The organism is Bacillus sp. mrc49, assembly GCF_002803435.1.
The window spans coordinates 1-57,671 of the sequence record NZ_PHNG01000694.1 but is presented as its reverse complement, the minus strand read 5'-3'; the positions used below and the strand labels follow the sequence as shown (position 1 = coordinate 57,671).

Here is a 57,671-nt window from a genome sequence, read left to right as displayed (position 1 = left end):
CTGTCGTATATCGTTCGATTTTCTTTTGTTCGTCAGGTGTTAAGGTTTCGGTCCGTTTGAATGTATTCATCGTCACAAGCAGGGCTGCAATGAGAATAACAGGTATGACCCAGCTCGTAATTTTTTTTGCGATATTCATTATCTCGTCCCCTTATATTGTATTCAAACTGCACGTTTATTGATGTGCTTTCCAACTTCCGTTTCTTCGCTTATCCCCAGCTCCGGATAACCGTCCGTTGTGCTCGTTTCTTACGAGAACTTGAACTCCGCCATAAAACATGGGATTTGTATCGTGAATGACTTCATATCCTGAATCTTCCAGGTCTGATATCGTTTCTTTCGACAGTCTTGTCTCTGTGTGAATGTTCTTTCCATCAAAGACGAACCGTTTTCGGTCGATGATATCCTGGAAAGAGCCTTCTTTCTCGGAATATGAGTAAAGAACCTGCATCAATACTTGGGGAATCCTATCGCCGCCGGGTAAACCGATCCCAATCGATTCCTGCCCAGTTTTTTTGAGGATGGTCGGTGATGTGAACGTTCTGGATCGTTTATAAGCCTCTTGATCATTCAAGTCTGAACCGAAGTTTTTCAGTTGATCATTAAGGAAGAATCCATTCGTATAGTCACCCGATCCAAAAAAGTTACTAAGCGTATTTGTTGCAGAAACGATCGTGCCATACTTATCCATGATCACAAAATGTGTGGTGCTTTCATGTTCTTCCGATTCATGCGATTGTTTATATTCCCAGCCATCATTTTTGATTTTTTGGTTAAGATTGGTTAAGTGGATGGGGGAGAGCAGCTGTTCCGCTTTAGCTGGACTGGTTCCGTCCCCGATATGGTCGATTCGATCTTCGTAAGCGGTATGGGTGATGGCCCCCAGTACTTTCATATAAGCTGATTTGCTTTTTGCATCACCAAGGTTCGCTTCCTCGGCAAGCTTTAACATCTCAAGAACTGTTACTCCTGAAAAGGGGGGAGGGGCCGTCCAAACGTCGTAACCTGCAAATGTTCCCTGAACCGGTTCCCGTTCCTTCACTTCATAGCGCTTTAAATCCATCAAGTCGACGTCTGTTTCTTTTTTTATATCCCGGGCGATTTCCCCTTTATAGAAACCATCAGGGCCTTCTTGTTGAATTCCCTTCAATGTATCGGCAAGCTTTTCCTGTCTTAGCGTCTCACCTGGTTCAAGAGCCTCGCCATCCGGGTAGAACAGTGAAGTTTCATCGGATGAAAGCCTTGGTTCGGCTTCGGCCAAGCGTGCGGATAACATTTCGTTCACTTTAAACCCGTCTTGTGCCAAATCGACTGCCGGCTGGATGAGATCTTCCATCGGTACGCTTCCATATTTATCGTGGATAACCTGCATGCCGGCCACTAAACCGGGTATCCCCGTTTGGTGTCTTGAACTTGGGTCTTCCGGAGAGGATTCCCGATAATCGATGAAATTCGGTTTGCCGGATTTAGGGGCAATCAGCATGCCGCCGCCACCGCCTATACCAGATCCATAAGGCTCGGTTACCCCCAATGCATAGGATACGGCAATGGCGGCATCTGCCGCCGTGCCTCCGTTATTCAATATCTTCATTCCCACATCTATTGCGATCGGGTTGGAAGAACTGACTCCATAAGATTTATCATCAATTGGGTCATTCGTGTCAGAATTAGGGGGTGACTTCGAGCATCCTGCAATATATATGAGCATGCAAAGGGATAGGAGCACTTTTCTCGTCATATGGTTAATCATCGTTGGATCCCCCTTTTTCGGTGAGTATCTAAGTTGTGTGTCTCTCTTGTTCACGTAGTAGTCAATCGTTCCTTATTGAGTGGGCTGTATGTCCTTTTGCTTCGCTTGGGCAGCTTTTTTTTCTTCCGCTGCTTTTTCCGCTTGTTCCCGCTCTGTTTTATGGTCGATTACCTTTTTGTGGTTGATGTTGATTTCGATATGATCCGCTTTTTTCGACCATTGCACGTTCTTACCCGTTTCCTTCGTCAGCTGTCGGTAAACCCGGGATCGGTCCGCTTTCGAGGTGGCTGGCCTTGGTGTGGCCTCTTCTATTTGCAGGGGAACGACATCGATTGATGCTTTTCCGTCCTCCGCCAAATGATATTGGACCATGGCGGAATCCTTTGTCCGAGTCCAGCCTTGATCGAATATGAAGTTACCTAAACTATAGAAAATGATACCGTCCTTATAAACGTCAAACGACTGAAGGACATGGGGATGATGCCCGATGATGATGTCAGCACCCGCGTCGATGACCGCTTTAGCCAAGTCTTTTTGGCGCAAGGTTGCGGATGTGGAATATTCCTGACCCCAATGCATATTCACGACAACCAAGTCTGCATTGCCTTGCTTGGCATCCTTTGCTTTTCCGATCATTTCAAATAATAAATCAGGATTTGAATTCAAAATCCCGGCTTGAGTATCGGTCGGTACGGCATCCTTGCCATACACATCGGTGAAGCCAAGAGTTGCCACCCGCACGCCGTTAACATCCGCATAGTCGATGCTAGCTTTAGCCTCGGCGGTGTTTTTTCCAACACCTACAAAGTCCATATCGGTCCGTTTGAATTGATCAATCGTATCCAGCAGCCCTTGCTCCTCAAAGTCCATCATATGGTTATTGGCGAGGGTCATGACAGAAAAGCCTGCATCCTTGACCGCTTTGACTCCGCTTTTATTGGAGTTTAACCTGATGGCTGTATCGGCTTCCTTGTAGCTGGATGCCTCTTCTTTTAAAGCTGGGTGTTCATAATTGCCGCTGACATAGTCCGAATCGGCAAAATAGGGTTTCATGTAACGGAACAGGTAATCATACCCGTGTTTTTCCGTTACTTCCTCCACATAACGCCCCATCATCACATCACCGACCATTGTCATCGTCGATGGATGATCGGATTTGGGAGCGACCGTTTTCACTTCCTCAGCCCGTCCCATCCACGTGGTGATGACTAAGGCGATCAGTAAGATCGGTAAGATGATACCAGCGTATTTAAGATTATTTTTCTTCGTCCGTTTAATAAAAATAAGTGTTTTTTCTTTTGCGTTTAAAGTCCGTTTCATCTTATGCACCTCAGAATAGGTAATACACGTTCATTAAACCGAAAGTTAAGCCGGATAATAAAAGCGTGCTGCCAAGTGTTAATGGCATTCCTTGTCTTTGAATGGTATTCGCGATCAAGCCAGGTACGATTATCCCGATTCCCCGAAACTCGAATATTTCAAATGGCATGACGGGATAGACGAAGTCCAATAGTAGCTTCAGGCAAATTCCTGTCACCATCATCGCTGCAAATTTTCTTCTTCCATATAAAATCACCCATCTTGAAAGGCCGTGGGTGACGATTAAATAAGTGACGACACTGATGATCATGATGACCAGCATGATTTCCCATTGGTCAAATACGAGTGCCAAATAACCTGGCACGATAAGTCCTGCGGGCACGACACCCGTTTTTTCTGAAAAAATAAGGCTAAGTGTTACTCCCAATACTAGGGCTACATATAAATCCGATCCAAACATTAAGGTTCCTCCTACTTAACTCGCTTTTTGCTTTGTTTTAGATTTCATGAATGCTTCAATTAATGGTTCCGCTGCACCATGTATGTTACCGACACCGTATACGACGCGGTTTTTCATGGCTGGGCTGAGACGGGCGACGATTTCTTCCGTCGTCCAGTTTTCCAGATCCCAATACTCATTGGTATCCAATTTCCCTTGTTCGAATGCCCGGGTGATCGGTGATGTCGTTTCACCAATGGCAATGACGATGGTGGATTTTATGTAAGGCAATACATCTCTTGCAAACTGCTCGGTACGGTCCACGCGGTCGGGCCGGCAGTTCATGATGACGATAGGAGGTTCTGTGCTGTATCCAAACGTATTCACACGGTCCCAAATATTCAAAGTCGATGATGCGTCATTTGCAGCAAAACCATTTACAAAGTATGTAGGCTGGCCTGGATTCCCGAATTTGGTGATCCGCATGGCGCCTGGATCGGGATGTGCATTCAACATGCCGCGAAAGGCTGTTTTTTCATCGATGCCCAAAGCTTCCGCAACGGCCAAAGCGAGTGAGGCGTTATCCGGAAATACCATATAGTCGAATTCTCGCAGGAACTCTTCCGAGATTCTGGAATTATCAGCGACAATCACCTTTGTGTTGCGTTCCCTGGCAATATTTTTGAAAAAATCCAGATACTCACTTTCGATGGTTATTAAGTGACCATTATAGGGGATGGTAGCAGTGAATGCTTCGGCAACCTCATCCAAAGTCGGACCCATGACATCCATATGGTCTTCCAATACATTCACGATGACCCCGATATTGGCTTGAATCATTTTATTTTGGAAGATTAGTTGATAATCAGGCTGAACGGCCATACATTCACAAACTAGTGCTTCAGTGCCTAAATCAGCCACCTCCTTGACGACACGCCTTTGTTCGCCAATGTTCGGTCCCTCCGGGCGCCGTATGATCGGTTTTTCTTTGTCCGTAAACCAATAAATCATCCTTGCTGAGGTTCCGGTCGTTTTTCCTACTGTTTTATACTTGGCTTCTTGAATTACACCTGTTATCAGTCGCGTTACAGTCGATTTTCCGCGAATCCCATTCACATTCACTCTTACCGGAATGGAGTCGAGACGTTTCTGATGGCGCTTTTGTTCAACTAGGCCATAGCCAAGCAAAAAGATCGCACATATAAGTATTGGTGCCATTTTTTTACCCTCTCTTTTTTCACATATTTGATTTACTGAATACACACTACATGATTTTAAACTTAATAGGCAAGGGTCAATTATTCTATCGTAATATAGTTATTCTCATTTTTTGCAAATAAATGTATATAGAAGTGTAATAATATCTAATGGAAGGAATTGTTTTATGAGTCTAAAGATAGGGGAGTGAACTGGGGAATGCCTCGAATTTTTTACACTAAAATATGGTAGTTGTAATAGAAACACTATATTAAGAGAACAAATGTCAATAAATGAGTATTTGAACCCGATTCTTAATGACTATATTTATATAATAAATAGTCTTTAGGTGTGACCTTTATTACAGGTAGATAATTGTTTTTACCCATGTATTTGCTGCTTGTGTAACATTAATTATTCATTTGTCATTCAATGTAAGATATTGCGTCCATCGACTCAATTATTTAGACTGTTTTGAATATGTTTAAAGATGAGTAAAAGAACACAGCTCTTTTTTTACGGTTCTTCGGGTTTTTACACAATAAATACCGATTTGCATATTTTGTGAACCATTACCTGAAACATGAAAAATGCTAAAGTTAACCCATTTTTTAAAAAAATACCTAGTTTCTTCTATTAATATAGTGTTAATAGAAGAATCGAAAAATCAAAAAAGCCCAGAACTGAATCCTGAGCTTTTCGTTAAAATATTTTATTTAAATGGATTGTGGCTTGCGGATGAGATTATGATCTTATCGGAAAACTATGGAACAAATGTGGTTAACTGGATTTTTTTCTATCAGAAAACGCATGATGGGCGCCTTTTTTACCACCATCAATAACATATAGTTTAGGAGCTAATCTCTTTTTTGCTCCGTTTTCAGGATGGAGCTTCATATAATTTTCGTATTCTTTGCGAAAGAATTCGTCGGTTTCCCGTTCGAGTGCTTTCCTTTCGTTAAACTCTGCTACGAATCTGAATAGATGCTTCATATGAATTCCTCCTTGTGGGGTTAAAAGGTCTTAGTTTAATAGTAACATAAAACGGGTAGATATTAACCTTTTTTTACAATTTTGGAGAGAATAATGGATATTTATGATAGTAAAGTCTTTAAAAAGATAATGTGTGAGAGAACCTTGCATTTTCCCTAGTGGTTAGATATGCCTAGGTTTCGAAAAAAGGAAACGAAGGCATGGTTTCCTTTCTTTAATAGTAAAAAAATTCCTTTGGGTAAATATATTATACACTAAATATTCTGATAATGGAGCAAAATATTGATTCTTCCTTTCTATTGATAGAGAGTGCCACTAAATTTTTATTGTCTATAATGATTCATTCCCCGAAACGACGAAAGTAAAACAACCCCGCGATAGGGGAAAACGCCAATTCCCGCCTGCAAGTGACGGGAGTCGGCAATGTCATATCCTGAAATTCTTGACTTGTTCAATCAGTTGCGCCGCTGAAGATTCGAGCTCACCGGCATGGCTGGTGATTTCATCCATAGCCGAGCTGGATTGTTGAGCGGAGGCGGACACTTGCTCGATCCCTGCTGCGGACTGTTCTGAAACGGCTGCGATGTCTTCAATGGCCAGATTGATATTTTTACTATTAGTAGAGATATAGTTCAATTCATCTGTAATATGTTGGATTTTCGTACTCATGTCATCGACAGAATGATTGATCGTCTCAAAGGTTTGACCGGTACGGGTAATTTGTTTCGTTCCCTCATCGACCTGGGAATAACCATCTTCCAGGGAGCGGACGACGTTTTTTGAACCAGACTGTATAGTGCCTACGATTTCGGTAATATCCCCTACGGAATGGGTTACCTCTTCTGCAAGTTTTCGCACTTCATCCGCGACGACGGCAAAGCCTTTGCCATGTTCGCCAGCTCGGGCAGCTTCTATGGCAGCATTCAGGGCCAAGAGGTTGGTTTGATTGGATATATCCTTGATGACCTGAACGAGCTGCGAGATTTCCTGTGAACGAGAATCGAGCCCTTTCACCTGCTCGACGGCATCCTTGACGATGCTATCGACCGTTTTCATTTGCTGGACTGAACTGCGCATCAAAATGGTTCCTTCCTTTGTTAAGGTAAGGATTTCACTTGAACTCATGAATACAGCTGCCCCGTCAAGATGGGCCTGTTCGATCTTACCGGTGAAATCCTCCATCATGCGGACCATTTCCGTTGCCCGGTTGGCTTGTGACTCCGAACCTTCCGAAAGTTCATACATCGTGGTGGCGATCTGCTTACTGCCCTGCTGCCCTTCAAATGCTGATTGTGTCAGGCTTTGGCTTTGGGTGGAAACGGATTCGGATACAGCCAGTGTTTTTTCGATCGTATCACGGAGGTTTTTCTGCATTTGATTGGCAGATGCCGTTAATTCGCCGATTTCATCATTTGACTTATGTTCCAGCGGATCATGATCCAGCTCTCCGGCTGCCACTGATTTCATCCGATCCCTGATTTTAAGGAGGGGAGCGGTAATGAGCTGGGCAGTGACGATTGCGAGCAGAGTGCCAATGATGACGGAGGCAATGGAGATGATGATGCTAGTCATCTTGACCGATTTTCCGCTTGCCATGACGGTTTCGCCTGAAGCTTGAATCAATTCCTCCTGTTCCGAAGCGAGCCCCTTGAAGCCTTCCATTATATCGTTACTGATGGGTGACACTTCGTTTTTGAGGATCTCTTTAGCTCGTTCCGGATTTCCTTTTTCATATTGGGTGAATACCCGCTCGATAATCATCGTCCTCCAATCCACACTTTTTTCAATCAAATCCTTCGCTTCCTCCGAATCGCTCAAAGACAAAAGCTTCTCCTGGATTTTTTTGCTATCATCGGTATACTGTAAGAATTTTTCTTTATAACTTTCGTCGCCGTATAAAATGTAGGCTCTAGCGAATGCCGTTCGTTGGGAAAGATTATATAACAGTTTTTCGCTCTCGATCAGAAGCGGCAGTTCCTCTTCAATAATATTTTGCGAATGTTTCAGTGACTTGTTGCTGCTATAAATACTGAATGCTCCTAAGATGATACATAAAGATATGATGAGTGAAAATGCCGCCAATATCTTTCCTTTAATGCTTTTCAAATGAATGGACCCCTTTATCAATAAGTTTGTTCACTTATTTATCGGAAAAATGATGGAATATGTTAATTGGTTTGTCCGGAATACCAAGTTTCCCGTTAGGTCTGGTCACTCTATACAAACAACTTGATTTCTTCTCGTTTTCAAGTTACGATTGGGTTGGAAAATAGTATATTCCGCGTTAAGGCGGAAGAGGTTCTAGCTACCCTCTCAAAAAAACTAAGGAGAAACAGTACTCTATTCTTAGGGTGCTGTTTTTTTCCGTAAAAAGGAGTTTTATAGAAATGAAGAAGAAAGAAAAGGCAGTGGTAGTGTTTAGCGGAGGTCAGGACAGTACGACATGTTTGTTTTGGGCAATGGAGAGATTCGAGGAAGTCGAGGCAGTGACCTTCGATTATAATCAACGGCACAGCTTGGAAATCGAATGCGCCCAACAGATAGCGAAGGAGCTGGGCATCAACCATCATATCCTTGATATGTCGCTGCTGAACCAGCTGGCGCCCAATGCGCTGACGAGAAGTGACATTGCAGTGGAAGACGGGGAAGACGGCGAATTGCCATCAACATTCGTGCCGGGAAGGAATTTGCTGTTTCTTTCGTTTGCCGGGGTTCTGGCCAGCCAGATCGGGGCTAAACATATTGTCACAGGCGTCTGTGAAACGGATTTCAGCGGATATCCTGACTGTCGCGATGTTTTCATTAAATCGTTGAACGTAACCTTGAACTTGTCGATGGACCAGTCATTCGTAATCGATACGCCGCTTATGTGGCTGAATAAAGAAGAAACATGGGAGCTTGCCGATCAGCTTGGCGCGTTCGAATTTGTCCGCGAAAAGACGCTGACTTGCTATAATGGCGTCATATCTGACGGCTGTGGGGAATGTCCGGCATGTAAGCTGCGCAAAAAAGGGCTGGATGACTATGTAAGCAGACGGGAGGTCACTCATGATGTATGGTTTTAAAATCGTCGATAAGCTTCAAAAAATAGATGAAGATATACAGCGCAGCCAGCTGAACTATACAAAGAAGAGGGTCCTGGTCAGCAAGGAATTCACTTTTGACGCAGCACACCATTTGCACGACTATGAGGGAAAATGCAAGAATCTTCACGGTCACACCTACAAGGTCATCTTTGGATTGAGCGGATATACCGATTCTCGCGGTTTGATGATAGATTTCGGGGACATGAAGGAAATATGGAAAAATGAAATTGAAATCCACCTCGATCATCGTTATTTGAATGAAACGCTGCCGCCCATGAATACAACAGCCGAAAACATGGTTGTCTGGATCTATGAAAAAATGGCCGAAGCCCTCTCATTAAAGGATTATCAAGGTGCCAGAGTGGAATTTGTCCGTCTCTATGAAACACCGACAAGTTATGCTGAGGCGAGACGGGAGTGGATGGAAAGTGAGTAAACTCCCGGTTATGGAAATTTTCGGCCCGACCATCCAAGGTGAGGGAATGGTCATTGGCCAAAAGACGATGTTCGTTCGTACTGCTGGCTGCGATTATTCCTGTTCGTGGTGTGATTCGGCTTTTACCTGGGATGGATCAGGGAAGGAAGATACCGTCCAGATGACTGCAGAAGAAATTTGGGGCGAGCTGAAGCGAATTGGAGGCTCGGGTTTTTCCTTCGTGACCATATCTGGGGGGAATCCGGCACTTCTGAAAAATCTGAATGGCTTGATCGCCTTGCTGCACGAACACAAAATCAAAATCGGTGTCGAAACACAAGGAAGCCGTTGGCAGGACTGGTTTCTCGATATCGATGAACTGACGCTATCACCTAAGCCGCCGAGCTCGGGAATGAACACGGACTTTACGGTGCTCGATCAAATATTGGAGAAGCTTGCCGGCCGAAATCCCAACAACCATGTCTCATTGAAGATTGTCGTCTTTAATGAAGAAGATTATCAATATGCCAAACATGTACATGGGCGGTATCCTGGCATTCCTTTTTATCTGCAGGTCGGCAATGATGACAGCAGGACGGCGGATGATCAGCATCTGATCAGCGGATTATTGAAGAAATATGAAGAGCTAATCGATAAAGTGATAGCCGATGATGAATTGAATGACGTGAAAGTTCTCCCGCAGCTGCATACCTATATATGGGGCAACAAGCGGGGCGTGTAAAGAAGAGGAGGCAGTGTGAAGCATATTCACACTGCCTTTTTTCTTTAAACTCTTTGGATATGTGTAGCTTTGAATGAAGTGGCGTATTTAAGCTCATAGCCAAAAAAACGATCCATTTGCTTTATGGTATAGGCAGGAAAGACTTCATAAACCTTTGACCCTATATGTCCACCGAAACGCCAGGGGACAAGATCAGCTGAAATCGTATTGAGTAAGAAAAGATTATGAGCCAACATTACCTGCCATATTCGTTAATTGACCATTGATCAGCAATTTCAAGCATTTTTCACGGTGGTTAATAAAAAGGGTAGATCACTTATAAAAAACCGGGCCATTTTTATGAAACGAAACCTCGTCCACTTCGTCTAACATAGTAAATCATGAGCTGTGGAAGGAGACCTATGAAAGCAAAAAAGGCTGTTTTATTCATGCTGCTGACCGGTTTGACAATGCCCAACGAGGCCGATGCTGAATGGAATATAGCGGACGATGGAATCACTTACGATCATGTAAATGCGGCACCAACATTCACGATAACTGAAAAAGTAAAAGATGTGATGATGCTGCATGTGGTAAGGGGGGAGGAGCGAAAATTCGGATTTATTGATAAACCTTTAGTGGTGGATAAGGAAGCTGTATTGGAATGGCTCTTTTGGAGAAAGGGTGAAGACATTCCTTTAGGCGAACTTAAGGTAACGGCCGCTCAAGCTGGCAGTGGAATGAGCCATACAGTTAAAGGGGAAGTGATCAATGGTAAAACGCCGATCGAAGAATTACCTAAAACGTATACGCCGCAGCCAGTCAGCTTTAAAAGCGGGGGCAATGATGTTCCTGCCTCCATGGCGACCACGATTTTGACCTTTACGGAAACCGGCATCTGGGATTTACAGATTTTTATTAATGATGAATTCATCGGCAATATGAAGGTATCAGTAACCGAAAAAGGGGAATCCGTTATCGATTTGTAATATACAACCATACCCATTTGTATTAAAATAAGGATGGTTAAATATGGATGGAAGGGACGAATGAATGAAAAAGAAAGTAGGCATATTATCTTCAATAATCATCGCATTGACCGGTTGTTTTGTATTCGCTCTCCTTTTTTTTAAAAAAACTGATCCTCTAGAAGACATGTTTATCGTTCATCCAGCAAATCGAGTAATCAAAAATGAATTCATACTCAATGGTGATGAAGCGGATAAGGGCAACCTAGAAGATATTGATTTGAACGATGAGGAACAGATAAGGGAATTGACAAGAAAACAATATAAGCAAGGGGAGAGTGGGGAAATAATTTTCGTGAAGGAACCCGATCACAATCTAGACTAATGAAGAGGGAGTGCAGTGAATCTTGATCGTTTCGGATAGTATCTATGGACAGTGCGTTGTAGAGGGGGTTCTTGAAGAGCTGATGTTAAGTAAACCGGTCCAAAGGTTGAAGGGGGTGCATCAGGGAGGAGCCAGTTATTTAGTGAATGAGAAGTGGAATGTGACACGATTTGACCATTCCGTTGGCGTGATGTTATTGATCATGAAGCTTGGCGGATCATTGGAGGAACAGATTGCTGGGCTGCTGCATGACGTATCCCACACGGCCTTCTCGCACGTCATCGATTTCGTTCTCGATTGTGAAGAGGAAGATTATCATGAAAAAATATATGAACAGATCATCATGGATTCCGAAATCCCCTTTATCCTGAAGCGATATGGATTTCAGTTGGAAGCTATTTTCGATTCGGAATGGAAAGTATTGGAACGATCCGCACCTGAGCTATGCGCCGATCGAGTAGATTATACCCTCCGCGACATGTATCACTATGGAAACATCACGCTGGAATCCGTAACAGACTTTCTGGAGCATATAATCATTGTGGACGGAAGCATGTACCTCGATGATCTTAAAGCTGCTGAATGGTTCGTGGAGACGTATTATGGCGAAGTGATCGATTTTTTCATGGATCCGCTTAATATTTATGGCTATGATGTCTTGGCCAGGACCTTGAAATGGGCTTTGGATAAAAAGCTGATCGGCCTTGATGACCTGCTTGGCGAAGATGAAGAAGTCATGCTCTTGCTACAGGCCATTGAAGACGATGACTTGAAAAACTTGCTGAAACGGATACATGGGAACGTTAACTTGTATGAGGTTCAAACGGACTACGATCTCCATCGGAAAACGAAAGTGCGACTGATCGACCCCTCCGTCATGCATGGAAACCAATTGGTGAGGGCCTCGAATCTATCGGAAAAAGTGAAAGCCATGGGAACCAGGGCTTACCAAAAAGCTACAAAAGGAATGTATGTAAAAGTGATGGGCCCAAGGATGAACAGCCATCCTTGAGTCCATATGTTAAAAAAGGATGGACGCTCTTAAAGTATGAACGCCATTTTCCAGATAGCCCTTTAAACAGGTTAATGTATATACCCAGCCTTCTTTTTGGCCGATCATTTTGTTAATGATCTCGGGGTCATCCGCTTTCAAACCTTTTTCGTTCACTTCGATGATCGTATTTGTATCATCCACTTTTTCTAAAAGGATGGTAACAATCGTTTCTTCATCATTCCTACCCCAGGAAAATACGATTTTCCTATTTTCAACAATTTCTAGTACAGTGATCATAACCTCGGCCGCGTATTCCTCATATTTCAATGTAATCGTTTTGCCTTGATCCCATCTTTCAGAACTTGTCGAGAACCAAAAATTCCCGATTTTATCAGGACTTACGATAGCTTCGAACACATCATTGCTAGGTTTGACAATTTTGAATTTCGTTGTTACCTGGGTATCCATACAAAAACGACTTCCTTTCGAGTCATGATTTTCCATGCAGACGTACACAAGCTTCATTTCTTTTCTTCCCGATTGTACCATATCTTTTTTTTGATAAAAGTTTTAACCGCGGGAAACTGCTTGATTTCCAACCATTTTCAAGCTACGATAAAAAAGGAAAATAATAATCCGCTCGGGCGGAAGAGGTTCTAGCTACCCTCTCAAAAAAACTAAGGAGAACAGTGCTCTTTCTTGGGGTGCTGTTTTTTCTGTAAGAGGAGATTGTAAGAAATGTTAAGAATTTTATTGTATTTAGTATCCATCGTCACGGCAAATGTTGTGACAGCAGCTTTTATGCCATTACACTTTGGTATGTTCATCATACCGATGGGGACGTTGCTGATTGGAGGAACATTCATCTTTCGAGATCTGGTCCAAAATAAATTCGGCCGGGCGAAAACCTATTTTTGCATCATCATCGCACTCATATTATCTGCCTGTGTATCCTTTCTATTAGGGGATACTTTATTGATCGTATTCGCTTCCGCACTATCGTTCGTAGTTGCTGAAACGGCCGACACGGAAATTTATACCCGGCTAAAGTTGCCCATGAGCTGGAGGGTGCTGTACAGCGGAATCGTGGGAGGCTTTTTCGATTCGGTGCTTTTTGTCGTGATCGGCCTAAGCCCACTCGGTGCCAACATCCTGCCATGGGAAGCCGTACCAGCAGCGATCATCGGTCAAATCATCGTAAAAACGATCATTCAGTCGATCGGTGCCGTACTGCTCGGTCAAATCCATATCAGGCTGGAGAAGCGCGTAGTCTCCGGTTAAATGGGAGGAGTGAAACGCTTGATGGATGGATCCAAAAAGAAAGAAGACAGATGCTATTGCCTCGAAGCCTTTCGTGAAAAATACGGTCCGCATGTCCAAGGCGAATGCATGAAGCTCTCCTGCGCCAATTATCGCAAGCATAAAGAAATAGATGAAAAAGGGCCAAATTAGGCCCTTTTTTATATGGCGGATTTACTTATTCTTATGGTGCTTAAACTCATGTGAACAGCCTGAACACTCGACAAAAAGCCATCATCCATAAGGACACGCCTGATTTGCGAGTACTCGCGAGTCAAGCGCCAGTTCGGTGATTTTTTATTGTTCAAAATTTCTCTGAAGTTTTTCGAATGAGGGATTCCAGGAGGGAAAAGCATTGTCGTTTCCGTTCGAGTTCAAGTTGGCCCATTTCGGTGACGGAATAATATTTCCTGCGGCCGGATTCGGACTCTTTCCAGTGGCCTTTTATGAATTGTTTTGTTTCCATCCGTTTGAGGGCGGGGTAGAGGGTACCTTCGCCGATCTCATATTTTCCCATGCTCATTTCCTTCAAGATCTTTGTCATTTCATAGCCGTAGAGCTTTTTTTGTTGTAGGAGTGATAGTAAAAGGAGGTCGATGCTTCCTTTCATTAATTCCTTATCCAAAGCAACCAGCCTCCTGATTTTCTTAGTAAAGTGCAATGCGTTGTACATCGTATCACAAGGTTCATTTTACTTTTCTTTTAAAAAATGGTTAAATGACGATTGCTAAATAAATTCAATCATAGTAAAATGTGCTTCGGAACGAATGAGTTGTATGCAGTGTGTAAGGTTACTATATCCAATTATGAATTGTTCTATGAGATTACGGATTGGGATAGGGGAAAACCTTACTCAAGGGGTATTGATTGATTTTTTGTTAAAAATCATTTAGATTCTATTTATCAACAAGAGCAGAAAGAAGGTCCTAGTTAGATGAAAGTGAAAGCACCTGAGTCATTCACATACAGAGGTGGAAATAGAGCCGTCCTTTTACTTCACGGGTTTACCGGAAGTACGGGGGATATGAAAAAATTGGGGAAATACTTACATGATCGCGATTATACTTGCCACGGACCTCTTTATAGAGGACATGGATTGCCTGCGGAGGAACTTGTTCAAACGAGTCCAAAGCAGTGGTGGGAAGATGTAGAGAATGCGTATCAATACTTGAAGGATGAAGGCTACGAAGAAATTGCCGTTATAGGCATTTCCCTTGGCGGTGTCTTTTCATTAAAAGTCGGAATTGAATTGCCTGTAACAGGTGTCGTTTCCATGTGTGCCCCTACAATAGGGAATGATGTAGACCGATTAAATAATCGGATGCTCAGTTATGCACAAGCTTATAAGAAGTTTGAGGGCAAAGATGCAGAACAAGTTGCCGCTGAAATGGATAAGCTTAAAGAGGAGCCAATGTCATCCTTACAAGAAGCACTTGATATGATTAATGATACAGCCGATAAACTGGATTTGATCACTTCACCTACACTTGTGTTACAAGGAAGTCTTGATGACCCGGATTACAGAAATAGTGCATCTATTATATATAATGAAGTGGATACACAGCATAAATCATTGATATGGTATGAGAAATCTGGCCATATCATTACATTGGGCAAAGAGCGTGAACAGGTGTATGAGGATGTATACCGGTTCTTGAATACACTGCCTTGGTAATTGGCGATTCGGTTTATCTTTATGTATAACAGGGCACCCCTGTCAAATGAAGCCACCAATTTGGTGGTTTTTTTTGCTTTGGGCTAAGTAGCGGTGAAAGAATCGACCAAGGGCAGAAGAAGGCATAAATCTTTTCGAAATATTTATATTAGTATAACAATTTAAAAACGTATTGTAATAAAAAATAAAGTGATTTAAAATGATATCTTTCCTAAGAATTCATTAAAAAAATATCCTTGTATAATATCAGTGACGATGGTCTGATAGTTTCTACCTGGCAGCCGTAATGCCGGACTACAAGGAAGTATGAAAAATGGTGAGATGAACGGGTATAGGTTTGTTGGCTTTTGACCAGCACACCGCCCTGTTTTGATGCTGGCCCTTACCCTTTCACACTTTCTTCCTGCGGCTGAAAGTGTGAAAGGGTAAGGGCTTTTTTATAGTGAATGGGAAATGATAAAACAAAGGGGATGAAAGCATGTATTTCTTATTGAATATACTAGGTGTTTTAGTTGTAATGGGCATCGTTTACCTTTGTTCACCCAATAAAAGGAGAGTTAATTGGAAACCCATCCTTACTTTGCTGGTGTTTGAATTGCTTATCACTTGGTTCATGTTATCGACTAAAATTGGGGCATGGGTCATTAATCTGATTGCTTCCTTCTTCACTTGGTTAATTGAATGTGCAAATGAAGGGATTTCTTTCGTGTTTCCTTCACTTATGGCAAATGAACAAGTGGATTTCTTTTTTAGTGCCTTGATGCCAATCATTTTCATTATTACGTTTTTTGATGTTTTATCGTATTTTGGCATACTTACTTGGATCATTGATAAAGTGGGTTGGCTCATTTCGAAAGTTTCCGGTTTGCCTAAGCTTGAGAGTTTCTTTTCCATCCAGATGATGTTCCTTGGGAATACGGAGGCACTGGCCGTCATCCGGACTCAGCTCAGTGCGATTAAGGACCAGCGATTATTGACATTTGGCATCATGGGCATGAGCAGCATAAGCGGCTCGATCATTGGTGCCTACTTATCCATGGTTCCGGCAACCTATGTTTTTGTAGCGATTCCTTTGAACTGCCTGAATGCCTTGCTGATTGCCAACATGCTTAATCCTGTCGAGGTCAGCAAGGAAGAAGATGTCGTATATGTTCCTTCCAAAGAGGAAAAGAAGGATTTCTTTTCCACCATATCGAACAGCATGCTGGTTGGAGCCAAGATGGTTTTCGTCATCATGGCAATGGTTATCGGTTATGTTGCGTTAACGGCAGCTTTAAATGGCATTTTCGGATTCTTTATTGACGGCTTGACGATCCAAAAGATTTTTTCCGTAATTTTTAGTCCCTTTGCATTCCTGCTGGGACTATCTGGACATGATGCCATGTATGTGGCGCAATTGATGGGAATCAAGCTGGCCACGAATGAGTTCGTCGCCTTGCTCGATTTAAAAGATAAAATCAGCAGCCTGCCACCTCATACAGTCGCTGTTGCTGTCACCTATTTGACGTCATTTGCGAACTTCAGTACAGTCGGGATGATATATGGAACCTTCAATTCGATCCTCAGTGATGAGAAATCGAACATCATCGGAAGGAACGTTTGGAAACTGTTGGTCAGCGGAATGGCCGTTTCCTTGCTGAGTGCCATGATGGTAGGGTTATTTGTTTGGTAATGTACTGGTAAATAAAGGAGTGCGCCCATTCGATAAAGGGCGCACTCCTTTTTCCGTTTCCGTTCATTTCCTTAAATAGTTTTCTGTATAATAGGGTTTCTGCTCTTGATCGAAAGCGACTCCGACACCGAGTGATTGGAAATCCTTCTGTAGTTTGTTTTCCCTGTGCCCGATGGAATTCATCAATCCTTCGTGGGCGAAGATGCTGCTGTTCTGCCCGGCAGCCAGGTTCTCGCCGGCCATTCGAAACTTGATATTGTCATCCTCCATCCGGTCGAAGGGAGATTCCCCTTCAAGATTGGTATGGTTGAAATATTGATTCACGGCCATATCCTTACTATGGTCCTGGGCAGTGACTTTGACTCGTTTATCCCATGTAAGCACGGAAAGATCATGATTGACCCGGGCTGCATTGGTCAAATCGAATAACTGGTATTCAAAGCCCTGCTTTAGCTCGGGGCTGGCCGCTGCAAAATAACCGCTCTTTTGCTTTTCGAGATCAGCGTTGATGATTTGGATGGATGTGACGGTATTTTTTTCGTGTTTGTCATAAAAGATGGTCACATAGCTCTGATCCATTTCAAACATCTCGTATTCGCCATCGCTTTTGATCTGGTAATAGACGTTTCCTTTAAGCAGCTTGGTGATGGGCTTCCCCAGTTTTTCAGCGACGTCTGCTTTAGGTGTGCCCCGCTTGATGCCTTGCTTCGAGGAAATCAAATCCTGGTTCGTATATAAACCGACGACTTGATTGTTCGTATCGTAGGCAACCATGAAGAAGTTTTGGTAATGTTCGTGATAGGCATACCATTCCACACCATATTCGTTCCGTGTATGGCGCTTCGCCCCGCCAGCTAGTTTTTCAACCTTGTCCTTCGAGTCGCCCAACTCGATATTACGGACCGAGAAGGAGGCCTCAGCTGGCGCTTCCAGTGCTGGTTTTTTCACTTTTTCCGTTTCCTGCCGCTCCTTATCGGTAGCGGTATCCAATGTATCGGTCAGCGATCCCATCAGGTTGTTGACGCCTGTGTTTAGCTTTTCCAGGGCGTTCGAAACCTCTGGCCCGGTTATGAGGGAATGAAAATCGGATGCAAAGGATTGAACCCCCGCCTTGACCCCAGACTCCTGAATGTCTTTGCCATATCCATGCCAAAATGCACCGAGCAGGAGGATGAGGACAACGATATTAAATAATCTTTGCAAATAGTTCACTCCGCTCTATTTAAAATAGACTTAAAGAATGGGTGGAGCACATAACAGCAATAGTGAGCAGATGATCAGTACGTTCGAGGCCGTTTTAGGCAGCCTTTCCTTCCCCTTGCCAGCGTACCAACCACTGAATTGGAGTTTATTTCGATACCAGACAAACAATAAAATCAGGATGGCGACCGTACCCAACCAGCCATACTGCCCCGTGTTCACGCCTATGCTATTATAAATTGCATATACAATCGCAGAAAAAACCGAACCGGCAATGCCGAATATCAAGATGATGCGAATCAATTCCAATAAAACTCTCATAGGTCACTCCTTAGTTTCCCCAATTATACTCATTCGTTTACGAAATAAAAAATTTAAAGAATCAGCATGATCCTGTTTCATGCAAAAAAGCGTATGAATGGTATTACATATTATACCAAAAGATGGCGAGTATTAAAACAGGGCAGGATGTTTCGGATTGAACTTAATTTAGCGGTTGATGGATATGTGGTAGAAAAAAAAGATTAGCCGACTAGGCTAATCTTTTTATTGTTTACAATAGCTGCTTGTCTCCCTACTCATTCAAAATACTTTCCTCCAGAACGGAAGATTTATCTCCATACACTCTGGTTATATGATTGTCTCCCCATGTACACAGGGCGGTAAGGATGCTTTCCAGACTATGTCCATACTCACTAAGTTCATATTCCACTTTTGGAGGAACCTGGTTGTAAACGATCCGGTCGATGACCCCGTCCTTTTCCAGCTCACGCAATTGTTGTGTCAGCATTTTCTGGGTGATGTTCGGCATCAAACGCTTCAACTCACTTGTCCTTTTTTTTCCGTGGGTCAGGTGGCAAAGAATGACGCATTTCCATTTGCCGCCCAGTACCTCGAGGGTCGCTTCAACCGAGATATTGTACTTCTTTCTTTGCATGATGGCCTACTCTCCTTGTCTTATAGGAACTAAAAGGTACCTATATCACTTTAAAGTACGTACTGTTTTTAATTTCTATTATATCTCATAATAACATTTGCACACCGAATCCACTGTACCATTTATTTAAAAATTGCTTTAGGCAATTTTCATGATAGTACAAAAAGACGAAAAGGAGAAGAGAATATGATTTCAAGTAAAAATAGAAGTACTTGGGCATTGCTGGCTTTAGCGATCAGTGCCTTTGCGATTGGAACGACGGAATTCATCAGCGTGGGGTTATTGCCGCTCATTTCAAGGGACTTGCACATTACAGTCACGACGGCAGGTTTGACAGTATCCTTGTATGCCTTGGGAGTCATGTTCGGGGCACCGATCCTGACATCCCTGACATCGAATATGTCGCGTAAAACCTTGCTGCTTTGGATCATGGTCGTGTTCGTAGCTGGAAATGCATTGGCGGCTTCTGCTACCACGATCAGTGTATTATTGATTGCACGTGTCATTTCGGCACTTGCCCACGGTATTTTCATGTCGATTGGTGCGACGATTGCTGCTGATTTGGTTCCTGAAGATCGGAGGGCGAGCGCCATCGCCATCATGTTTACAGGTCTTACGGTGGCAACGGTGACAGGCGTTCCCTTCGGAACCTTCATCGGCCAGCAGTTCGGCTGGAGATTTGCCTTCATCATCATCGTGGCGATCGGCCTCATTGCTTTCGTCGCGAATAGCTTCCTTGTCCCATCCGATTTAAGGAAGGCTGCACGCACGACATTTCGGGATCAAATCAAATTAATCACTAATGGCCGCTTACTGCTGGTATTCATCATTACAGCACTTGGGTATGGCGGAACATTCGTTGTCTTCACATACTTGTCGCCCCTGCTTCAGGAAGTGACGGGGTTTAAAGAAGGAACTGTCGCCTTGATTTTGTTAATATATGGAGTAGCTATAGCGATAGGGAATACTCTTGGCGGGAAATTAGCTAATCGCAACCCTATTAATGCCTTATTCTATATGTTCCTCATCCAGGCTATCGTATTGGTGGTCTTGACTTTCACCGCACCGTTCAAGCTGGCTGGGTTAATCACGATCATATTAATGGGGTTATTTGCCTTCATGAATGTTCCCGGACTTCAGGTCTATGTTGTCATGTTAGCGGAGCGCTTCGTGCCAAGTGCAGTTGATGTGGCATCTGCGATCAATATCGCAGCCTTTAATGCAGGCATCGCTCTAGGTGCCTATCTAGGCGGCGTGATCACGGATTCAATCGGACTCATCCATACAGCATGGATAGGCGGAGTGATGGTGTTCGCTGCAGTGATTTTAACTGGATGGAGCCGTGCCTTGGAACGTAGAGACCTACAAGGGAAAGGGAAGGACTAAAATCAGGATAGGCGAAGTGATGCAAGGTAGTTAAAGCAGGTCATTCCCTGTATGCATATAGAGTATCCCTTAACATCAAGTATCATTACATCCCTTCAGCGAATGGGGAAGATTCCTTGAAGGGATGTAATGATACAGATACGCTAACGCATTACAGTCTATGAAATATTGAATGAAAAAAATGGAGGTAGATCGATAATGGTGAAAAATTTACAAGATACAACAACATTGCATAACGGGGTTAAAATGCCTTGGTTCGGTTTGGGCGTATTTAAGGTGGAGGAAGGTCCTGAACTGGTAAATGCGGTTAAAGCAGCAATCAAACACGGTTATCGCAGCATTGATACGGCTGCCATTTATCAAAATGAAGAAGGGGTCGGACAAGGAATCCGCGAAGGCCTCGAAGAAGCTGGAATCACCCGGGAAGAGATATTCGTTACATCCAAGGTATGGAATGCGGATTTAGGCTATGAATCGACATTGGCGGCTTACGAAAAAAGCTTAACGAAGCTTGGCTTGGAGTACCTGGACTTATATCTTATCCATTGGCCAGTGGAAGGGAAGTACAAAGAAGCTTGGAGAGCACTGGAAACCCTTTATAAAGAAGGAAAGGTAAAAGCGATCGGTGTGAGCAACTTCCAGATTCACCATTTGGAAGATGTAATCGAAGCTGCGGATGTGAAGCCGATGGTCAATCAAGTCGAATGTCATCCCCGTCTGACGCAAAAAGAATTGCAAGCATTTTGTAAGGAGCAGGGCATTCAGCTGGAAGCTTGGTCACCTTTGATGCAGGGGGAATTACTGGATAATGAAACATTACAGGCCATTGCGACTAAGCATGGCAAATCCGTTGCCCAGATCATTTTACGTTGGGATCTGCAAAACGGGATCGTAACGATTCCAAAGTCGACGAAAGAGCATCGCATTGTGGAAAACTCATCTGTATTCGATTTTGAGTTGACTGACGAAGAAATGACCCAAATTGATGGGTTGAATCAGAATCATCGTGTTGGTCCGGATCCTGATAATTTTGATTTTTAATCGTGGATGAGGATAGGAAAACGTCCTTAAGCTGCAGACAAACATGAAGTTTGTCTGCAGTTTTTTTTGGATTTGATGAAGATGGCATCCAATGCGCTCATACTGGGGAGTTTATACAATGAACGTTCCATTGCACTGCAGGCGCTCCCTTATCCAGAGGCGGTACGTGAGCCACCTTGGCTTTTCAGCCTGCGATGTCTCACGTAGACGCGCATTTCCCGCAGGAGTGTCGCCCCTTCCGTTGCACGCCACTCTGGATTAATACGAAGAGAGGATTTCCTATGGCGATCGTTTTGGAGGGCTTGGACATTGACTGTTTCATTCCACTGCAGGCGCTCCCTTATCCAGAGGCGGTCGGGTCTCTTCGGGGACCGGTCCTGGGGTTTCTGTCCCTAGATTGTATTTCCGGCAGAGGTCTCTCACTTTCCGTTCCGATAAGTCAGGAACGGCAAAAAATGCCCCAATATGGAATGGGGCACGGAAATGCATGGCTATTTCTTGGTTCATTGTTCAGAGAGCCCGTCTTTAGCATGTGCGAATAATTTGAGTGCTGTGTCGATCTCGCTTTTTTTAAAAGTCTTTTCGAGTGTTTCATTAACGGTGGCAAGGATTTCCTGAAGCCTTATCTCACCACGGTCGGTTATGATCGCACATACACCGCGGCGATCGTCTTCATATCCAATTCTTTGGATGACACCGCAGCTTTTATTTTCCATCCTGACGGAAAGCCTGGACATGGCACTTTGGCTTAGGCCGACCAACTGTTGCAATTCCAGCAGCCGCAGTTTTTTTTCTGGGGTCTCCGATAGAAATAATAGAACATAAAATTCATTTAGGGTCATTTGATGTCTCGCCTGGAGCATGCGATCTAGCTCATTGGAGAGCTCGGCATGAATACGTGTAAACGCTAGCCATGTTGTTATAAGGTTTTGTTCGCTGGACATATTTATTCGCCTTCCTCTGCTTACTTCCTTTAAATATAACACATCTTAAACGTAGTATACCAAGAAGCTAGCGGGGCAGGAGCCGTTTCTTGCCGTTCGGGGGAATCGGATTGGTTGACACACCATGGACGAAATGATATAAATGCATGTGCATGCATTAAAAATAAAGGGGACATAAAATATGAAAGATTTATTCTCATCCTATCGTATAAAAGAGCTTGAACTTAAGAACAGGATCGTCATGCCGCCAATGTGCCAATACTCCGTTGAAGCAAAAGACGGCATACCGAACAGTTGGCATCAGCACCATTATGTAAGCAGGGCAATTGGCGGTACGGGCCTGGTCATCGTGGAAATGACCGATGTGGAACCGGATGGACGAATTTCGGATCACGATCTTGGATTATGGTCGGACGATCAAATTGATGCATTCTCCAAAATCGTTAAGGAAGTGCACCGATACGGAGCGAAGATCGGGATCCAAATTGCCCATGCAGGCCGTAAAGCGGAGGATGCAAAAACTCCTGTGGCCCCATCGGCCATTGCCTTTGATGAAACGTATAAAACACCGAGGGCATTAGAAACGGAAGAAGTGAAGGGAATCGTCGATAAATTCCGTGCTTCAGTGAGAAGGGCCGTCCAGGCAGGATTCGATGTCATTGAATTACATGGCGCACACGGGTACCTCATTCACCAATTTTTATCACCGATCACGAATCAACGTGATGATGAATACGGCAAGGATCTGACCAAGTTTGGTGTGGAGGTCATTCAAGCTGCAAAAAGCGAAATGCCTGCAAGCATGCCTTTAATCATGCGCATCTCGGCAAGAGAATATGTAGAAGGCGGATATGGCTTGGAGGAAAGCATCGCTTTTTCAAAAGTGTTTAAAGAAGCGGGCGTCGATATGTTCCATGTGAGCTCAGGCGGCGAGGGCCCGATTGGAGCAGGGGGAAGACCTGGCACGCATGCAAGCTATCAAACGCCATTGGCTAGGGAAATCAAGAAAGCATTGGATATCCCGGTGATTGCCGTTGGACGTTTGGATGATCCGAACCTGGCAAATTCAATCATTGGCAATGAAGAAGCGGATTTGGTCGCTGTGGGCAGAGGAATGCTGCGCAACCCATATTGGGCTTTGGAAGCGTCCCAGGCATTGAATAAAAAGGTGGCAGTTCCTGTACAATACGAACGGGGATTCAGGCACTGACATAGGCACTTCAATCGAAGGAAAAGTCAGCGAATACTAGATTCGCTGACTTTTTTTATTGCGACTATAGTAGGGATTATTCGACAGTGAAAAGAATCAGTGTGTTCCCGTAATAATGGGAAATGAAGAGGAAATTGATTAGTTCGTTCCATTTTTTTAGGTTGATCTTCCTGTAATTGGCAATAAAGCCCTATGAAATGTGAAGCGATGATGTTTTGTCGACCGAAATGCTGTAAGCCTTTTCATATGAAACGAAGCATATTATCCATTATGGTTAAGGGTGGGCATTATCCCAATCAATGGATATCATGCCGGGCTGGCTCTGGTTTTTGGATGAGAACGATTGCAGGATCAGGTGGGGTCTAGCCAACTCTAACGGATGGAAGGGGAGCAATTAACATGTATACAGAGAGATTTAACCATGCTACGGAGTCCAGGGAAGCTATAGGGGCAAAAGCGGATAATTTAATCAAAATGAAAAAGTTGGGCCTGCCCGTGCCGGATGGCTTTGTGATAAGCCGTCATTCATTCTTGCACTTTGTGAAAGTGAATGAACTCGACTTACAGAGTGGGTCCATTCAAACCGAAATAACGCAAGCGAGCATACCCGAAGATTTATTAATTAATCTGACCAGCGCTTTTTTGGAGCTGCGTGAAAAATATACGGCATTGGCGGTACGCTCTTCGTCTGGTGCCGAAGACTTGGAGCAGGCATCCTTTGCCGGTCAGTATGAAACCTACTTGAATGTCAGGACGGAAGAAGAATTCCTGTCTAGGGTAAAGGAGTGCTGGGCTTCGTGCTTCGAGGCCCGCGTCTTGCAATATAGCAAAACGATCGAGGAACAGGTCGATACATTGAATATGGGCATTGTGGTCCAAGGCTTGATTCATTCTGACGTTTCAGGAGTGATATTCAGCCAGGATCCCGTTACATGCAATTCGGATCATATTTTGATCAATGCCAGTTATGGGCTTGGAGAGGCTGTCGTTTCAGGAATCGTTACACCGGATGCCTTCGTGGTCAAACGTGATGGCAGGAAAATCGAGAAAATCATCGGCAGCAAAGAGCTGAAAATCATACCGGGCGCAGTAGGGACCGAGGAATTGGAAACGACTAAAGCGGAACGGGATGCGTACTGCCTGGATGATGCGATGATTTCACGATTGCTCGAATTGACCCTTGAGGTGGAAAGGCATTATCAGCATCCGGTCGATTTGGAATTTGGCATTCAAAATCAAGTAATATACCTCTTGCAAGCCCGGCCGATCACGACTGTAATCCAAGCGGAAGAAGCCATTCCCGATGCAAGGAAAGAATTCATGTTGGAACGGGAAGATGAAGAGGAATTCTGGTTCTTGATGGATTCCAGATTTCCCGATCCCATTTCGCCATTATTCGCTTCGATCGTCACACAGCCATTTTATCAAGGGATGGCCAAAGCGTCAGAGGAGCTGAAGGAACCGATGGGATCTACCCAAATGAAAGTCCATAATGGATACTACTATGGAAAGCAAATCCGCTTCAAACAGGAACCGGAGCAGTTATTCATGGAAAACGAAAAGCTTATGGAGGAATTGTATCCCGAGCTGACTAATAGGATGTATGATATCGTCCATGATCATTTAATGCCCATTTATCGCCATCTCGATGAGGAAACATCACAGCCATTTACAGCAGCGAAAGCCAAAAGAGGCTTGGAGGAGTTGGCGGGGTTTTTCAAAGAGGTTTATTATTGGCATTTCATCATCGTCCTGCCTCATGCCAGTATGAATATTAAGCTTGAGAAGATGTTCCAAAGACTGCTTGGAAGTGAGCCATCCCGTGATCTCTATCAATCCATGGCGGGAATCATGAATAAGTCACTGGAATCCGATCGTCTCTTATGGCAATTATCGATGAAGGCGAGAAAAGAACCGCAATTACTGCATGTTATCATGAATTCGGATGAAGGGAACGTATCCGAGGCCCTGAGCACTTTTGGGAAAGGGAAGGATTTTCTTGACCGTGTTGAAAAATTCGTCCATGAGTACGGATACAGATGCCTTAAGTCCCATGATTTCATGGGGGAGACTTGGGTGGAAAATCATGGGCATGCACTTGGAATCATCAAGAATTTCATCAAGAATGGGTATGATTTTGATAAAGAATTCGAAGCGGCAGTGATGGCCAGGAATCGGATTCATCAAAATTTCCTAACGTCAATTGAGGATCCAAGTGAACGGGAGGAGTTTGAAAAATGTTACCAAATGACCTTGGATGCGGCTGTCATCACCGATGATCATCACTTTTACATCGATGCCATGTTCGATGCCAAGGCCCGCCTATACCTGTTGAAGGTAGGGGAGCTCCTGGTCCAACAGGGCGTTCTCGATGATGCAGAGGATATTTGGTTTTTATATAAAGATGAAATCATTTCAATTTTGGATGCACCGCGCTCGTTGATGGCCACGGTATTGGAACGGAAACGGCAATATGATCTCCAGGGGAAAATCAAAACACCAGCCTACTTTGGCAAACCTACGGAAGAAGAACAGGCTTTTGTGGAAATGGTGTTTGGTTCATTGGCAGAAGACAAGGAAAATACGGCGAATACAATGAAAGGCATATCCGCTTCAGCGGGTGTATGTGAAGGGAAGGTCAAGGTGATTTCCGGCATGCATGAGGCATCGAAGTTTAAAAAAGGAGATATATTGGTTTGTAAAAGCACGACACCTGTTTGGACGTCCTTTTTCCAGGATGCCATAGCGATCATTGCCGATACAGGCGGGATGCTGTCCCATTCGGCCATCATCGCCAGGGAGTATCGCATTCCCGCAGTATTGGGGACAAAAATAGGCACGGAACGATTGAAGGATGGAGATCAAGTCATTGTCGATGGAAATACGGGAACAGTCACGATTATCGATGCATGATTCCATTCGATTCGAACGACTCCTTTCAATGGAATAGTCTTTCGTTTAAGGATTGAGGTGTAAGGATGAGCAGACAGAAAGAATTCCTGATGATTGTTTTTATATTGATGGCAGCGTTCCTTGTACCGGTCAACTCAACGATGATTTCGATAGCACTCGGTTCAATTACGGACTTTTACGGTTTGGATATACACAGTGTGACGTGGGTGGTCACAATCTATCTCATAGTCATGGCCGTAACCCAGCCGATCGCAGGGAAGCTTGGAGATCTTTATGGCAATCGGAAAATCTATATCATTGGCATACTATTATTTCTCACTGCCTCGATTGGCTGTGGCCTTGCTCCAAATATAGGTGTGCTCGTCGCTTTTCGGTCACTCCAAGCCATAGGGGGAGGCTTACTGATCCCGAATGTCGTTGCCCTTATCCGTCATGCCGTTTCCAGAGAGCGGCTGCCGGGGGTATTGGGTTTTTTCGGCTTAGGCATGGGGCTGGGAGCGGCCGTCGGTCCATTGATCGGCTCATTATTGATTGCCATAGCCAGCTGGAAAGCGATATTCTGGGTCAACGTCCCTTTATTATTAGGTGCGCTTGCTGGAGGGATGTTGCTTATTCCCAAGCTTGGGAATAAGCGTCCCCAACAGCCCCTGGATGTGGTTGGTGCCATTTATTTGGCCATTGCCATCACTTTATTGATTGCCTTGACACATGCAACATCGCCGGCGGCATACATCACACTTGGATTGGGGACGCTTTTATTTACGGGATTGTTCATAAGGAAAGAGCAATCCGTTGCCTCGCCGGTTATAGATTTCGCCTTATTCAAAAATCCTATATTCGTGAATGCCAATCTATCGGTGTTGATCAATAATTTCACGATGTATGCCATCTTGTTGGTCATGCCGTTGATCATGACCACAAAAATGGATATATCCACCTCGATGAGCGGCGTGATGTTATCCTTGTTCTCCATTTCCATGGCTTTTGGCAATATGGTCGGCGGACAGCTTAATGGAAAATGGACATCGCAAAAGGTCATTTTCCTTTCATTCGCCTTCACCGTGTTAACGAATCTATTATTATTGTTCGTCATCCAAAACCAGTCGCTTCTTTATTTAGCGATAACGCTTATCGTGAACGGTTTGGCGATCGGTTTAGGTCTTACCAGCATGCAGGTCGCTTCCCTGGAGGCGGTCGATGAATCTGCATCGGGCTCTGCATCGGGGATCTTTTCGACATTCCGCTATTTTGGCAGCATCATCTCATCTACTTTGATCGGGATCATCACGAATTATTCGGTCCTATTTGCAATTTTGATGGCGGCAGCCTTGACTGGAGCGCTTTTATCGAGAATGGTGCATAGAAGTAATAAGCTATCGGCGCCATGAAGAGGGGCTTGTTTCTTGGACCGGTTGAATGGCTTCCTTAAAAGTAAGGAATTTTGTTATAATGAGAGAGATAATACAAACGATAATTCGAGGTGCTAATTATGGAAGAAATCAAAATCGTTACAACCGAAGAAGTGGAAGCTAAGTTAGAGGCCGGCGAAGCGCTGGAACTTGTCGATGTTCGTGAGGACGAAGAAGTGCAGGAAGGGATGATCGAAGGCGCCAAGCATATCCGCATGAATGATATCCCGGCGAACCTTGATTACTTCGATAAAGAAAAGGAATATATTTTCATTTGCCGGTCAGGACGCCGCAGTGAAAATGTCTGCCATTATCTGCAGGAACAAGGCTATAAAGTGGCAAACATGGTTGGCGGAATGCTGGAATGGGACGGCGAAGTCATCGTTAAGTGAATATGCCCTTGAAATACGAGGCCTGCGAATATTCGCAGGTCCTTTTTATGATTGAACAGGGGATGCAGATGTAATATGTTAAAATGAATGATGATAAATCAGAAAATTTCGATAAAAAGGAGCGAAGGAAATGAGTGTTCATAAGATAGCGGTCATTGCAGGAGACGGAATAGGGCCCGAAGTGATTGAGGAGGGCGTGAAGGTCCTTGAAGCGGTGGCTCGGATTGCAGGGGATTTTTCCTTCGAGTTTACTTATTTCCCTTGGGGGTGTGAGTATTATCTGGAGCACGGTACAATGATGCCGGATGATGGCCTGGAACAATTGAAGAAATTTGATGCCGTGTACCTTGGGGCGGTCGGGTATCCCGGGGTGCCGGATCATATTTCATTACGTGAGCTGCTGCTGAAAATCAGGAAGCAATTCGATCAGTACGTGAACGTTCGCCCCGTCAGACTGCTTCAAGGTGCGCCATGTCCGTTAAAGGACGTGACTCGTGACCAAATCGATATGGTCGTCATCCGTGAAAATAGCGAAGGGGAATATTCCGGGGCCGGGGATTGGCTTTTTAGAGGCAAGCCGGAGGAAGTCGTCCTGCAAACGGGAGTTTTTTCACGAAAAGGAACGGAGCGGATCATTCGCTATGCCTATGAGCTGGCACGCAAAATGGGGAAAAGCCTAACAAGTATAAGCAAAGCCAATGCCTTGAACTATTCCATGGTTTTTTGGGATCAGGTATTCGAAGAGGTTGGAAGAGAGTATCCTGATGTGGAAACGAATTCTTATTTGGTCGATGCGGCGAGCATGTATTTTGTCAAACAGCCTGAGCGATTCCAAATCGTCGTCACCTCCAATTTATTTGGTGACATCATCACGGATCTGGGGGCTGCCATTGCAGGCGGGATGGGCCTTGCGGCAGGCGCCAATTTAAATCCGGAGCGGATTTATCCCTCGATGTTCGAACCGATTCACGGCTCCGCTCCGGACATTGCCCATAAAGGCATCGCCAACCCTCTTGCCGCCATATGGTCCGCTAGCCAAATACTTGATTTCTTTGGGCATGAAGGTTGGGGTGCGAACGTGTTGGACGTGATCGAACAGGTGATGGTCGATAAGAAAACACTGACTCCGGATATGGGCGGGACAGCTACAACGGTAGATGTTGGGACTGAAGTGGTTGCGCTGTTATCGACTATACACATTAAGCATGTATAAATTTCTTGGGAAATGGGCATCCTGCACAATATCTATCATTATAGTAAAAAGGGCGGGGAGAGCCGATGATCCAAGTTAAATTATTCGATTATGAGCATGAGAAGGACCTAGAGGATGAAATGAATGTTTTCCTGGAAGACATCCGGGAAAATCAAATCGTCGACATTAAATACAATGTTGCCACTACTGGGGAAGATGAAGAAGAGCAAATCTACTGCTTCAGCGCGATGATCATTTATAAGAAAAAATAACGCGGTCGGACATATACCGATATGGCAGACTACCTTTTGCTGGATAGTGGCAAACCAAGGTAGTCTTTTTTTCGTACCCATTAAGCGGATGTCAGGATGATGTCGCTTCCCCGCCGTTGACATGAAGTGTTTGTCCTGTCACAAAACGGGAATCATCGGAAGCCAGGTAGACAAAGGTTGGGGCCAGTTCAAATGGCTGGCCTTGACGCTCCATCGGGTTCTGGACTTGTGTGACTTCGTCGGCAGAGAAACTTGCCGGGATGAGAGGCGTCCAAAACCTTCCAGGCGCAATGGCATTCACCCGGATCCCTTGGGCGACGAGGCTGTTTGCCAATGCCCGGGTAAAGCCGATATTGGCTCCCTTGGTCGCTGTGTAATCAATCAATTGCTTGTTTCCATTGAACGTCACGACGGAAGAGGTATTAATGATGGAGGCTCCTGCCCGTAAATGCGGCAGGGCTGCCCGGGTCGTATAGAAGTGGGAATAAATATTCACTTTAAAGGTGTCATCGAATTGCTCATCGGTAATATCAAGCAAGCTTAATTGCTGGAATTGAATGCCCACGTGGTTGCAAAGAATATCCAGCTTTCCAAATGCATCAATGGTGTCTTCCACGATATCGATGCATTGCTGCTTATCCCTTAAGTCTCCAGGAAGCAACAGGCAACGCTGTCCTAGCTCTTCGATCCTCGACTTGGTTCGTTCTGCATCTTCATGCTCATCCAAATAAGCGATGGAAACATCTGCACCTTCTTTAGCAAAAGCAATCGCAGCTGCAGCACCGATCCCGCTGTCACCGCCCGTTATCAATGCAACCTTGCCCGTCAATTTCCCGCTGCCTTTATAATCGGGATTTTCGATGATGGGCCGTGGCACCATGAACTTTTCTACACCAGGCTGGCGAAATTGGCGTTGCTCCGGAACGGTAATCGGCACATCTTGATAACGAGTGATTTTTCCATAATTCGGCTGAAGGGGATAGCCTTTTTGGGATGGTTTCTTTTTCTTACCTTCTGTCATGAAGAGTCCTCCTAAAAAAGAAATTAGTCGGTTTACTGTATGTTGACTAGGCAAATGCCGTGCATGTTGATATGGAACTAAACGAGTGGGTACGGGCTCGTTGCCGTTTCGTTCGAATATGCTGAAGGGAAGAAAAAAAGTTTTTGGAGGCCTCGATATGCCGTATTATTACAGTGAACAAGTGAAATTGTTATTGGTCGAGCACTCGGATGAAAAAGTGGAGGTATTATATGATTCCAATCCCTATGCCTTTGTATTGCCGCTCATCGGCTCAAGGCCCCCTTATTATTACAATCCGCGCTATGAGCCATATTACCCGGTGATATGAAATGGGAGGCTGCCTTTTGCCATGAAAGAATCAAGCTTAAGGCAGCCTCACCCTTCCGTTTTTATCAGGGGGGGAACTGATCACACCCTTCTATGAATTTTACAAAACGGCCATTAATGATAAAGTTATCGGTAATACATAATGCGGACGGGTGTATGTAAAAAGAAGAATCCATTGGGACACCTGCTGAAAAACGCCGAACCTTGGACTGCTATATTGAATATGAGGAAGTATTCATTAAACCAGGAATTGAACAGGAGGACCATATTCTAATCGAAAATGACCGTATCATTGGCTGCTTCATGTAAATGCAAGCGCATCTTAGTAGTAATTTTGATATTGCTTGGACGTTTGTTTGAAAACCTTGTTTAAGCACTTCTTGGAAAGGTTTAAACGGATTACGGCTACTCTGCCTGGGGAATGTTGAGTGGAGCCATGACGATCAGGTCAGTGAGAAAAAAGGAAACCATCAATTAATGGATGAACGGAAAATGGATTTCTGTTTGTGCCTACGATGATTGCAGGGGGACTTACGCGTTACCCAGCCTGATCAAGCAGCATCGAGTTCTCATATCCGATGGGAAAATGACGAATTTGTCTAATTGATGGAACAAAGGGGCGAGTAATTTGGAAAGTTTTACGGAACAGGTAATTAAGATCATTCAACAAATCCCTCCAGGTAAGGTGATGACATATGGTCAGATTGGACAGCTTGCTGGAAGCGCCCGCGGTGCAAGACAGGTCGTAAGGATCCTGCATTCGAGCAGTAAAAAACATCATCTTCCTTGGCATCGGGTAATCAACTCAAAAGGAGAAATCGGCATAAAAGCAGAAGGCGCAGCCGAACACCAGAAAATCATGCTGGAAAGCGAAGGTATCACATTCACAAACCGGAATGCGATCGACCTCGAAGCTTATCGCCATCATCCAGAACTAAACGAATGAAAGTGAATGAAGGCAGTCGGCCGTAAAAAGTGCGGAGTCGGCCGGAAAAGTGCGGGGTCGGCCGGAAAAGTGCGGAGTCGGCCGGAAAAGTGCGGGGTCGGCCGGAAAAGTGCGGAGTCGGCCGGAAAAGTGCGGAGTCGGCCGGAAAAGTGCGGAGTCGGCCGGAAAAAGTGTGAAGTAGGCCGGAAAACAGTCGGGGTCGGCCGGAAAAGTGTGGAGCCGGCCGGAAAAGTGTCGGAGTCGGCCGGAAAACAGTCGGGGTCGGCCGTAAAAAGTGCGGAGTCGGCCGGAAAAGTGCGGAGCCGGCCGGAAAAGTGAGGAGTCGGCCGGAAAACAGGCGGAGTCGGCCGGAAAACAGTCGGGGTCGGCCGGAAAAAGTGCGGGGTCGGCCGGAAAAAGTGCGGAGTCGGCCGGAAAAAGTGTGGGGTCGGCCGGAAAACAGGCGGGGCCGGCCGGAAAAAGTGAGGAGTCGGCCGAATTATTCTCCGGACAAACGCTGAATGAGTGGCCAATAAAGAAATCATCCATAAAGAAAGGCTGATCCGATTGGATCAGCCTGGTTATTATGTCATGAACGGGCATGTATCGCGGCATTCATTCCGGCTAGTCTTCCGGTAACTAAGGCCGAGGTGATGTTGTAGCCTCCAGTGTATCCGTGTATGTCCAGGATTTCACCGCAGAAGTACAGTCCAGCCATTAGCTTGGAGGACATTTCTTTCGGATGGATTTCCTTGACGGATACGCCTCCGCCGGTGACGAAGGCCTTTTCCAGTGGCTGGGTGCCGTGCACGCCAAATTGGAAGTCCTTGCAAAGCTCGGCAAAGCGGCGGATTTTCTCATTTGAAATCGTCGCTCCTTGCTCTTGAAGGTCGATGCCGCTGCGTTCAAGCAGGAAGTGGAGGTATCGTTCCGGGACGATACCTTTTAACGTATTTTTGATCGCTTTTTTCGGTTCTGCCTTGATTTCCTTCATGATGTCTTGAAAGACTTCTTCTTTGTTTCGATCGGGAAGGGCATCGAGTTTCATGGTCACTTCCGAGAGGTTCCATTTTTTCATCGCTTTCACGACGAATTGGCTGCATCTTAAGACAGCTGGGCCGGATACGCCAAAATGGGTGAAGAGCATATCCATTTGGTGTGTAATCAGGGCCTTGCCTTTTGGGTTGAGCACGCTCAGCGAAACATCTCGAAGTGCCAGGCCTTGCAGCGCTCGCGCCTTAATGAAGGGTTCGTCGCTTAAGATGGGAACTTCCGTCGGGAACAGCTCGGTAATCGTATGCCCCGCCTTTTTGGCCCAAGCATAGCCATCACCGGTTGATCCGGTGTGGGGAACCGATTTACCGCCAACGGCAATCACGACCGCATCTGTGTCAACGGTTTGGCCATCTTTCAGCCGGACCCCGCTTGTTTTTCCATTTTCATAGAGAACCTCGGCAACTGGGGAGTTCTTGTAAATCGTTACCTTCAGGTTCGATAGGCGCGTCAGCAGGGCATCCACGACGCTTTGCGCTTTATCGTTGACCGGGAACATCCGGCCATGGTCCTCTTCTTTAAGGGCGACGCCCAATTTTTCAAAGAATTGAATGATGTCCTCATTGTTGAATTCCGAGAAAGCACTATATAAGAATCGCCCGTTACCAGGGATGTGCTGAATGATTTCATCGATTGAGAGCCTGTTCGTCACGTTGCAGCGTCCGCCGCCCGAGATGGCAAGTTTCCTGCCAAGCTTCTCGCCTTTATCCACTAACAAGACTTGGGCACCTTTTTCCCCGGCCGCAATTGCTGCCATCAAACCGGAGGGGCCTCCGCCAATTACCACTACATCATATTTCAAATTGATCACCACTTTATCATTTTCAGTCCCTTCATTATATAGCAAGAGCCCTAAGAATTGCGAATGTAGAAAAAAAGGAATTATTTGTTTGTGTATTATCTTCGAAAACGATAAACTTGAGTGTAGTTTTCTATAGAAAAAATACTTTAATATGATAAGATAAAGAGCGTGTAAAACGTAACTGACAGAGGCAGGAAGGGATTAGATGTCATCTAAGTTTTTAAAAGGGGCTTTTATATTAACGCTGGGAGCGATCATTTCCAAGGTTCTTGGTTTATTTTACGTGATCCCATTTGAACATATGGTCGGGAATAAAGGGGCTACCCTCTATCAATATGGATACGTTCCATATACCATTTTCATCAGCTTTGCAACGGCGGGCATGCCGCTTGCCGTTTCTAAATTCATTTCGAAGTATAATGCACTCGAGGAATACGCCGTCGGTGAGAAGCTATTCAAATCGAGCCTGAAATTGATGGCTGTCACCGGTTTTCTCGCTTTTTTGGTTCTCTATACGATGGCCCCGCTGTTTACTGAAGTATTTGGTGTAAAGAAGGAAGATGTCAGGGATGTCACGGAAATCATACGGGCAGTCAGCTTCGCCTTGATCTTTGTACCGTTCATGAGCATCATCCGCGGTTTCTTCCAAGGTCATGAAGCGATGGAGCCAACGGCCATATCTCAGGTAATTGAACAAATTGTCCGCATCGTGTTCCTTTTGGCCGGTGTGTATGTTGTTTTGAATGTCCTCGATGGGGAGTTGGTAAGGGCCATCCAAGTAGCCACATTCGCGGCGACGGTCGGGGCAATCGGCGGATTAGTGGTGTTATTTTGGTACTGGAAAAAACAAAAACCTTATTTGGACAGCCTGATGGAGAAAGACCGGGGGACGATGGAGATTTCCCTGAAGGAAATCTATAAAGAAATATTTCTATCGTCGATTCCTTTCATATTTGTCGGTATCGCGATGCCAATGTTTCAGTTTGCGGATTTGTTGTCTTTCAATAAGGCGATGTCGTCGATCGGGTTGCAGCATGTCGCAGAAGATGCCCTTGGGGTTTTGAATGTGTATGCTCAGAAGCTTGTCTTGATTCCGATGACGCTTGCAACCGGGTTTTCCATGGCGCTGCTTCCTTCGGTGACGAAGGCATATGTCAGCGAGGATTCGGAAGAGTTGAACCGCCAGTTGAACCAAGCCTTCCAAATTTTATTGTTCATTACGATTCCGGCGGTCGTGGGCATGTCAGTGCTGGCCGATCCAATTTATAGTGCCTTCTACAGCCATGATCCACTTGGAATCAGTGTCCTGAAGGCTTATGCGCCCGTTTCCATCTTGTTTGCGCTTTTTTCCGTTTCGGCGGCGATTCTGCAAGGAATTAATCAGCAAAAATATACGGTGCTCAGCCTGCTTGTAGGCTTTTTGATCAAATTGAGCTTGAATATCCCGATGATCAAGTTGCTTGAAACGGAAGGATCCGTTTATGCCACGGCATTCGGCTACTTGGCTGCTGTCGTTCTGAACTTGTATGTCATCACCTACTTTACTGGATATCGTTACAGCCTTACTATTAGAAGATCGGTATTGATTACTGTATTTTCCATGATAATGGGACTGGCAGTATGGGGCATGAACAGTTTATTATCGCTGTGGCTAACAACCGAAGGGCGGTTCCAGGCGATATTGATCGTGGCCGTTTGTGCCATTTTCGGAGCGCTCATTTATGCGGCGCTTTCCTTGAAAAGCAAACTGGCGCATCGCTTGTTCGGAAGCCGAATCGATCGATTGAAGACTAAGTTAGGTTTATGAACGTTTGATGTGTAAAAAAAAGGGTATTGGTAAGTGAATCCCCAAAATATCATATATTGGCCTTGCCTGTCATGAAAATGGGCAAGGCTTTTTACTGAAAAGGCTCTAGGAGGAAACGATGAGAATTGATAAGATATTATCCAATATTGGTTATGGCAGCAGGAAAGAAGTGAAGAAGCTCCTGAAATCAGGTGCCGTGAAGGTCAATGAACGGGTGCTGAAGGACCCGAAGGAACAAGTGGATCCTTATGCGGAAATCGTGACGGTCCATGGTGACCGGGTAGAATACAGGGAATTCATCTATTTAATGATGAATAAACCGCCTGGCGTCTTGTCGGCGACCGAAGACAATCACCAAGAGACGGTCATCGACATCTTGGAGCCTGAGGACTCGGTATTCGAGCCCTTTCCTGTGGGCCGTTTGGATAAAGATACAGAAGGGTTATTGCTGATCACGAATGACGGTAAGCTGGCTCATCAACTGCTTTCCCCGAAGAAACACGTCCCGAAAACGTATTTTGCGGTCATTGAAGGCGAAGTAACGGAACGGGATATTGAGGCATTCCGCAACGGCGTCACCTTGGATGACGGGTACGAAACAAAACCGGGTGAATTGAATATCCTTAAATCAGGTTTGACCTCGGATATCGAGCTGACGATCATGGAAGGGAAGTTCCATCAGGTCAAGCGGATGTTCGAGGCTGTGGGTAAACGTGTCGTTTACCTAAAGCGGCTCTCCATGGGAAGCCTGCAGCTCGATGAGGAGCTTGAGCTTGGTGAATACCGTGAGTTGACCGCTGAAGAGCTTGAACAACTGAAAGCCGGTCAGCCTGATTGAAAAATAAGCAAGAAAAAATGAGGCGGACATATATTGTCCGCCTCAAAGTATTTTACATATCGATTTCGTTCGGGTGGTCGTTCTCTTTACGATGACATCTTCACCTTTTTACTTGTTGTCGTCCAAAGGCCTCGGCTTGGGCTTTGAACAAGGTCATTGTATGCTAAGACATTTAAATCGCGCTGCACAGTTCGAGGAGTGATGCCAAATTCTTCTACAAGCTCTTGAGTAGAAACCGTACCGTTATTGCTAATGAACATATAAACGGATTTAATACGGGTTAACATGCGATTTGTTGAAGGTTTCAAAAAATCACTCCTTATTCTTTTCATTGTTAGTGTAAAACAAATGAAAACAACCGATATGTCGGACAGCGTTTCAGCTGTCGCTATGTACTTGCTATACCCACCCTATAACTCCTCGGAAACATTTAGAGAAAAAACAAGATGTCATTAGCTTCATTCTACTCCTTTGCAAATGCAAATTCTAGAACAAAATGATAATTGACTAAATATTACATTTATTATATCAAATTTTAACAAATTTATTCCGTTTACATATATAAAAATTAACAAACATGGAGGTGACTTCTTTTGCTTATTAGCATTTTGCCAATAAATTGTGTGAAATATGCATGGTCCCGAAGATATTGACTAGCACGCCGATACATGTTATTTTACTAAAAACGAATACCAATCGTAATTATTACGGTTTAGGCCTTGCAAATATACTTGATGGCTTGCTGCTGCGATGTCATAATGAGGTGTTGAGCAGTATAGCGTTTTCGTAGATGAGCTAAAAGGAATGTAACTATAAATAAATCCGAGGTATAACGATATGAATGAAAGATTAATGGAGTTTTTATTGCGTCATGAAGTGACCAGGCTCTCTGGCGTGAAAAAACAAGTGTATGAATTCATCGTGAATGAAGAGGATTTTCTTGCTTCAAAGGCAGACACGGTCGATCAATTCATGCGATTGCTGGTGAAGCATTCCCCGCCTAGGCTTGCAGCCCGTCATTTCAATATGCCGTATGGGGAGATCATTCGCTTCATGAATGAAATAGAAGCCGAGTTGAATGAGCGGCTGGAGGAAAGGTGCAAGAAAGTGAAGTGGCTGGACTGTACGGAAAAGGACCAACAGGCATTTGTGGAATATCATAGAAAGTTATTTTTGTTCGTTAACTGAATGGGAAATCATGAAAATGTCCTGGTGTGAACGGGCATTTTTTTTCGTTCGGAACCGTTAAACCTTGTTTGAATGGACCATAAGAGCAAGAATGAGGACGATTTGGAGATGGTTTGTTTGTTAAAATGAGGACAAATAAATGATCCTACAGTAATCAGGATTCAAGCGATTGGAACGACAAGGTGGGAAATTGCCAACTCCCTTGGTCATCCGGATGGCGAATGGATTGATTTTGACAGACATTTATGTATCATTAAACTTATTGCGGATACTGTGAAAATGTCCGACACCGTGCCCCCCCTCATGTATTTTCGCTGCCTGAATTAACAATTGGTAAAGAGCTTCGAGATTTAGGGGTGAAACGCCTCGGTTTTGGGAACGCCCTATCAGATAAAGTCATTGCATTGTTGGAAAGAGGTGCAGCACGGATAGTGGAGTTAAATGATACCTCACATTGATATGGAACTAAAACCTGAAAGGATGCGGAGTATAATGGATCTTGCTATAAAGCTTTCTTTTGAAGAAATGTGGGAGAAAATCATTGCCTGCGACCCTACATATGACGGCTTATTCTATACGGCAGTAAAGACAACCAACATATACTGCCGCCCTTCATGCAGGTCAAGGAAGCCCAAAAAAATAAATGTGAAATTCTATCATGACATCGATGAAGTTGAAAGGGCTGGTTTCCGTGCTTGCAAAAGGTGCCAACCGGAAGTCGAGGATTCCCCGCAGATGCGCCTTGTCAGGGATGTCATCGCTTTCTTGGTGAATCAGTATAACCAAAAGGTGGAGTTAAAAGATATTGCCAGCCATGTTGGTGTAAGTTCCTATTATCTGGAGCGGCTATTTAAAAAAGAAACATTGCAAACTCCCCGTTCCTATCTGGAAAAAATAAGAGTCGATAAAGCGGCATTTCTTCTAGCAAGCACAAGTCTAACGAATCTTGAGATTTCCCTTGAAGTGGGGTTTCAAAGCCCTTCGAACTTTTATAAGGTATTTCGCCGTTTGAAGAACTGTTCCCCCGGTGAATATCGAAACATGCAGGAAAATGGGAATTGAAAAAAATGAGGGGGGGCAGGCCGTCTGCTACCTTTAATCTGGGAGGTTTTTATATGAGTGAATTACATAAATTAGATTATGAATCGCCAATAGGAATGATCGAGATATCAGGAACCAATGAGGCGATCTGTTCGATAATGTTTGCTGAAAGGGATATAAAGGTGAATGGTAGGCAAGACCGAACGCCCAAGGTTTTGGTGGAGTGCTATGATCAGCTTGATGAGTATTTCAAAGGTGAACGCATGGAATTTACGTTTCCCTTTTTACTTGAAGGGACGATCTTCCAGAAAAACGTATGGAATGCACTAACGGGAATCGTGTACGCCAATACGGGTACCTATAAAGACATCGCCGTTACAATCGGTAACGAAAAAGCCATTAGGGCAGTAGGGAGTGCTAATGGCAGGAATAAGTTGAGCATCGTGATTCCTTGTCATCGGATCATAGGTTCAAACGGGAAATTAACCGGTTATGCAGGTGGCTTATGGAGAAAGGAATGGCTCCTTCAGCATGAAAGGAATGTTAAGCAAAATACTCGCCCAACATTAAGGATACCCGGGACGCAAACTGTGGAAAAACGGTGATGCAAGTTTGGGTTTCTTGTCTCGCCCCCTTTCCCTCTCATGATTTAAGCGAGTATAGTAAACTCCATGGATGGAAGAAGTTTGGAACTCTCCTGCCCATTAACAGGCTAGACGTGTCGGGGAAAGCCGAGTATTGAACGAAAAAACGGGAGCTATACTACTGTATAGCTCCGTTTTTTCGTTCTTTTAGGCTCTTTTCGTAAAGATTGTTGTTGTTAAAACGAAACGTTTTAAGGTTGATTGGGCTGCGGGCCCTCTTCATTGGCGAGCATTTGGAGGGGAAATCGACCAAAGCAACAAAGTATGTGAAAACAGCCCCTCATTTAAGAAAGTATCAAATGTGTGCCGGTACCTTGAAACGAAGAGATGAAATCTTGATGTAAATGATCGTCCGTAATGATGTAATCGATTTTATCCAATGGTGCAATCCCGATGGTCACGTCTTTGCCGAACTTCGTGCTGTCGGCGGCAACATAGACCTGTTGTGATAATTCGATGATTTTCTTCCGCGTGTTCGCCTCCTCTAAATTATAGTCGGAAATTCCTTTTTCAATCGTGATGCCACTCGCACAAATGAAGGCCTTCGCTATATTCAATTCGCTAAAGTTGAATAGATAGTCAAATGCGACGATGGATTGTTCATTTTGCCGAACCTTTCCCCCTATGATCAATATCTCGATTTCGCTATGAAGGAGCTCGTTCACGACCGGTATGGAATTGGTTATCACCGTCAGTTTCTTTTTCTGTTTTATATATTTTGCGAGTTGATAGGTTGTCGAACCGCTATCGATATAAATGCAGTCACCATCATGAATATATTCACTGCATTTTTGGGCGATTTCTTCCTTTTCTCGTAATTGGCTGAACATCCTTTCCTCTATCATCGATTCCCCAAATTTAGATTGAGCCAGCTTTACGCCTCCATAAATCTTTTCTATTTTTCCTTGTCTAGTGAGAAGGTTCATATCTCTCCTTAGCGTTTCAATGGAAACTTGCAGTTCTTCAGTAAGCTCGGTAAGCTTCATGACTTTTCTTACCGTCAATAACTCAATGATTTTCTTTTGCCTTTCAAGTGGAAGCATGTTTTCACCCGCCATTCTTCAATTCTCATTTTCGGATATTCCTCATAAGTGTACGATGTATGCGAAACATATTCAATAAACAGCTAGTGACTGTATCATAATATGGTCAAAAGTTAGTATGAATTTAGTATAAAGATGTTCAATATTTACAGAGTATTTACAAAAATCGCAAATTCGATTTACAAACGGCTTTTATACTAAGGGTGTACTTAAGGAGGTGAACGGTTTGCTGAAATTACAAAATATTAGCAAGCAATTCGAAGATAAATTCGTTTTGGAAAATATAAATCTTGAAATAGAAACAGGAGAGATCGTTTCACTGTTAGGCCCAAGCGGGAGTGGAAAAACTACGATGTTGAATATCATCTTGGGGCTAACGAGTGTCGAGCGAGGAAAAATCATTTTTAACGATACCGATTTGAGCAACGTGCGGATGAAGGATCGGGGTTTTAATATAGTCTTCCAAGATTATGCGCTCTTCCCTCATTTGAATGCATACGAAAATATTGTTTATGGACTAAGGAATAAAAAGGGATTGGTAACCGAGGAAGAAGTACAGGAATATATTGATTTCTTGGAGCTTAAACCTCATTTAAAAAAGAAAATGGCTGAATTATCAGGTGGGCAGAAACAGCGGGTAGCACTCGCAAGGACGCTCGTAATGAAACCGAAAATTTTATTGCTTGATGAACCATTAAGTGCATTGGATGGAGTCATCAAGGAATCGATAAAGCAGCGCATTAAATCGATTGCAAGACAATTCAAGCTCACGACGATCATCGTAACGCATGACCCGGAAGAGGCGTTGACGATGTCCGATAAAATTTTGATCATCAATCAAGGGAATATTTCTCAATTTGGATCACCTAAAGAAATCATCAATCAGCCGGCCAATGATTTTGTCAGGGAATTCATCCTTAAACAACTGGAGATCAAGAAAGAAAACATTTATAACTTATTCGGTGAAAAGTATGCCTGATGTAAAACCGGCAATGCAAGCCATTTATATACCTATCTTACTGCTATTTGCCGCTTTTCTTATCTTGCCTTTGGGCATCTTGTTCGTCCGTTCTTTCGAAACGGCTGATGGCATCAATCTCTCGAATTATGTAACGGTCCTTTCAAATGAAGAGCTGATGAAGGCCTTTGGAAACAGCTTGAAAATTTCGGGGATCACGGCCGTCATAACGACCATTATCGCCTTTTGTCTCGCCTATTCAATCCACTGCACCCGAATATATGGACCATTAAAAAGTGTCATCAAAACGGGGATCCTTATTCCGATGCTGCTTCCGACCATCACATTCGGGTTTGCGATCATCTACTCTTTCGGCAATCAAGGAATCATGACGAAAATTGTGGGAAGCAATGTATTCGATATATACGGCTTTAAGGGATTATTGATAGGTTATGTGATTTATACATTGCCATCGGCCTTTCTTCTCATAAACAATTCCTTTAAATATATGGATAAAAGATTCATTGTCGTTTCAAAACTGATGGGGGATGGAACGATAAGAAGTTTCATGAATACGATCATACGGCCATTGTCGGGAACTCTCGGTGGAGCCTTTGTACTTTCTTTCATCTTGAGCTTCACCGATTTCGGGATACCGGCTTCAGTCGGCGGTACCTACTCCGTTGTTGCGACGCAGTTGTATCAAGTTATGCTGGGATCCATTCCTGATTTCAATAATGGTGCCGTGATTGCCATTCTCATGCTCATCCCGGCAGTATTCAGTGTTTTTCTATTAAACTATCTCGAGAAGCGTAATGTTCATTATGACAAGTTCAGCGATATCGAGATTTCGCAGCATAAAGCGAGGGATTTATGTTTTGGGGGTATCTCGCTGCTCGTCTTGCTAGGGCTGGTTTCCGTATTTGCGGTCATGTTCATTGCACCATTTTTAACTAGTGTCCCTTACGATCTTTCATTCACATTCAAGCACTTTATCGCGACCATCGAATCAAGCGATTTAACGGCTGTTTATAAAAACTCCTTATTCGTTTCCTTGATGACGGCCATTCTGGGAACATTCATTGCCTTTAGCTCAGCGGTTTTGAATGTACGGACCCCGCTTAGGGGGAAAGCTTCCATCGATGTCATTTCGATGCTGACGAATACCGTTCCGGGGATGGTGCTCGGCTTATCGTATTTGCTGCTCTTCAGCGGCAGCAGCTGGAAGGGGACCTTCGCCATCATCATTGTTTGTAATATAGTTCATTTTTTTACGACACCTTACTTAATGGCGAAGAACTCATTGGCGAAAATGAACCCCTCATGGGAAACGACCGGCGAACTATTGGGGGATAGCTGGATCAAGACAATCCATCGTGTCATCCTGCCAAACTCGGCATCGACAGTGATCGAGATGTTCAGCTACTATTTCATCAATAGTATGGTGACGATCAGCGGAATCATCTTTTTGGTCACGGCCCAAACGACATTAGTGGCCAGCAAAATTAAAGAGCTTCAGCATTTTGCCAAGTTCAATGAAATATTCATCTTGTCTTTGCTTATCTTTTTTACAAATCTAATCGTGAAGCTGCTTTGTGATCATTATCAAAAAAGACAATCGAAACATAAATGAGGGGGATATTATGGTTAAAAAGTGGAAGATAGCCTTACTTTCTTTAGTTGCTTTAAGTTTGGTATTTGTATGGGCAGGCCGTAACAGCGGCAAAGCGGATGAGGAAAGGGTGGTCATCTATACGAATGGCGATGAAGAAGCGACAACAGCAATGGAGACATCCTTGAAAAATGCCGGTTACGAAGGGAAATATGTCCTTCAATCGTTGGGCACATCCGAATTAGGGGGAAAGTTGCTGGCAGAAGGCGCTGAAATCGAGGCCGATCTAGTTACAATGAGTTCCTATTTCATCGAAAGTGCCCAAAAACAGCACCCCATGTTCAAGGACCTTACATTTGAAACAAAAGCGTTGGAACCCAATCCAGCCTATTACACGCCGATCTTGGCCAATACCGGCTCCGTTTTTGTGAATACGGAAGTGCTCAAACAAAAGGACCTGCCGATGCCGAGCTCGATTAAGGACCTAACAAAGCCGGAATATAAAGGGCTCGTTTCCATTCCTAATATTCTGGATTCCTCAACAGGGTGGCTATTAGTTCAAGCGATTATCAGTCAATACGGTGATGCAGAAGGGAAAAAGGTCCTCCATGATTTAATAGCGAATAGCGGTCCGCATTTGGAGAGCTCAGGGTCAGGTCCGATCAATAAAGTGCAATCCGGGGAAGTGGCTGTCGGTTTTGGTTTACGCTATCAAGCCGTTATGGCTAAAGAGTCGGGCTTGCCGATCAAATATGTCGATCCAATCGAGGGGGATTTCTCCTACACGGAATCCGTCGCTGTCGTGAATAAAGGCGATGAAGCTAAAACACGTTTGGCGATGAAAATGGCAGAGACGATCAGCAAAGACGCTAGAGAAGACCTGTTGAAGCATTATCCTGTCGCCCTATACGAAGGTGAAAAGGTAACGGAAAAAAATAAACCGGCCCACCCGATGAAATTCAAACAGCCTCTTACGGTCGAATTATTAAAACAACATCAACAGTTCTTTAAATCAGCACAATGATCATTACAGTGAGGAGTGAAGGAAAATGAATACCTATAAATTATTAACGCCTGGACCGCTGACAACGACAAGTACGGTGAAGCAAGAAATGCTCGTTGACCGCTGCACGTGGGAAACTGATTATAAGGAAATCACCCAAAAAATCAGAAACCAGCTTCTCGACTTGGCATATGCTGCGAACGGAGAATATACGTCAGTACTTATGCAGGGAAGCGGCTCATTTGTTGTAGAATCTGTGCTGACGACTGCACTTTCAGAATCCGATAAGGTGCTGATCATTACGAATGGTGCATATGGAAAGCGGATGGTGAAAATGGCAGCGTGCATCGGCTTGAATTATAGGGAATATGGTGTTGAGTACAACGAATTTCCAAAGGAAGCTGAGATTCGCCGCATATTGGTTGAAGATCGGGACATCACCCATATTGCCATGGTCCATTGTGAAACGACGACCGGAATCTTAAATCCGATCGAGATGGTCTCGAAGGTATCAAAGGAACAGGGGAAAATCTTGATCATCGATGCGATGAGCAGCTTTGGCGGAATTGACATGAATGTAGCTGAACTCGGAATCGATTATTTGATCAGCAGTGCAAATAAATGCATTCAAGGGATTCCTGGTTTTGGTTTTGTCATTGCTAAGCTGGATGAATTATTGGCTTGTGAGGGCAATGCCCGCAGTTTGTCACTGGATTTATATGATCAATGGAAGGAGATGGACAAGGATGGGAAATGGCGTTTCACCTCTCCGACTCATGTAGTGGCCGCGTTTGCCAAAGCGCTGGAGGAATTAGCTGAAGAGGGCGGCATTTCTGCCAGGTTCGCTCGTTATAAGGCCAATAATGATAGGTTGAGGAAGCTGATGAGTCAATGGGGGATTCATGCATATATCGCACCCGATAAACAATCGCCTATCATCACGACATTCCTTTTTCCCACTGAAACCTTTGATTTCGAGGACTTTTACAAGTTTATCAAAATGAACGGTTACGTAATCTATCCCGGAAAGCTGACGGACATAAATACATTCCGCATGGGCAATATCGGGGAAATCCATGGAGAAGATATCGAGAAGCTTGGCAGGATCGTAGAAAATTATATGAAAGTGGTGACAGGATGAATAAGGTAGAGGGAATCATTTTGGATTGGGCTGGAACAGCGGTGGATTTTGGCTGTTTTGCGCCAGTGAACGTTTTTGTGGATATTTTTAAGAATGCCGGCATCGATGTGACGATGGCGGAAGCGAGAGCACCGATGGGGATGCTGAAAATCGATCATATCCGGGCAATGCTGGCGATGCCGAGGATATCCGCTTTATGGGAAGAGGCATATGGACGAGGATTCAATGAGGCGGATGTCGAAAAATTGTACGCTGAGTTCGAACCGGCATTAATGGTTTCCTTGGCAGATTATACAGATCCGATTCCAGGTGTCATCGAGACGGTGGAAGTATTGAGAAAGCGCGGGCTGAAGATTGGTTCGACAACGGGGTATACGGATGCCATGATGGAAGTCGTCGTCTCCCATGCGTTGAAAAAAGGCTACGGCCCTGATTTCCATGTAACCCCTGATGCAACCGATTCGGTTGGAAGACCTTATCCATACATGATTTATCGCAACATCGAAGAATTGAGGATATCCGCATCATGGAAAACAGTGAAGATAGGGGATACCGCTTCGGATATGAAGGAGGGAGTCAATGCTGGGGTCTGGTCGGTCGGAGTCATTGTCGGTAGCTCTGAGATGGGATTGAGTTTGGAGGAGTATACTAGTCTATCAGAATGGGATAAAGAAAATGTAATCTCCGAAACTGCCCATTCCTTTATGCAAAATGGGGCTGATTTTACGATTAAAACGATGAAGGAATTGCCTGAGCTCATAGATCGGATCAATGATCTCATAGCTGATGGGAAGAGACCTCGTACGAACTAAACATTAATTATAGTAAAAAACTGTAGCATATACTCTATTTTTGATTGAGAAAGCATAGAGTATATGCTGCATCTTTTTTATTTGTAGGCTGTGTAAAGAGGGGTGTAGGGGACTTCAGCGATCTAGAGTTTTCCATCATTCCAAGTGACAATTATTGTATCTAAGATGGTTTTCAGCTTTCGTATAAACTTAGTGATTTTATTTTAAATCTACACCATGATTTTCTTCGATTTTCAGTACTGGCGGCTGTTTTTTTAGTCCATTTGTCAATACAAGTAAATAAATCAAGCCGATTATTAACCAGCTTACTCCAAGTACTTTTGAGTGAGCATCAAGATTCAAGAGTAGTAAAATATCAAGAGCAGCTCCAATAATGGGAACAAATAAATATAAGAGAGTTCCTTTTACCGAACGCTCTCTATTTCTAATATAATAATGAGCAATTACTGATACATTAACACAAGTGTACGCAAGAAACGCCCCGAAATTAATAAATGATGCTACAAGATCTAAACTTAAAAATAGAGCAAGCAAAGAGACTAAACTAATGATTAGTATATTATTTACGGGTGTTCTATATCTCGGATGCAGGGTGCCAAAGAACTTTTCAGGAAACTGTCCGTCCCGTCCCATCGTATAGAGAACTCGTGAGGCACTTGCCTGGGAAGACATGGCACTACCCAGTACAGCTAGTGCGTAAAGAGCAAGATATATTGAGTACATTACCTTTCCACCAACAAGTTTAATAATTTCGTAGGCAGCCGAATCTGGATTATTAAATGTGCTATACTCTGGCCAAACAAGATACGAGAAATATGAAACACTTGTAAAGATTAAACCACCACCAAGCGTAATTAAAATAACAGCTCGGGGAATTGTTTTCTTAGGGTTCACTGTCTCTTCTGAAAACGCTGTAACTGATTCAAACCCAAGGAAACAAAAGCATAATAATGCTGCTCCAGCTATTGTATAAGAAAAGGGTTCTTTCGAATTATAGAATGGTTCAAGAGATAAAAGAGTTGCAGTGCTTTCTCCCATGAAAATTTCCTTAATAGAAAAACTGATAAAGATAAGGATAAAAAGAAAAGCAAAAATCGTTATGAATGCGTTTACATTCGTGGCAATCTTCAATCCTTTAATATTGATAAAAGTGACGAGAATCAGCATACCTGCAATCCAGATATAACTTGGAATTATAGGAAAGGCAGCTGAGAAAAAAATACCAAATACTAAATAATTCACCATTGGCATGAATAGATAATCCATTAAGATCACCCATCCGACAAGAAATCCAACAGAGGGATTGAGCGATTTTTGCGTATAAACATACGCAGAACCGGAAGATGGAAACGCAATTGCCATTTTCCCATAACTGTAAGCAGTAAACATCATTACCACTAGGGCAACTATCATTGCCCCTGGAACTGTGCCGTGGGAAATATTGGCTGCTATTCCATACGTAGTAAAAGCTGTGGTTAAACCCATAAATGAAAAACCAAACAATACAACTGGAATGAGTGTCAGTGTTCTATCCGTTTTCCTTATATTTGACATGTGAAATACTCTCCTCCTTTACCTGATTTAACCTTTTGTAAGAAATAGGAACAATATTACTACTTCCATGGTTTTTTTATCCGGTGGGTTTCTAGAAATCATAAAAAAGTCAGAAAGATGCTAGGGAGCGTGCTTTGAATTACCCGTCAATTCGTTGTCTTATTTCCCCATTCCTCGTAAGGAATTCCGTCTGCAGACTAACGAAGAAAATTCCTGTGAAAGTTTTCTCGCTAGCATCTTTACTGACTCTAGGAATTTCTTCAGTAACAACTTTTTCAATATTTCTGATCAATAGAAATGAAACGTCAGGGTATGAGTATTCTATAGACGCGACAATAGTAACTCATTTTTTATATCTGTATAAGGCATGTCATGATTGATCCCAACTTCGTGATGAACAATTTCACCGTTCAAGGTGCTGATACAATTTCTTACTATGACATCATTTTCTACAACCTCTTTCAAACCATTATTCGCAATGTCGATAATATATGGGCCGGTTGTCATTAACATCATGTTTGTCGAGGTTTGTGGACATAGTGCCGGCATATTCGGGACACAGTAATGTAGGACATCTTGTTCGTAGTAAACCGGATTCTCTAAAGTCGTATAACGTGAGGTTTCAATGATACCCGTTCCTGCAATATCAATAATAATGGAATGGGGTTTCATCTTACTGACCATCTCTCGTGTTATGATGGATTCGGTCACCCCTGGCATCGGATAAATTGTATTAATTAAGACATCACTTTCAATAAGTTCTTCGAACATCATATCCTTATCCCAACACAAAATATCCACCTGTGGCAACTGATTGTTCAAATAATCGATGCGTTTCATTGATGCTTCCATGATTGTTACATTCAATCCAAGGCCCATCGCAACTTGCGCAGCATTGAGCCCAGCATTGCCACCACCAAGTATGAATACTTTGCTCGACGGTAAACCTGCCAGTTTCCGGAGAAGGATTCCCTTTCCACCATAACCATATTGAGCATATTTGACTGCTTCAAGCATGGCTAATGTTCCTGCAATTTCACTCATTGGCTTAATCGTAGGTCTTGTCCCATCAGGTAAAACGATTAATTCCATTGATATGGAAATAGCTTTTTTATCTAGTAAGGCCTGTGTCATCTCATGATTCACATCTTCTGCCAAATGAAACCATGCCATTATCATTTGATTTTCTTTAAGAAGGTCGTATTCATAGGGTTGAAGTTCCTTCACCTTAACAACAAATTCTGCCTTCTCATAAATTTCGTCAATCGTGTTCACTATTTTTGCGCCAGCCAAAATATATTTCTCGTCACAAAAACCACTAGCTTCACCTGCCATGCTTTGTATGAGTACTTCATGACCGAAAGCTGTTAATTTTTGTACCCATGATGGATTTAATCCCACTCTAGTCTCTGCGATTTTTAATTCTTTAGGAACCCCTACTATCATTGTTCATTCTCCTTTTTAGTTGCATTTAATTAATTGAACATTCTAAAATCTTACAGGGAAATGATAACCCTTTCATTAGACACGAGGTTAAATGTATATTAGTTTTTTTTTAACCCAAGCACTTTTGGTCATCGTGAATCTTTAAAAAAGTGATGATTTTTCCATAATCCAATGTTTTGGTCGTTTTAAGTTTCAATACCACACCGTTCATGCACACATATAACTGATGAAAAATGGTGTAAGATCCTATTAAGAAAGATTCTCAGGTTTGATTAAGGTGTTTTTTCAACAAAGCACGTAAAAGAACATTATGAGGGGGAGAAACAGAGATAGGGATCCATTATTTTATGGGCTTAGATATTCTAGTATAGTTATAATAAAATGATACAGCTAAAAATTATTAAATGAGGTGGTACACATGCTTACAGTACAAGATGTTCTTAAGCGCTCGCTCTTTTCAAAAACGGAGGTAGTAGCGGGGGCTAGCGGATTGCACCGTCAAGTCAAATGGACACATGTCCTTGAAATTCCGTTTTTCGATGATACCATCTTTCAAGGAGGGGAACTGATACTCTCCACCGGATTTGGGTTTGAATGGAGAGACTCATCCAATACATCATTTTTATTAAATCTTATCGAACGCAACGCTTCATGTTTATGTATAGAACTTGGACACTACTTCGAAAAGGTCCCTAATGAAATGATTGAGATGGCAAATGAGTATAACTTTCCGATTATCATTTTCAAGGAATTCATAAATTTCGTTGAAATAGCACAGGATTTACATTCGTTTATCATTAATGTTCATCATGAGAAGTTGGTTACATTAGATTCGATATCAAGAGAGTTCCATTCATTGTCACTCACTACTCATGGGTTATCAAGTATCTTAAAGTTGTTGCAACAAAAGACAGAAGCACCGATTATCTATCTTCCCATTGAGGGAACGCCTTTTTCGATTCCAGGATTGAAAAATGAATTTATGGAGCAGCTACTGCAAACCATTTATGATGATAAAGAACACTGGCATGACCGGATTACAAATGAGTCGCCCATTGAATGGAAGGCCTTAAACCAAACTATTCTTCTCCAACCGATCGGTGCGATGGATCAAATCTGGGCGTACCTTGTTATGGTTTTAGATCGTGAATCGGATGAATTTGATTTCCTAATACTTGATCGTGCTTCTCTAGCAATCTCGCAAGACTTACTGCGCAAACATTATTTGGATGAAAAACGATTACGCTTAGAATCTACATGGCTAAATGATTTACTATATAGACGCATCAATAATGAGGAAAAAGCAAGGGGATTTATTTCGTTAAAATCTAAGCGCGCTTCTATATATTATCGAGTTGCAATCGTTGATATTGAAGATGCACTTCATCCGTCTTCATTAAGTTTATCGGATGAAGAAAATGAATCTGCTATTTATCAATATTCTTTAAAAATTCGTTCTGGGTTCGCAAAATATTCTTTTACACCCTATATCACCTCAATAAGAAATCATATTATTGTATTAGCTATTGATCTTGGAACTGCCGATTCTTCTAAGGCACGCTTCTTGAAAGTGATCAATGCCTTGCTCTATGTTAAAGAAGGTGAATCTAGCCAAATCCGTATAGGCATTGGGCGACAATACCAGTTACTTTTGGATGCTCATACCGGGTATCGAGAAGCGCAGTTAGCTTTAAATTATCGTGCGTTTTCAACAAGTGCCTTTTACGAAGATCTTGGCATCTTTCGGTTGATACATGTAATTCAGCATGATCAAGATACAGCCCATTTTATTGAGGATTATCTCTCTCCTTTAATATCCTATGATAAGGAATATGGAACGGAATTGCTTCTGACTTTAGCAAAATACTTTGAGCTTGATCGCTCAAAGAAGCTTACTGCCCAAAAATTACATGTTGTAAGACAAACCCTCTATCATCGGCTGGAAAAAATAAAAAAGATTCTTGATTTTGATTTTGATGCGCCAGAGAACAGATTAAACGTTGAAATGGCTTTGAAAGCCTATCAACTCATACAACAAGTGGGAATTCCTGCGAAGTAATTATCAACAGCCAACCATGAGCTCATAGGTAACAAGGTTAAGAACGAGGCTAAAAATAATTTAACAATAATATTCATTGACGTTCCATACCCTCAGTCCGTTTTTAACCTAAAATTCATTCTATTACTCCATTTATCATTCATACGTTTATAAAGAATGGTAAGTTTGCTCACTTATTTCATAAATTCATATTGAAAAAGTGACGAAAAGGGTGTACGATTAAATGAGAATGATAATCAATAACATTTGATTACCGAGGAGTGAACGGAAATGGAACAGCAAGATTTATTTGATGTTACAGTTATTGGAGGGGGGCCCGCAGGCCTGTACTCCACTTTTTATAGCGGCTTAAGGGAAATGAAGACGAAAATCATTGAATACCAGCCGCAGCTAGGCGGGAAGATTCATGTATATCCGGAGAAAATGATTTGGGATGTAGGCGGACTGACACCGACTACAGGAGAGAAGTTAATCGAGCAGCTGGTGGAGCAAGGCTTAACGTTCAATCCAACCGTCGTGTTGAATGAGAAAGTGGAATCGATCACACGTAATGAGGAAGGGATATTCGTTTTACTTACAGCATCCGGTCAAAAGCATTATTCCAAGACGATCATTGTTGCGGTTGGCGGCGGAATCTTGAATCCTCAAAAACTGGAGATAGAAGGGGCGGAAAGGTTTGAGGTTTCCAATCTGAACTATACCGTTAAATCATTCAACAGATTCAAGGATAAAACGGTGATCATCTCAGGTGGCGGCAATTCGGCAATCGATTGGGCTAATGAATTGGAGCCAGTCGCCAAAAAAGTTTATCTGACATACAGGAAAGATAGCTTAGCTGGTCATGAATCACAGGCAAGGCAGTTGATGGAAAGCTCAGCCGTTTGCTTCTTGAATACAACGATCACTAAGCTGATCGCGTGTGCCAATCATGAATCGATCGAACATGTCGAATTGACCAACCATACGACGGGTGAGGTTTCTTACCTGCCGGTCGACGAGGTCATCATCAATCATGGATATGAGCGCGATACATCGCTGCTGCAAAATAGTAAAGTGGATATTGCAATGGTCGATAATTATTATATTGAAGGCAATGCTTCCAGTGAATCCTCGATGGATGGAATTTATGCTGCGGGTGATATCCTGCACCATGACGGCAAATTGCATCTAATTGCAGGAACCTTCCAAGATGCGGCAAATGCCGTAAACAAGGCAAAGCAATATATTCAGCCCGATGCACTTGGGGTGGGAATGGTCTCCTCCCATAATGAAATCTTTAAAAAGCGCAACAAGGAACTGATCAAGCAAATGATGAAACCGGCTGCGGTCCTGTAAAAGGAATAGAAGGAAAAACTCGGTGGTACATATATTTACTCTATCGGATGGACACCTTAAAAAGTCTATCTGGTAGGGTACTTTTTTTAGCTAAACTCTGCATTAAAGCGAAGGTAGATTTCTGATTCACGTTTTGGAGAACTATACATCGACCGTTTCATTTCACTGCAGGAGCTCCCTAGACCGCATTTCCCGCAGGAGTGTCGCACCTTCCGTAGCCTAAACTCGCGAGAAAAAGCACGAAACTGGCGAGTAACGTCGTTAAATTGGCGAGTAACGCTCCGATATGGTGAAAGAAAGCTGTGATTATACGAAGAATCCGGACCGAATTTGAGAGTTAAGCAGGAAATTGACAAGAAACGGCTCCAATGTCATGTGAAACGCGCAATTTTTATGACAACCCGTCTCGCATTCGATGCAAAGGCTAAATTCACGGATAAACGCACGAAACTCGCGAGTAAAGTGGCTAAACTCGCGAGTAACTGTCCCTTAATATGATTGTTAAAGCGAATCTTTAATGACCTTTTTGTAATGCAGGACGGACAGGATCCCGAAGATCGAATACAAGGCAGTGTATAATACCATGACGATGATCATCGGTGTCCAAACCTCGGTTCCGAATAAGAACCAGCCTGACTGGACTGCGAAATAACTATGAAGCAGCCCGACGACTAAAGGAATGCCAAAATTGAATATTTGCTTTGTTTGGATACCTTTTAGTAGATCACCTTGGGTGAAACCGAGTTTTCGTAAAATCGTATAATTCGATTTTTCATTTTCGCTTTCATCCATTTGCTTGAAATAGAGAATACAGCCGGATGTTATTAGGAAGGTCAGTCCCAAAAAGCCGACGATGAACATCATGAGGCCCATATTCTTCTTCTGATGATCGAACGTTTCAAGCTGCGATTCTTGGATATGTTTTTCGTTAAAGTTCATTTTTTTGAACGTTTCATTCGCGGCGGGAATTTTTGCTTCATCCTGGATATCGATCCCGATATTAATGGATGAGATTTTCTGGATTTCCGGATCGATATCCTTTTTCAACCGATTGAATATTGCATCATCGACAATCCCGACGGGCATTCCGCCATTGGTGAAATAGTAGGGAAGGATGCTTTCATCGTTCAGGCCCATGTAGGTTTGCGGTATCACCTCATGTTTGCCCTTCCATTCAACCTTTCCGGAATCCTTCAAGGGCATGACTTTCTCAAGCATGCTGCTGTACCCGCTAAACAGCGTCTCTTCCTCGGCTAGATTGATCCCTTTAACGGATTTCTCACTGATGACGGAAAGAACCATGTTGTTCGGATCGAAATTCACCGCTCCCAGGTTTTTCTCCAATATATTCCTTGCATTGACTTTGATTTGGAGGACTTCAATTTTTTCTTCGGCATAAGCAATGTTACTTGCGGACAAAGCTTGTTTGAATGCCTCGGCATCTTTCTTATCGGTCAAGGAAAAATCGTTAGGGATGGAAGTCGCCGCCATTTTTTCAGCTGAGTAGTAGGCGATATAGCTTAACGATAATAATCCAATCGCCAGGGCGGAAACGGTCGTGATGATCGTCAGCAAAATTGCATTCGATTTCATCCGGAACATGATCGATGAAAGGGACAAAACTTCATTGATATTCAAGTAGCCCTTTTTATTTTTACGAACGATATTAAAAATGAAGCTTACGGATCCTTTATAAAATAGATAGGTCCCGATGATGACGGATGCCAAAATGAAGATCATCGCCATAAAAAGCTCGGTCATTTCCATGAACGCTCCATCGAATAATTTGGAGGAAACGACATAGCCGCTAATGATCAGGAGGATCCCGAATACGCCGATGATCATTTCAAACATTGATACCTTTTTCACTTTTCCTTCAGTCAAGGAAGTCACCCTGAATAGGGATAAAATGGTCTGCCTTTTAATGAAGATATAATTCATCAACATGATGAAAAGATAGATGACGCTAAAAACGATCAACGTTTGTATAAGCGGCAAGATCGAAAATTGCAGAGTTGCGATCGCATGGACACCGGTAATCTTAAATAAGATCATCATGATCAATTTGGAACCGGCAAACCCTATGAAGATCCCCATGAACACGGAACAGAAATATAAGATGAAGTTTTCCGCGCTCAGGATACGGAAGATCCTGTTTTTTGTCATGCCTATCAATTGGAATAAGCCAATTTCCTTACTGCGCCGTTTTATGAAAATGCTATTGGCATAAAAGAGGAATATGGAAACGATCGCAACAAGCAGGATCGATGCAGTCTTGATGGCAGCGGCGCCTTTTATGGAACCTTCCGCTTTATCCATCGCTGGGTCATATTGCAAGGTGACAAATGCGAAATAAAGCGAGGCGCTGAAGACCAAAGCAAATACATAAAGGTAATAGTTTTTCAGGTTCTTCTTCAGGTTCCGAAAGATGAGTTGATTAATGCTCATTTTGCACACCGCCCAATACACCTTGTGTTTTCATGATGTCCTTGAAGAAGGTTTGCCTCGTTTCTTCCCCTTTATTCAATTGGGTATAGATTTGTCCATCTTTAATGAAAATGACTCTGCTGCAATAACTTGCTGCCACGGGATCGTGGGTGACCATGATGATCGTCGCTTTGTGTTTTTTGTTCATATCACTCAGTTTGTTCAATAAATCGGAAGCGGATTTGGAATCAAGCGCCCCGGTCGGCTCATCGGCAAAAATGATGCTCGGCTCATGGATGAAAGCCCGCGCCGCAGAAGTACGTTGTTTTTGCCCTCCGGATATTTCATTTGGATATTTATCCTTCACTTCATAAATGCCAAGCTCCTTTGCCACGGCATCGAACTTTTGAAACGCTTCGCGATTAGGTGTTTTTGTAATCGATAAAGGCAAGAGGATATTTTCTTTGACGGTCAGTGTGTCCAATAAATTATATTCTTGGAAGATGAAGCCGAGATGGTTCTTCCTGAATTCGGCGAGCATTTTTTCTTTCATCCCCGAAATTTCTTGTCCATCGATTGTAATGGTGCCGCTGCTGATTTTATCAATGGAGGAAAGGACATTCAGCAACGTCGTTTTTCCTGAACCGGATGCCCCCATGATACTGACGAATTCACCTTCCGCGATGCTTATATCGAGACCCTTTAGTACCTCCTGTTTATTAAGCTTATTCCCATAGCTTTTATGGATTTTTTTCGCTTCTAATATATTCATATCGATACACTCCTTTTTTCTATATCTTTATTATAGAAGGCCATGTATGCTTTTTCCTGCGATTGGCCGAACAAAGAATAAAAGCATGTGACACTTTTGTCACATGCTTGTTATATTCACGAAGTCATTCCGCTTTGGGAAGCGTAAGGTCATGGTCGTTCCCACTCCAGGCTTTGATATTACATCAATCGAGATGAATAGGGATTTTGCCGCCTTCTTGGTTAAATATAACCCCATCCCTGTTGCCGCACTGTCGCGATGATTTGTCGTCGACGTAAAACCTTTATCAAAAATGCGTGATAAGTCCTTCGAATCGATGCCTCGGCCGCAATCCTTCACTTGGAGGATCGTTTGTTCATCGTGGATATAGCTTTTTATCAAAATGTCGGTGTTTTCACTGTATTTAATCGAGTTCGTCAATAATTGCCTGATGATGAAAGCGAGCCATTTGGCATCACTAAGCACTTCGGTCCCATCCAATTGCATGTCAAAGCCGATGCCTTTTTGGATGCACCATGATTGCAATGTTTTGATCTCATCGAAAATGATGGTTTCCAAGTTCATATTCTCCATATACAAGTCATTTTCGATGAAAGGCATGCGCCTCTGATGGAGCTGCTGATCGAGAAGCAGGTGGATCCTTAACCACTCATAAGTCAAATGAGATTTCAGCATGCCATCCTCCAAGCGGTCGATCATTAAATGCATCGCCGTTAAGGGGGTCTTCACTTCATGTATCCAAGATAATAATTCATCCTTCTCCTGCTCCAATGTCATTTGGCTCTTTTCGGCGCTTTGCTTCAATAATTCAGTCTGGTTCATGATACTGCATTCGATGATTCTTTCGAAAGGGCTGTCGGCTTCTGCTAGATTGGTTAAGTCCAGGTTGTCTTCCCGGGCTTCCAGCAGTTTATAATAATGGGTTTCTTTTTTATAACGGAAAATCAAAAAGATACAAAACATGATTAGAGATAAAAAGACTATGTACATGATGGGCTTCACGGGAATGGCTGAATCAAGATAGGCGACTAAGATGATGAATAGATGAAGGAATGTGAAGAAGGTGATCCAGCCGAATCTTTCTGCCAAGTATTTCCTGATCATGCATTTACCTCTTCAACGGCGATATAGCCTTGTCCGACCTTCGTTTCGATATAAGCCCCCAACCCTAATTCATCCAACCTTTTACGTAAACGGTTCACATTGACGGTAAGGGTGTTATCGCTTATGAAGCGCTTGTCATCCCATAAGCTGTTGATTAATTCTTCGCGGCTGACGATCTTGTTTTTTTGTTCAATGAGCTTTTTCAAAATGAAAATTTCATTTTTCGTCAATTCAATCGATCCAGACTCAGCGGAGACGGTATTCTTTTCATAATCGACTGTTGCGCCGCACCAGGTTTTCAACTCGATTTTTTCGGTATTGTAATTATAAACACGGCGAAGGGTGGCCTGTATCTTGGCAATAAGTACATCGAAATGAAAGGGTTTCTGGATGAAGTCATCCGCCCCAAGCTGCATCGACATCACCATATCTGTAGGATGATCGCGGGACGATAAAAAGATGATGGGAACATTGGAGTGCGCCCGGATCAGCCTGCACCAATGGAATCCATCGAACTTCGGCAGCTGGATATCAATGATGACCAAATCAGGATTGATGTCCGAGAATTCGAGAAAGACTTTACTGAAGTCACTGATTCCATGAATATCATAAGACCATTGCGTCAATCTATCTTTCATTTCATTGAATAATGTCGTATCATCTTCTATTAATAACAATTTGAACAAGGGGGTCACCACACTTTTCAGCTTTTCCTTACACTCTTTTCGTAAGGATTGTTGTTTTTGGAGCAGATTGCGAGACTCCTGCGAGAGCAGCGTGACAGGTGAGACCCCAGGCGTTCATGGGGAAATCAACCACACCGCATTACTTGGTGAATAGCAACAAAGTATACGAAAACAGCTTTTCCTTAAAATTATATAGGAAAACCCTTTAAGGTTCTAGAGGAGGGAGGAAATGGGATTTACATTTAGGCGGGATCGCAGAAGAA

The 57,671-nt window shown here is 43.4% G+C and carries 57 protein-coding genes, 1 pseudogene and 3 riboswitches (1 of these 61 running past the window's edge); of the genes and pseudogenes, 33 read left to right on the top strand and 25 right to left on the bottom strand.

Going from position 1 to position 57,671, the window contains the following annotated elements; all coding sequences use genetic code 11:
- The 8 genes and pseudogenes from CVN76_RS31050 to CVN76_RS32400 all read right to left on the bottom strand — a co-directional run.
- Positions 1-139, bottom strand: partial view of a CapE family protein gene (locus tag CVN76_RS31050; protein ID WP_155645508.1) — the 5' portion only. The gene continues 11 nt to the left of window position 1, outside the view; only the first 139 of its 150 coding nucleotides appear in the window; it begins with the start codon at positions 137-139; its stop codon lies beyond the left edge, outside the window.
- A gap of 36 nt (positions 140-175) precedes the next feature.
- A complete protein-coding gene (locus tag CVN76_RS15240) occupies positions 176-1,750 on the bottom strand; it encodes a gamma-glutamyltransferase family protein (RefSeq protein ID WP_100531979.1) in 1,575 nt (524 codons plus the stop codon).
- A 72-nt stretch (positions 1,751-1,822) separates the two neighbouring features.
- On the bottom strand, positions 1,823-3,070 hold the full coding sequence (locus CVN76_RS15235; RefSeq protein ID WP_100531978.1) for a CapA family protein: 1,248 nt from the start codon (positions 3,068-3,070) through the stop codon (positions 1,823-1,825).
- Between the two features lie 10 nt (positions 3,071-3,080).
- Entirely contained in the window at positions 3,081-3,530 is a 450-nt protein-coding gene (gene pgsC / locus CVN76_RS15230; RefSeq protein ID WP_061142969.1) for a poly-gamma-glutamate biosynthesis protein PgsC, read from the bottom strand.
- Positions 3,531-3,545: 15 nt separating this feature from the next.
- Positions 3,546-4,727 (bottom strand): poly-gamma-glutamate synthase PgsB, encoded by a 1,182-nt coding sequence (gene pgsB / locus CVN76_RS15225; protein WP_100531977.1) that lies wholly within the window; start codon positions 4,725-4,727, stop codon positions 3,546-3,548.
- Positions 4,728-5,486: 759 nt separating this feature from the next.
- Positions 5,487-5,699, bottom strand: a complete 213-nt coding sequence (locus CVN76_RS15220; protein ID WP_100531976.1) for a hypothetical protein — start codon at positions 5,697-5,699, stop codon at positions 5,487-5,489.
- A 426-nt stretch (positions 5,700-6,125) separates the two neighbouring features.
- Positions 6,126-6,944 carry a methyl-accepting chemotaxis protein gene (locus tag CVN76_RS32405; RefSeq protein WP_442857579.1) on the bottom strand — a complete coding sequence of 273 codons (819 nt, stop codon included), beginning with the start codon at positions 6,942-6,944 and terminating at the stop codon, positions 6,126-6,128.
- Positions 6,945-7,064: 120 nt separating this feature from the next.
- A pseudogene (locus CVN76_RS32400) lies at positions 7,065-7,805 on the bottom strand (CHASE3 domain-containing protein); the annotation flags it as partial.
- A 183-nt stretch (positions 7,806-7,988) separates the two neighbouring features.
- Positions 7,989-8,031: riboswitch (PreQ1 riboswitch) on the top strand.
- Between the two features lie 55 nt (positions 8,032-8,086).
- On the opposite strand from CVN76_RS32400, the gene queC reads away from it, so the two are divergent.
- From queC to CVN76_RS15185, 6 genes are all read left to right on the top strand, one after another.
- Entirely contained in the window at positions 8,087-8,764 is a 678-nt protein-coding gene (gene queC / locus CVN76_RS15210; protein WP_100531974.1) for a 7-cyano-7-deazaguanine synthase QueC, read from the top strand.
- On the top strand, positions 8,751-9,221 hold the full coding sequence (gene queD, locus CVN76_RS15205; protein ID WP_100531973.1) for a 6-carboxytetrahydropterin synthase QueD: 471 nt from the start codon (positions 8,751-8,753) through the stop codon (positions 9,219-9,221). Before queC ends, queD begins: the two co-directional genes overlap by 14 nt.
- Entirely contained in the window at positions 9,214-9,942 is a 729-nt protein-coding gene (gene queE, locus CVN76_RS15200; RefSeq protein ID WP_100531972.1) for a 7-carboxy-7-deazaguanine synthase QueE, read from the top strand. The genes queD and queE overlap by 8 nt, the downstream gene beginning before the upstream one ends.
- Before the next feature lie 401 nt (positions 9,943-10,343).
- Positions 10,344-10,910 (top strand): hypothetical protein, encoded by a 567-nt coding sequence (locus CVN76_RS15195; protein ID WP_100531971.1) that lies wholly within the window; start codon positions 10,344-10,346, stop codon positions 10,908-10,910.
- A gap of 64 nt (positions 10,911-10,974) precedes the next feature.
- On the top strand, positions 10,975-11,274 hold the full coding sequence (locus tag CVN76_RS15190) for a hypothetical protein (protein ID WP_100531970.1): 300 nt from the start codon (positions 10,975-10,977) through the stop codon (positions 11,272-11,274).
- 22 nt (positions 11,275-11,296) lie between these two features.
- A complete protein-coding gene (locus tag CVN76_RS15185; protein WP_100531969.1) occupies positions 11,297-12,286 on the top strand; it encodes an HD domain-containing protein in 990 nt (329 codons plus the stop codon).
- Positions 12,287-12,295: 9 nt separating this feature from the next.
- Here CVN76_RS15185 and CVN76_RS15180 read toward each other — a convergent pair whose 3' ends face one another.
- Positions 12,296-12,736 carry an SRPBCC family protein gene (locus CVN76_RS15180; protein WP_100532006.1) on the bottom strand — a complete coding sequence of 147 codons (441 nt, stop codon included), beginning with the start codon at positions 12,734-12,736 and terminating at the stop codon, positions 12,296-12,298.
- 176 nt (positions 12,737-12,912) lie between these two features.
- Positions 12,913-12,955, top strand: a riboswitch (PreQ1 riboswitch).
- A gap of 51 nt (positions 12,956-13,006) precedes the next feature.
- Here CVN76_RS15180 and CVN76_RS15175 point away from each other — a divergent pair.
- Together CVN76_RS15175 and CVN76_RS31045 are read left to right on the top strand one after the other, a co-directional pair.
- Positions 13,007-13,549: a VUT family protein gene (locus CVN76_RS15175; protein ID WP_100531968.1), complete on the top strand. Its 543-nt coding sequence runs from the start codon at positions 13,007-13,009 to the stop codon at positions 13,547-13,549.
- Positions 13,550-13,570: 21 nt separating this feature from the next.
- On the top strand, positions 13,571-13,720 hold the full coding sequence (locus tag CVN76_RS31045) for a hypothetical protein (RefSeq protein ID WP_155645509.1): 150 nt from the start codon (positions 13,571-13,573) through the stop codon (positions 13,718-13,720).
- A 151-nt stretch (positions 13,721-13,871) separates the two neighbouring features.
- Here the strand turns inward: CVN76_RS31045 and CVN76_RS15170 are convergent, their stop codons facing one another.
- Positions 13,872-14,192 carry a PadR family transcriptional regulator gene (locus tag CVN76_RS15170; RefSeq protein WP_100531967.1) on the bottom strand — a complete coding sequence of 107 codons (321 nt, stop codon included), beginning with the start codon at positions 14,190-14,192 and terminating at the stop codon, positions 13,872-13,874.
- Positions 14,193-14,501: 309 nt separating this feature from the next.
- Here CVN76_RS15170 and CVN76_RS15165 point away from each other — a divergent pair, with 309 nt between their 5' ends.
- Both CVN76_RS15165 and CVN76_RS15160 read left to right on the top strand, forming a co-directional pair.
- The gene (locus CVN76_RS15165; protein WP_061142982.1) at positions 14,502-15,242 is read left to right on the top strand and encodes an alpha/beta hydrolase; all 741 of its coding nucleotides are present in this window, start codon (positions 14,502-14,504) and stop codon (positions 15,240-15,242) included.
- Between the two features lie 216 nt (positions 15,243-15,458).
- Positions 15,459-15,559, top strand: a riboswitch (purine riboswitch).
- A 161-nt stretch (positions 15,560-15,720) separates the two neighbouring features.
- A complete protein-coding gene (locus tag CVN76_RS15160) occupies positions 15,721-16,914 on the top strand; it encodes a NupC/NupG family nucleoside CNT transporter (protein ID WP_100531966.1) in 1,194 nt (397 codons plus the stop codon).
- A gap of 63 nt (positions 16,915-16,977) precedes the next feature.
- Here CVN76_RS15160 and CVN76_RS15155 read toward each other — a convergent pair whose 3' ends face one another.
- From CVN76_RS15155 to CVN76_RS15145, 3 genes are all read right to left on the bottom strand, one after another.
- Positions 16,978-18,126 carry a CAP domain-containing protein gene (locus CVN76_RS15155; protein ID WP_332850639.1) on the bottom strand — a complete coding sequence of 383 codons (1,149 nt, stop codon included), beginning with the start codon at positions 18,124-18,126 and terminating at the stop codon, positions 16,978-16,980.
- 21 nt (positions 18,127-18,147) lie between these two features.
- A complete protein-coding gene (locus CVN76_RS15150; protein ID WP_100531965.1) occupies positions 18,148-18,435 on the bottom strand; it encodes a hypothetical protein in 288 nt (95 codons plus the stop codon).
- Between the two features lie 253 nt (positions 18,436-18,688).
- Positions 18,689-19,051, bottom strand: coding sequence for a winged helix-turn-helix transcriptional regulator (locus CVN76_RS15145; RefSeq protein WP_061143375.1), 363 nt, complete (start codon positions 19,049-19,051; stop codon positions 18,689-18,691).
- 186 nt (positions 19,052-19,237) lie between these two features.
- On the opposite strand from CVN76_RS15145, the gene CVN76_RS15140 reads away from it, so the two are divergent.
- Both CVN76_RS15140 and CVN76_RS15135 read left to right on the top strand, forming a co-directional pair.
- Positions 19,238-20,437, top strand: coding sequence for an MFS transporter (locus CVN76_RS15140; protein WP_100531964.1), 1,200 nt, complete (start codon positions 19,238-19,240; stop codon positions 20,435-20,437).
- 198 nt (positions 20,438-20,635) lie between these two features.
- Positions 20,636-21,478, top strand: coding sequence for an aldo/keto reductase (locus CVN76_RS15135; protein ID WP_100531963.1), 843 nt, complete (start codon positions 20,636-20,638; stop codon positions 21,476-21,478).
- Positions 21,479-21,796: 318 nt separating this feature from the next.
- Here CVN76_RS15135 and CVN76_RS31040 read toward each other — a convergent pair whose 3' ends face one another.
- Both CVN76_RS31040 and CVN76_RS15130 read right to left on the bottom strand, forming a co-directional pair.
- Positions 21,797-21,985 carry a hypothetical protein gene (locus CVN76_RS31040; protein WP_157805671.1) on the bottom strand — a complete coding sequence of 63 codons (189 nt, stop codon included), beginning with the start codon at positions 21,983-21,985 and terminating at the stop codon, positions 21,797-21,799.
- Positions 21,982-22,422, bottom strand: a complete 441-nt coding sequence (locus CVN76_RS15130) for a MarR family winged helix-turn-helix transcriptional regulator (protein WP_198512571.1) — start codon at positions 22,420-22,422, stop codon at positions 21,982-21,984. Before CVN76_RS15130 ends, CVN76_RS31040 begins: the two co-directional genes overlap by 4 nt.
- A gap of 181 nt (positions 22,423-22,603) precedes the next feature.
- On the opposite strand from CVN76_RS15130, the gene CVN76_RS15125 reads away from it, so the two are divergent.
- The 6 genes from CVN76_RS15125 to CVN76_RS15100 all read left to right on the top strand — a co-directional run bounded on the left by CVN76_RS15125 (position 22,604) and on the right by CVN76_RS15100 (position 29,810).
- Entirely contained in the window at positions 22,604-23,632 is a 1,029-nt protein-coding gene (locus CVN76_RS15125; protein ID WP_100531962.1) for an NADH:flavin oxidoreductase/NADH oxidase, read from the top strand.
- A 399-nt stretch (positions 23,633-24,031) separates the two neighbouring features.
- On the top strand, positions 24,032-26,545 hold the full coding sequence (locus CVN76_RS15120; RefSeq protein WP_100531961.1) for a PEP/pyruvate-binding domain-containing protein: 2,514 nt from the start codon (positions 24,032-24,034) through the stop codon (positions 26,543-26,545).
- 65 nt (positions 26,546-26,610) lie between these two features.
- Complete coding sequence (locus CVN76_RS15115) at positions 26,611-27,933, top strand: MFS transporter (protein ID WP_100531960.1); 1,323 nt, start codon at positions 26,611-26,613, stop codon at positions 27,931-27,933.
- Positions 27,934-28,034: 101 nt separating this feature from the next.
- Complete coding sequence (locus CVN76_RS15110; protein WP_100531959.1) at positions 28,035-28,346, top strand: rhodanese-like domain-containing protein; 312 nt, start codon at positions 28,035-28,037, stop codon at positions 28,344-28,346.
- 130 nt (positions 28,347-28,476) lie between these two features.
- Positions 28,477-29,559, top strand: coding sequence for a tartrate dehydrogenase (locus CVN76_RS15105; RefSeq protein WP_100531958.1), 1,083 nt, complete (start codon positions 28,477-28,479; stop codon positions 29,557-29,559).
- 65 nt (positions 29,560-29,624) lie between these two features.
- Positions 29,625-29,810 (top strand): sporulation protein Cse60, encoded by a 186-nt coding sequence (locus tag CVN76_RS15100; protein WP_061143367.1) that lies wholly within the window; start codon positions 29,625-29,627, stop codon positions 29,808-29,810.
- A gap of 91 nt (positions 29,811-29,901) precedes the next feature.
- On the opposite strand, the gene CVN76_RS15095 is transcribed toward CVN76_RS15100, so the two are convergent.
- Complete coding sequence (locus CVN76_RS15095; RefSeq protein WP_100531957.1) at positions 29,902-30,831, bottom strand: SDR family oxidoreductase; 930 nt, start codon at positions 30,829-30,831, stop codon at positions 29,902-29,904.
- A gap of 157 nt (positions 30,832-30,988) precedes the next feature.
- Between CVN76_RS15095 and CVN76_RS31445 the strand changes: the two genes are divergently transcribed.
- The 3 genes from CVN76_RS31445 (at position 30,989) to CVN76_RS15085 (ending at position 32,422) form a co-directional block, all read left to right on the top strand.
- On the top strand, positions 30,989-31,159 hold the full coding sequence (locus CVN76_RS31445; protein WP_185113121.1) for a hypothetical protein: 171 nt from the start codon (positions 30,989-30,991) through the stop codon (positions 31,157-31,159).
- Between the two features lie 627 nt (positions 31,160-31,786).
- Positions 31,787-32,104: an MGMT family protein gene (locus tag CVN76_RS15090; protein ID WP_100531956.1), complete on the top strand. Its 318-nt coding sequence runs from the start codon at positions 31,787-31,789 to the stop codon at positions 32,102-32,104.
- 6 nt (positions 32,105-32,110) lie between these two features.
- On the top strand, positions 32,111-32,422 hold the full coding sequence (locus CVN76_RS15085; RefSeq protein ID WP_100531955.1) for a hypothetical protein: 312 nt from the start codon (positions 32,111-32,113) through the stop codon (positions 32,420-32,422).
- Between the two features lie 250 nt (positions 32,423-32,672).
- On the opposite strand, the gene CVN76_RS15075 is transcribed toward CVN76_RS15085, so the two are convergent.
- Positions 32,673-33,938, bottom strand: a complete 1,266-nt coding sequence (locus tag CVN76_RS15075) for an NAD(P)/FAD-dependent oxidoreductase (RefSeq protein ID WP_100531953.1) — start codon at positions 33,936-33,938, stop codon at positions 32,673-32,675.
- Positions 33,939-34,143: 205 nt separating this feature from the next.
- On the opposite strand from CVN76_RS15075, the gene CVN76_RS15070 reads away from it, so the two are divergent.
- Complete coding sequence (locus CVN76_RS15070; RefSeq protein ID WP_061143364.1) at positions 34,144-35,745, top strand: putative polysaccharide biosynthesis protein; 1,602 nt, start codon at positions 34,144-34,146, stop codon at positions 35,743-35,745.
- Between the two features lie 118 nt (positions 35,746-35,863).
- Complete coding sequence (locus CVN76_RS15065; RefSeq protein ID WP_061143363.1) at positions 35,864-36,583, top strand: pseudouridine synthase; 720 nt, start codon at positions 35,864-35,866, stop codon at positions 36,581-36,583.
- A gap of 86 nt (positions 36,584-36,669) precedes the next feature.
- Here the strand turns inward: CVN76_RS15065 and CVN76_RS15060 are convergent, their stop codons facing one another.
- Positions 36,670-36,891: a DeoR family transcriptional regulator gene (locus CVN76_RS15060; protein ID WP_034309346.1), complete on the bottom strand. Its 222-nt coding sequence runs from the start codon at positions 36,889-36,891 to the stop codon at positions 36,670-36,672.
- Positions 36,892-37,420: 529 nt separating this feature from the next.
- On the opposite strand from CVN76_RS15060, the gene CVN76_RS15055 reads away from it, so the two are divergent.
- The 3 genes from CVN76_RS15055 to CVN76_RS15045 all read left to right on the top strand — a co-directional run bounded on the left by CVN76_RS15055 (position 37,421) and on the right by CVN76_RS15045 (position 39,417).
- Complete coding sequence (locus CVN76_RS15055; protein ID WP_061143362.1) at positions 37,421-37,771, top strand: hypothetical protein; 351 nt, start codon at positions 37,421-37,423, stop codon at positions 37,769-37,771.
- A 492-nt stretch (positions 37,772-38,263) separates the two neighbouring features.
- Complete coding sequence (locus tag CVN76_RS15050; protein ID WP_100531952.1) at positions 38,264-38,833, top strand: bifunctional transcriptional activator/DNA repair enzyme AdaA; 570 nt, start codon at positions 38,264-38,266, stop codon at positions 38,831-38,833.
- A 53-nt stretch (positions 38,834-38,886) separates the two neighbouring features.
- Complete coding sequence (locus CVN76_RS15045) at positions 38,887-39,417, top strand: methylated-DNA--[protein]-cysteine S-methyltransferase (protein ID WP_100531951.1); 531 nt, start codon at positions 38,887-38,889, stop codon at positions 39,415-39,417.
- Positions 39,418-39,740: 323 nt separating this feature from the next.
- Here the strand turns inward: CVN76_RS15045 and CVN76_RS15040 are convergent, their stop codons facing one another.
- Positions 39,741-40,499: a DeoR/GlpR family DNA-binding transcription regulator gene (locus tag CVN76_RS15040; protein ID WP_100532004.1), complete on the bottom strand. Its 759-nt coding sequence runs from the start codon at positions 40,497-40,499 to the stop codon at positions 39,741-39,743.
- A 226-nt stretch (positions 40,500-40,725) separates the two neighbouring features.
- On the opposite strand from CVN76_RS15040, the gene CVN76_RS15035 reads away from it, so the two are divergent.
- From CVN76_RS15035 to phnX, 5 genes are read left to right on the top strand one after another with little or no spacing between them, the layout of a single operon-like run.
- Positions 40,726-41,478 carry an ABC transporter ATP-binding protein gene (locus CVN76_RS15035; protein ID WP_100531950.1) on the top strand — a complete coding sequence of 251 codons (753 nt, stop codon included), beginning with the start codon at positions 40,726-40,728 and terminating at the stop codon, positions 41,476-41,478.
- Positions 41,471-43,090: an ABC transporter permease subunit gene (locus CVN76_RS15030; RefSeq protein WP_100531949.1), complete on the top strand. Its 1,620-nt coding sequence runs from the start codon at positions 41,471-41,473 to the stop codon at positions 43,088-43,090. The genes CVN76_RS15035 and CVN76_RS15030 overlap by 8 nt, the downstream gene beginning before the upstream one ends.
- A 10-nt stretch (positions 43,091-43,100) precedes the next feature.
- A complete protein-coding gene (locus CVN76_RS15025) occupies positions 43,101-44,093 on the top strand; it encodes an extracellular solute-binding protein (RefSeq protein ID WP_100531948.1) in 993 nt (330 codons plus the stop codon).
- Positions 44,094-44,118: 25 nt separating this feature from the next.
- Positions 44,119-45,213: a 2-aminoethylphosphonate--pyruvate transaminase gene (gene phnW, locus CVN76_RS15020; RefSeq protein WP_100531947.1), complete on the top strand. Its 1,095-nt coding sequence runs from the start codon at positions 44,119-44,121 to the stop codon at positions 45,211-45,213.
- Entirely contained in the window at positions 45,210-46,025 is an 816-nt protein-coding gene (gene phnX / locus CVN76_RS15015) for a phosphonoacetaldehyde hydrolase (protein ID WP_100531946.1), read from the top strand. The genes phnW and phnX overlap by 4 nt, the downstream gene beginning before the upstream one ends.
- A gap of 198 nt (positions 46,026-46,223) precedes the next feature.
- On the opposite strand, the gene CVN76_RS15010 is transcribed toward phnX, so the two are convergent.
- Positions 46,224-47,579 carry an APC family permease gene (locus CVN76_RS15010; protein WP_100531945.1) on the bottom strand — a complete coding sequence of 452 codons (1,356 nt, stop codon included), beginning with the start codon at positions 47,577-47,579 and terminating at the stop codon, positions 46,224-46,226.
- Between the two features lie 321 nt (positions 47,580-47,900).
- Entirely contained in the window at positions 47,901-49,025 is a 1,125-nt protein-coding gene (locus CVN76_RS15005) for an alanine dehydrogenase (RefSeq protein WP_100531944.1), read from the bottom strand.
- 418 nt (positions 49,026-49,443) lie between these two features.
- On the opposite strand from CVN76_RS15005, the gene CVN76_RS15000 reads away from it, so the two are divergent.
- Together CVN76_RS15000 and CVN76_RS14995 are read left to right on the top strand one after the other, a co-directional pair.
- A complete protein-coding gene (locus CVN76_RS15000; protein WP_100531943.1) occupies positions 49,444-51,084 on the top strand; it encodes a PucR family transcriptional regulator in 1,641 nt (546 codons plus the stop codon).
- Positions 51,085-51,354: 270 nt separating this feature from the next.
- The gene (locus tag CVN76_RS14995) at positions 51,355-52,419 is read left to right on the top strand and encodes an NAD(P)/FAD-dependent oxidoreductase (RefSeq protein WP_100531942.1); all 1,065 of its coding nucleotides are present in this window, start codon (positions 51,355-51,357) and stop codon (positions 52,417-52,419) included.
- Between the two features lie 501 nt (positions 52,420-52,920).
- On the opposite strand, the gene CVN76_RS14990 is transcribed toward CVN76_RS14995, so the two are convergent.
- The 4 genes from CVN76_RS14990 to CVN76_RS14975 all read right to left on the bottom strand — a co-directional run bounded on the left by CVN76_RS14990 (position 52,921) and on the right by CVN76_RS14975 (position 57,408).
- Entirely contained in the window at positions 52,921-54,867 is a 1,947-nt protein-coding gene (locus CVN76_RS14990; RefSeq protein WP_100531941.1) for an ABC transporter permease, read from the bottom strand.
- The gene (locus tag CVN76_RS14985) at positions 54,857-55,618 is read right to left on the bottom strand and encodes an ABC transporter ATP-binding protein (RefSeq protein ID WP_100531940.1); all 762 of its coding nucleotides are present in this window, start codon (positions 55,616-55,618) and stop codon (positions 54,857-54,859) included. Before CVN76_RS14985 ends, CVN76_RS14990 begins: the two co-directional genes overlap by 11 nt.
- A gap of 99 nt (positions 55,619-55,717) precedes the next feature.
- Entirely contained in the window at positions 55,718-56,722 is a 1,005-nt protein-coding gene (locus tag CVN76_RS14980) for a sensor histidine kinase (protein WP_100531939.1), read from the bottom strand.
- Positions 56,719-57,408, bottom strand: a complete 690-nt coding sequence (locus CVN76_RS14975; protein ID WP_100532003.1) for a response regulator transcription factor — start codon at positions 57,406-57,408, stop codon at positions 56,719-56,721. The genes CVN76_RS14980 and CVN76_RS14975 overlap by 4 nt, the downstream gene beginning before the upstream one ends.
- Positions 57,409-57,671 lie beyond the last annotated feature (263 nt).

Coding starts and splice junctions, on each gene's coding strand:
- CVN76_RS15240 (WP_100531979.1), bottom strand. CDS start 1,750: ATGATTAACCATATGACGAGAAAAGTGCTCCTATCCCTTTGCATGCTC.
- CVN76_RS15235 (WP_100531978.1), bottom strand. CDS start 3,070: ATGAAACGGACTTTAAACGCAAAAGAAAAAACACTTATTTTTATTAAA.
- pgsC (WP_061142969.1), bottom strand. CDS start 3,530: ATGTTTGGATCGGATTTATATGTAGCCCTAGTATTGGGAGTAACACTT.
- pgsB (WP_100531977.1), bottom strand. CDS start 4,727: ATGGCACCAATACTTATATGTGCGATCTTTTTGCTTGGCTATGGCCTA.
- CVN76_RS15220 (WP_100531976.1), bottom strand. CDS start 5,699: ATGAAGCATCTATTCAGATTCGTAGCAGAGTTTAACGAAAGGAAAGCA.
- CVN76_RS32405 (WP_442857579.1), bottom strand. CDS start 6,944: ATGTATGAACTTTCGGAAGGTTCGGAGTCACAAGCCAACCGGGCAACG.
- queC (WP_100531974.1), top strand. CDS start 8,087: ATGAAGAAGAAAGAAAAGGCAGTGGTAGTGTTTAGCGGAGGTCAGGAC.
- queD (WP_100531973.1), top strand. CDS start 8,751: ATGTATGGTTTTAAAATCGTCGATAAGCTTCAAAAAATAGATGAAGAT.
- CVN76_RS15195 (WP_100531971.1), top strand. CDS start 10,344: ATGAAAGCAAAAAAGGCTGTTTTATTCATGCTGCTGACCGGTTTGACA.
- CVN76_RS15190 (WP_100531970.1), top strand. CDS start 10,975: ATGAAAAAGAAAGTAGGCATATTATCTTCAATAATCATCGCATTGACC.
- CVN76_RS15180 (WP_100532006.1), bottom strand. CDS start 12,736: ATGGATACCCAGGTAACAACGAAATTCAAAATTGTCAAACCTAGCAAT.
- CVN76_RS15175 (WP_100531968.1), top strand. CDS start 13,007: ATGTTAAGAATTTTATTGTATTTAGTATCCATCGTCACGGCAAATGTT.
- CVN76_RS31045 (WP_155645509.1), top strand. CDS start 13,571: ATGGATGGATCCAAAAAGAAAGAAGACAGATGCTATTGCCTCGAAGCC.
- CVN76_RS15165 (WP_061142982.1), top strand. CDS start 14,502: ATGAAAGTGAAAGCACCTGAGTCATTCACATACAGAGGTGGAAATAGA.
- CVN76_RS15160 (WP_100531966.1), top strand. CDS start 15,721: ATGTATTTCTTATTGAATATACTAGGTGTTTTAGTTGTAATGGGCATC.
- CVN76_RS15150 (WP_100531965.1), bottom strand. CDS start 18,435: ATGAGAGTTTTATTGGAATTGATTCGCATCATCTTGATATTCGGCATT.
- CVN76_RS15145 (WP_061143375.1), bottom strand. CDS start 19,051: ATGCAAAGAAAGAAGTACAATATCTCGGTTGAAGCGACCCTCGAGGTA.
- CVN76_RS15140 (WP_100531964.1), top strand. CDS start 19,238: ATGATTTCAAGTAAAAATAGAAGTACTTGGGCATTGCTGGCTTTAGCG.
- CVN76_RS15135 (WP_100531963.1), top strand. CDS start 20,636: ATGGTGAAAAATTTACAAGATACAACAACATTGCATAACGGGGTTAAA.
- CVN76_RS31040 (WP_157805671.1), bottom strand. CDS start 21,985: ATGAACCAAGAAATAGCCATGCATTTCCGTGCCCCATTCCATATTGGG.
- CVN76_RS15130 (WP_198512571.1), bottom strand. CDS start 22,422: ATGTCCAGCGAACAAAACCTTATAACAACATGGCTAGCGTTTACACGT.
- CVN76_RS15125 (WP_100531962.1), top strand. CDS start 22,604: ATGAAAGATTTATTCTCATCCTATCGTATAAAAGAGCTTGAACTTAAG.
- CVN76_RS15120 (WP_100531961.1), top strand. CDS start 24,032: ATGTATACAGAGAGATTTAACCATGCTACGGAGTCCAGGGAAGCTATA.
- CVN76_RS15115 (WP_100531960.1), top strand. CDS start 26,611: ATGAGCAGACAGAAAGAATTCCTGATGATTGTTTTTATATTGATGGCA.
- CVN76_RS15110 (WP_100531959.1), top strand. CDS start 28,035: ATGGAAGAAATCAAAATCGTTACAACCGAAGAAGTGGAAGCTAAGTTA.
- CVN76_RS15105 (WP_100531958.1), top strand. CDS start 28,477: ATGAGTGTTCATAAGATAGCGGTCATTGCAGGAGACGGAATAGGGCCC.
- CVN76_RS15100 (WP_061143367.1), top strand. CDS start 29,625: ATGATCCAAGTTAAATTATTCGATTATGAGCATGAGAAGGACCTAGAG.
- CVN76_RS15095 (WP_100531957.1), bottom strand. CDS start 30,831: ATGACAGAAGGTAAGAAAAAGAAACCATCCCAAAAAGGCTATCCCCTT.
- CVN76_RS31445 (WP_185113121.1), top strand. CDS start 30,989: ATGCCGTATTATTACAGTGAACAAGTGAAATTGTTATTGGTCGAGCAC.
- CVN76_RS15085 (WP_100531955.1), top strand. CDS start 32,111: ATGAAGGCAGTCGGCCGTAAAAAGTGCGGAGTCGGCCGGAAAAGTGCG.
- CVN76_RS15070 (WP_061143364.1), top strand. CDS start 34,144: ATGTCATCTAAGTTTTTAAAAGGGGCTTTTATATTAACGCTGGGAGCG.
- CVN76_RS15065 (WP_061143363.1), top strand. CDS start 35,864: ATGAGAATTGATAAGATATTATCCAATATTGGTTATGGCAGCAGGAAA.
- CVN76_RS15055 (WP_061143362.1), top strand. CDS start 37,421: ATGAATGAAAGATTAATGGAGTTTTTATTGCGTCATGAAGTGACCAGG.
- CVN76_RS15050 (WP_100531952.1), top strand. CDS start 38,264: ATGGATCTTGCTATAAAGCTTTCTTTTGAAGAAATGTGGGAGAAAATC.
- CVN76_RS15045 (WP_100531951.1), top strand. CDS start 38,887: ATGAGTGAATTACATAAATTAGATTATGAATCGCCAATAGGAATGATC.
- CVN76_RS15040 (WP_100532004.1), bottom strand. CDS start 40,499: ATGCTTCCACTTGAAAGGCAAAAGAAAATCATTGAGTTATTGACGGTA.
- CVN76_RS15030 (WP_100531949.1), top strand. CDS start 41,471: ATGCCTGATGTAAAACCGGCAATGCAAGCCATTTATATACCTATCTTA.
- CVN76_RS15025 (WP_100531948.1), top strand. CDS start 43,101: ATGGTTAAAAAGTGGAAGATAGCCTTACTTTCTTTAGTTGCTTTAAGT.
- phnW (WP_100531947.1), top strand. CDS start 44,119: ATGAATACCTATAAATTATTAACGCCTGGACCGCTGACAACGACAAGT.
- phnX (WP_100531946.1), top strand. CDS start 45,210: ATGAATAAGGTAGAGGGAATCATTTTGGATTGGGCTGGAACAGCGGTG.
- CVN76_RS15010 (WP_100531945.1), bottom strand. CDS start 47,579: ATGTCAAATATAAGGAAAACGGATAGAACACTGACACTCATTCCAGTT.
- CVN76_RS15005 (WP_100531944.1), bottom strand. CDS start 49,025: ATGATAGTAGGGGTTCCTAAAGAATTAAAAATCGCAGAGACTAGAGTG.
- CVN76_RS15000 (WP_100531943.1), top strand. CDS start 49,444: ATGCTTACAGTACAAGATGTTCTTAAGCGCTCGCTCTTTTCAAAAACG.
- CVN76_RS14995 (WP_100531942.1), top strand. CDS start 51,355: ATGGAACAGCAAGATTTATTTGATGTTACAGTTATTGGAGGGGGGCCC.
- CVN76_RS14990 (WP_100531941.1), bottom strand. CDS start 54,867: ATGAGCATTAATCAACTCATCTTTCGGAACCTGAAGAAGAACCTGAAA.
- CVN76_RS14985 (WP_100531940.1), bottom strand. CDS start 55,618: ATGAATATATTAGAAGCGAAAAAAATCCATAAAAGCTATGGGAATAAG.
- CVN76_RS14980 (WP_100531939.1), bottom strand. CDS start 56,722: ATGATCAGGAAATACTTGGCAGAAAGATTCGGCTGGATCACCTTCTTC.